47 protein-coding genes and 1 pseudogene (1 of these 48 cut by a window edge) are annotated in these 52,896 nt (G+C 57.0%); 25 read left to right on the forward strand and 23 right to left on the reverse strand.

The genetic code is table 11. The features are described from left to right. Positions 1-104, forward strand: partial view of a hypothetical protein gene (locus AC19YS_RS03200; RefSeq protein ID WP_500600900.1) — the end only. It extends 118 nt beyond the left edge of the window; 104 of the gene's 222 nt are visible here — the last part of the coding sequence; the start codon falls outside the window, past its left edge; its stop codon occupies positions 102-104. Between the two features lie 117 nt (positions 105-221). Here AC19YS_RS03200 and AC19YS_RS03205 read toward each other — a convergent pair whose 3' ends face one another. Continuing rightward, complete coding sequence (locus AC19YS_RS03205; RefSeq protein WP_200622745.1) at positions 222-1,124, reverse strand: DUF2167 domain-containing protein; 903 nt, start codon at positions 1,122-1,124, stop codon at positions 222-224. 59 nt (positions 1,125-1,183) lie between these two features. Then, positions 1,184-2,047: a LysR family transcriptional regulator gene (locus AC19YS_RS03210; protein WP_106576331.1), complete on the reverse strand. Its 864-nt coding sequence runs from the start codon at positions 2,045-2,047 to the stop codon at positions 1,184-1,186. A 101-nt stretch (positions 2,048-2,148) separates the two neighbouring features. Between AC19YS_RS03210 and AC19YS_RS03215 the strand changes: the two genes are divergently transcribed. Beyond that, positions 2,149-3,108: a DMT family transporter gene (locus AC19YS_RS03215; protein ID WP_500600903.1), complete on the forward strand. Its 960-nt coding sequence runs from the start codon at positions 2,149-2,151 to the stop codon at positions 3,106-3,108. Here the strand turns inward: AC19YS_RS03215 and AC19YS_RS03220 are convergent. Further along, entirely contained in the window at positions 3,022-3,393 is a 372-nt protein-coding gene (locus tag AC19YS_RS03220; RefSeq protein ID WP_119742137.1) for a VOC family protein, read from the reverse strand. The two genes, AC19YS_RS03215 and AC19YS_RS03220, sit on opposite strands and share 87 nt — an antisense overlap. Positions 3,394-3,447: 54 nt before the next feature. Further along, positions 3,448-4,215 (reverse strand): substrate-binding periplasmic protein, encoded by a 768-nt coding sequence (locus AC19YS_RS03225; RefSeq protein ID WP_500600904.1) that lies wholly within the window; start codon positions 4,213-4,215, stop codon positions 3,448-3,450. Between the two features lie 133 nt (positions 4,216-4,348). Between AC19YS_RS03225 and dnaX the strand changes: the two genes are divergently transcribed. From dnaX to AC19YS_RS03250, 5 genes are all read left to right on the forward strand, one after another. After that, on the forward strand, positions 4,349-6,406 hold the full coding sequence (dnaX, locus tag AC19YS_RS03230; protein ID WP_200622739.1) for a DNA polymerase III subunit gamma/tau: 2,058 nt from the start codon (positions 4,349-4,351) through the stop codon (positions 6,404-6,406). Between the two features lie 43 nt (positions 6,407-6,449). Beyond that, positions 6,450-6,788, forward strand: coding sequence for a YbaB/EbfC family nucleoid-associated protein (locus AC19YS_RS03235; RefSeq protein ID WP_083357362.1), 339 nt, complete (start codon positions 6,450-6,452; stop codon positions 6,786-6,788). 133 nt (positions 6,789-6,921) lie between these two features. Next, on the forward strand, positions 6,922-7,956 hold the full coding sequence (gene curA / locus AC19YS_RS03240) for an NADPH-dependent curcumin/dihydrocurcumin reductase (RefSeq protein ID WP_500600905.1): 1,035 nt from the start codon (positions 6,922-6,924) through the stop codon (positions 7,954-7,956). A gap of 66 nt (positions 7,957-8,022) precedes the next feature. After that, positions 8,023-8,625 (forward strand): recombination mediator RecR, encoded by a 603-nt coding sequence (gene recR, locus AC19YS_RS03245; protein WP_106576337.1) that lies wholly within the window; start codon positions 8,023-8,025, stop codon positions 8,623-8,625. Between the two features lie 189 nt (positions 8,626-8,814). Continuing rightward, a complete protein-coding gene (locus tag AC19YS_RS03250) occupies positions 8,815-9,963 on the forward strand; it encodes an acyl-CoA dehydrogenase family protein (RefSeq protein ID WP_200622734.1) in 1,149 nt (382 codons plus the stop codon). Between the two features lie 108 nt (positions 9,964-10,071). Here AC19YS_RS03250 and AC19YS_RS03255 read toward each other — a convergent pair whose 3' ends face one another. Together AC19YS_RS03255 and fnr are read right to left on the reverse strand one after the other, a co-directional pair. Further along, a complete protein-coding gene (locus AC19YS_RS03255; RefSeq protein WP_106576339.1) occupies positions 10,072-10,620 on the reverse strand; it encodes an adenine phosphoribosyltransferase in 549 nt (182 codons plus the stop codon). An 81-nt stretch (positions 10,621-10,701) separates the two neighbouring features. After that, positions 10,702-11,436 (reverse strand): fumarate/nitrate reduction transcriptional regulator Fnr, encoded by a 735-nt coding sequence (gene fnr / locus AC19YS_RS03260; protein ID WP_106576340.1) that lies wholly within the window; start codon positions 11,434-11,436, stop codon positions 10,702-10,704. 153 nt (positions 11,437-11,589) lie between these two features. Between fnr and AC19YS_RS03265 the strand changes: the two genes are divergently transcribed. Beyond that, positions 11,590-12,060 (forward strand): hypothetical protein, encoded by a 471-nt coding sequence (locus tag AC19YS_RS03265; protein ID WP_119742147.1) that lies wholly within the window; start codon positions 11,590-11,592, stop codon positions 12,058-12,060. A 7-nt stretch (positions 12,061-12,067) separates the two neighbouring features. Here AC19YS_RS03265 and hemN read toward each other — a convergent pair whose 3' ends face one another. The 14 genes from hemN to ccoN (AC19YS_RS03335) form a co-directional block, all read right to left on the reverse strand. Continuing rightward, a complete protein-coding gene (gene hemN / locus AC19YS_RS03270; RefSeq protein ID WP_106576342.1) occupies positions 12,068-13,450 on the reverse strand; it encodes an oxygen-independent coproporphyrinogen III oxidase in 1,383 nt (460 codons plus the stop codon). A 103-nt stretch (positions 13,451-13,553) separates the two neighbouring features. Beyond that, positions 13,554-14,237, reverse strand: coding sequence for a sulfite exporter TauE/SafE family protein (locus AC19YS_RS03275; protein WP_169367386.1), 684 nt, complete (start codon positions 14,235-14,237; stop codon positions 13,554-13,556). After that, positions 14,230-14,442: a cbb3-type cytochrome oxidase assembly protein CcoS gene (gene ccoS / locus AC19YS_RS03280; protein WP_017735332.1), complete on the reverse strand. Its 213-nt coding sequence runs from the start codon at positions 14,440-14,442 to the stop codon at positions 14,230-14,232. The genes AC19YS_RS03275 and ccoS overlap by 8 nt, the downstream gene beginning before the upstream one ends. A 22-nt stretch (positions 14,443-14,464) precedes the next feature. Next, a complete protein-coding gene (locus AC19YS_RS03285) occupies positions 14,465-16,915 on the reverse strand; it encodes a heavy metal translocating P-type ATPase (RefSeq protein ID WP_500600910.1) in 2,451 nt (816 codons plus the stop codon). A gap of 114 nt (positions 16,916-17,029) precedes the next feature. After that, positions 17,030-17,569, reverse strand: a complete 540-nt coding sequence (locus tag AC19YS_RS03290; protein WP_106576345.1) for a FixH family protein — start codon at positions 17,567-17,569, stop codon at positions 17,030-17,032. Between the two features lie 15 nt (positions 17,570-17,584). After that, complete coding sequence (gene ccoG, locus AC19YS_RS03295) at positions 17,585-19,000, reverse strand: cytochrome c oxidase accessory protein CcoG (RefSeq protein WP_106576346.1); 1,416 nt, start codon at positions 18,998-19,000, stop codon at positions 17,585-17,587. A 337-nt stretch (positions 19,001-19,337) separates the two neighbouring features. After that, entirely contained in the window at positions 19,338-20,315 is a 978-nt protein-coding gene (gene ccoP / locus AC19YS_RS03300; RefSeq protein WP_106576347.1) for a cytochrome-c oxidase, cbb3-type subunit III, read from the reverse strand. Continuing rightward, on the reverse strand, positions 20,312-20,497 hold the full coding sequence (locus AC19YS_RS03305) for a CcoQ/FixQ family Cbb3-type cytochrome c oxidase assembly chaperone (RefSeq protein ID WP_003193169.1): 186 nt from the start codon (positions 20,495-20,497) through the stop codon (positions 20,312-20,314). The genes ccoP (AC19YS_RS03300) and AC19YS_RS03305 overlap by 4 nt, the downstream gene beginning before the upstream one ends. 5 nt (positions 20,498-20,502) lie before the next feature. After that, a complete protein-coding gene (gene ccoO / locus AC19YS_RS03310) occupies positions 20,503-21,111 on the reverse strand; it encodes a cytochrome-c oxidase, cbb3-type subunit II (RefSeq protein WP_078738505.1) in 609 nt (202 codons plus the stop codon). After that, positions 21,111-22,553 carry a cytochrome-c oxidase, cbb3-type subunit I gene (gene ccoN, locus AC19YS_RS03315; RefSeq protein ID WP_106576348.1) on the reverse strand — a complete coding sequence of 481 codons (1,443 nt, stop codon included), beginning with the start codon at positions 22,551-22,553 and terminating at the stop codon, positions 21,111-21,113. The genes ccoO (AC19YS_RS03310) and ccoN (AC19YS_RS03315) overlap by 1 nt, the downstream gene beginning before the upstream one ends. Positions 22,554-22,901: 348 nt before the next feature. Then, positions 22,902-23,849, reverse strand: a complete 948-nt coding sequence (ccoP, locus tag AC19YS_RS03320) for a cytochrome-c oxidase, cbb3-type subunit III (protein WP_106576349.1) — start codon at positions 23,847-23,849, stop codon at positions 22,902-22,904. Further along, positions 23,846-24,046, reverse strand: coding sequence for a cbb3-type cytochrome oxidase subunit 3 (locus tag AC19YS_RS03325; protein ID WP_106576350.1), 201 nt, complete (start codon positions 24,044-24,046; stop codon positions 23,846-23,848). Before AC19YS_RS03325 ends, ccoP (AC19YS_RS03320) begins: the two co-directional genes overlap by 4 nt. 3 nt (positions 24,047-24,049) lie before the next feature. Continuing rightward, complete coding sequence (gene ccoO / locus AC19YS_RS03330) at positions 24,050-24,658, reverse strand: cytochrome-c oxidase, cbb3-type subunit II (protein ID WP_065909614.1); 609 nt, start codon at positions 24,656-24,658, stop codon at positions 24,050-24,052. Positions 24,659-24,668: 10 nt separating this feature from the next. After that, positions 24,669-26,102 carry a cytochrome-c oxidase, cbb3-type subunit I gene (ccoN, locus tag AC19YS_RS03335; RefSeq protein ID WP_106576352.1) on the reverse strand — a complete coding sequence of 478 codons (1,434 nt, stop codon included), beginning with the start codon at positions 26,100-26,102 and terminating at the stop codon, positions 24,669-24,671. A gap of 79 nt (positions 26,103-26,181) precedes the next feature. Between ccoN (AC19YS_RS03335) and AC19YS_RS03340 the strand changes: the two genes are divergently transcribed. Continuing rightward, positions 26,182-26,874, forward strand: a complete 693-nt coding sequence (locus AC19YS_RS03340; RefSeq protein ID WP_500600914.1) for an alpha/beta family hydrolase — start codon at positions 26,182-26,184, stop codon at positions 26,872-26,874. Positions 26,875-26,976: 102 nt separating this feature from the next. Here the strand turns inward: AC19YS_RS03340 and AC19YS_RS03345 are convergent, their stop codons facing one another. Further along, complete coding sequence (locus tag AC19YS_RS03345) at positions 26,977-28,542, reverse strand: methyl-accepting chemotaxis protein (RefSeq protein WP_106576354.1); 1,566 nt, start codon at positions 28,540-28,542, stop codon at positions 26,977-26,979. Positions 28,543-29,004: 462 nt separating this feature from the next. Between AC19YS_RS03345 and AC19YS_RS03350 the strand changes: the two genes are divergently transcribed. From AC19YS_RS03350 to AC19YS_RS03410, 13 genes are all read left to right on the forward strand, one after another. Next, a complete protein-coding gene (locus tag AC19YS_RS03350) occupies positions 29,005-30,447 on the forward strand; it encodes a mannose-1-phosphate guanylyltransferase/mannose-6-phosphate isomerase (RefSeq protein ID WP_119742160.1) in 1,443 nt (480 codons plus the stop codon). Positions 30,448-30,580: 133 nt separating this feature from the next. Then, on the forward strand, positions 30,581-31,375 hold the full coding sequence (locus AC19YS_RS03355; RefSeq protein WP_119742162.1) for an ABC transporter permease: 795 nt from the start codon (positions 30,581-30,583) through the stop codon (positions 31,373-31,375). Next, positions 31,372-32,694, forward strand: coding sequence for an ABC transporter ATP-binding protein (locus AC19YS_RS03360; RefSeq protein WP_200622717.1), 1,323 nt, complete (start codon positions 31,372-31,374; stop codon positions 32,692-32,694). The genes AC19YS_RS03355 and AC19YS_RS03360 overlap by 4 nt, the downstream gene beginning before the upstream one ends. Beyond that, on the forward strand, positions 32,687-35,230 hold the full coding sequence (locus AC19YS_RS03365) for a class I SAM-dependent methyltransferase (RefSeq protein WP_500600916.1): 2,544 nt from the start codon (positions 32,687-32,689) through the stop codon (positions 35,228-35,230). The genes AC19YS_RS03360 and AC19YS_RS03365 overlap by 8 nt, the downstream gene beginning before the upstream one ends. Further along, positions 35,230-37,722, forward strand: coding sequence for a glycosyltransferase family 4 protein (locus tag AC19YS_RS03370; RefSeq protein ID WP_200622713.1), 2,493 nt, complete (start codon positions 35,230-35,232; stop codon positions 37,720-37,722). The genes AC19YS_RS03365 and AC19YS_RS03370 overlap by 1 nt, the downstream gene beginning before the upstream one ends. Positions 37,723-37,813: 91 nt before the next feature. Beyond that, positions 37,814-38,848 carry a GDP-mannose 4,6-dehydratase gene (gene gmd, locus AC19YS_RS03375; protein ID WP_500600918.1) on the forward strand — a complete coding sequence of 345 codons (1,035 nt, stop codon included), beginning with the start codon at positions 37,814-37,816 and terminating at the stop codon, positions 38,846-38,848. Between the two features lie 95 nt (positions 38,849-38,943). Beyond that, the gene (locus AC19YS_RS03380) at positions 38,944-39,897 is read left to right on the forward strand and encodes a GDP-mannose 4,6-dehydratase (RefSeq protein WP_200622708.1); all 954 of its coding nucleotides are present in this window, start codon (positions 38,944-38,946) and stop codon (positions 39,895-39,897) included. An 8-nt stretch (positions 39,898-39,905) separates the two neighbouring features. Continuing rightward, positions 39,906-41,099, forward strand: a complete 1,194-nt coding sequence (locus tag AC19YS_RS03385; RefSeq protein ID WP_234452459.1) for a glycosyltransferase family 4 protein — start codon at positions 39,906-39,908, stop codon at positions 41,097-41,099. Positions 41,100-41,244: 145 nt separating this feature from the next. Then, a complete protein-coding gene (locus AC19YS_RS03390) occupies positions 41,245-42,363 on the forward strand; it encodes a glycosyltransferase (protein ID WP_200622705.1) in 1,119 nt (372 codons plus the stop codon). A 312-nt stretch (positions 42,364-42,675) separates the two neighbouring features. Next, positions 42,676-43,719: a glycosyltransferase family 2 protein gene (locus AC19YS_RS03395; protein ID WP_200622704.1), complete on the forward strand. Its 1,044-nt coding sequence runs from the start codon at positions 42,676-42,678 to the stop codon at positions 43,717-43,719. Further along, on the forward strand, positions 43,719-44,057 hold the full coding sequence (locus AC19YS_RS03400) for a DMT family transporter (RefSeq protein WP_200622703.1): 339 nt from the start codon (positions 43,719-43,721) through the stop codon (positions 44,055-44,057). Before AC19YS_RS03395 ends, AC19YS_RS03400 begins: the two co-directional genes overlap by 1 nt. Before the next feature lie 25 nt (positions 44,058-44,082). After that, positions 44,083-46,161, forward strand: coding sequence for an ArnT family glycosyltransferase (locus AC19YS_RS03405; RefSeq protein WP_234452452.1), 2,079 nt, complete (start codon positions 44,083-44,085; stop codon positions 46,159-46,161). A 246-nt stretch (positions 46,162-46,407) separates the two neighbouring features. Beyond that, complete coding sequence (locus tag AC19YS_RS03410) at positions 46,408-47,376, forward strand: acyltransferase family protein (protein ID WP_500600921.1); 969 nt, start codon at positions 46,408-46,410, stop codon at positions 47,374-47,376. A gap of 258 nt (positions 47,377-47,634) precedes the next feature. Here AC19YS_RS03410 and AC19YS_RS03415 read toward each other — a convergent pair. Both AC19YS_RS03415 and AC19YS_RS03420 read right to left on the reverse strand, forming a co-directional pair. Next, positions 47,635-48,743 (reverse strand): annotated as a pseudogene (locus tag AC19YS_RS03415) (IS256 family transposase). Then, a complete protein-coding gene (locus tag AC19YS_RS03420; RefSeq protein ID WP_200622701.1) occupies positions 48,719-49,507 on the reverse strand; it encodes a CPBP family intramembrane glutamic endopeptidase in 789 nt (262 codons plus the stop codon). Before AC19YS_RS03420 ends, AC19YS_RS03415 begins: the two are co-directional and overlap by 25 nt. A 421-nt stretch (positions 49,508-49,928) precedes the next feature. Here AC19YS_RS03420 and AC19YS_RS03425 point away from each other — a divergent pair, with 421 nt between their 5' ends. From AC19YS_RS03425 to rfbA, 3 genes are all read left to right on the forward strand, one after another. Next, a complete protein-coding gene (locus AC19YS_RS03425; RefSeq protein ID WP_200622699.1) occupies positions 49,929-50,789 on the forward strand; it encodes a DMT family transporter in 861 nt (286 codons plus the stop codon). A 570-nt stretch (positions 50,790-51,359) separates the two neighbouring features. Continuing rightward, positions 51,360-52,256, forward strand: a complete 897-nt coding sequence (gene rfbD, locus AC19YS_RS03430) for a dTDP-4-dehydrorhamnose reductase (RefSeq protein ID WP_500600924.1) — start codon at positions 51,360-51,362, stop codon at positions 52,254-52,256. A 2-nt stretch (positions 52,257-52,258) separates the two neighbouring features. Then, a partial coding sequence (gene rfbA, locus AC19YS_RS03435) for a glucose-1-phosphate thymidylyltransferase RfbA (protein WP_500600926.1) occupies positions 52,259-52,896 on the forward strand: 638 nt, incomplete at its 3' end.

Below are 52,896 nucleotides of genomic sequence, written 5' to 3' on the forward strand. Positions count from 1 at the left end.
TCGATTCCCTGTTGAGCCATCAGCAGAAGGTGTTCACCGGTATCCAGGGCGCTGCGTTATGTAACGGTGCCGGGCTACAAACCAGGGATGGCGGCTGTGGATGAGTTTGCGATCGTCAACCCTTGCTCGGGCGCGCAGCAGCCAGAGCCTGCTGCGCAGCACTGAGCCAACCCCTGCGCCGCAACGTGTCATGCACGTTGCGGCATTTTTACGCCCGGGGTTCAGGCCTTGTTGCGGTTGAACAGCTTGCGGATCACGGCGAACAGCGCCACAACGCCGACCACCAGGAACTTCTTCGCCGCCAGCAGAAAGATGCCGATCTTGGCAAACAACCCGGCCTTGGCCGCTATCCCGCCGGCCACCAGGGCCGCCAGGCCGTAAGTGGCCAGCTTGTCGGTCTTGGGGTTGAAGTCGGTGTACAGGTTGCCGTCGGTAAAGTTGGTAAAGGCCAACACCTTGGGCATTTCCTGCTTGATGGTGGGCAGGTCGGCCATGGCGGCGACGGCGTTGAGTTCCAGTACGCCTTCACGGCCCAGCACGCGGATGCTGTAGTTGAGGGTGGTCTGCTGGGCGTCGTCGGCTTTCAGCTCGCGGGCCCAGTACATTTTGTGAGTGGTATCGTCGTAGCGCGGCGGTTCGGCCCAGCCCAGCAGGTGCAGGCCGGCGTAGCCTTGTTTCTGGCGTTGCTGGTTGTCTTCCTCATCTTCTTCCTGCATCTGCTTGAGGAGTTCGGCGTAGTCGATTTTCGCCGCATCCTCGTCGGAAACGTGCCCATCAGCCTTGTAGCTGACGATCACGCCCCAGCCGCGTTCCGACAAGGGGCTGACTGCTTTTGGCACGATCATGCCCAGGGTCTTGAAGCCGGGTGGGTTGCCCCAGCCATCGGTCAACAGGCGCTCGGTATCGGCGGGGTCGAGATAGTAGAACTCGTCGTTGAGCTTGAGCGTGGCAATGCCACTGGGCAGCGTGACCGTGCCGGTCTTCTGCTTGAGTGAGGCGAGGAAGTGTTCAGCCGTTTCAGCCGGCGCGCTGGCTTCGGCGGGCGTGGGCGCAGGGGCAGCAAAGGCAGGTAGGGCAGACAGGCTCAGCGCAGCCGCCGCCATCAGCACGCGGAAGTAATTCATGGTAGTCCCTTACATTTTGAATTAATTTCGCGGAAGAATACTGAAATTCGCTGCTCGGGTCAGCCAAAAGTCTCCCGCAGCAGCCCGGCAAACGCGTCCCGCGCCAAGTGCCGCTGGGTGTCCTTGTGCCAGAACAGCAGGTTGTCCACGGCCTGCAGCTCTTCAAACCGGTAGGAGGCCAACTGATTGGCCTGCTCATAACGGGCCAGGATGCCTTCCGGCGCCAATGCCACGCCAATTCCCGCACTGACACAGCCGATGATCGTGCCCCAGCTGGCATAGCTGGCGATGCTCGGTTTGAAAGCATGCGGTTTGACCCAGTTCTCCAGCGCCGCCCGATACGGGCAACCCGCTGGCCATACCAGCAGCGTACGACCGGCCAGGTCTTCGGCGCTGGTGATCGGGGCGCTGGACGCGCTGGCGATCAGCACCAGGCGTTCGCTGTAGACCACGCTGTGTTCAAGCTTGGCGCGTTTGCCACCGCAGGCCACCAGCGCCACGTCGAGGCGATGGTGTTGCAGGTCGTCCAGCAACTGCGCCCAGGCGCCGGTGACCAGTTCGAGCGAGACGTCCGGGTAGCGCCGATGGTATTCCGCCAGCAAGGGCGGCAGGCGGCCGCTGGCGCTGGATTCCACTGCGCCGATGCGCAAGGTGCCGCGGGGGATGGCGTCGGCATCCACCGCACGTTTGGATTCGTCTACCAGCGCCAGAATGCGTTCGCAGTAGTCCAGGAAGATTTCCCCGGCGGCACTGATCGCCAGCCCGCGCCCGGCACGGATAAACAAGGGCGTGCCCAACTCGCTTTCCAACTGCTTGATCCGCGTAGTGATGTTGGACGGCACGCAATGCAATTGCAGGGCGGCCTGGGCCACGCTGCCGGTTTGCGCCACGGCTCGCACCATTTTCAGTTGGGCCAGTTCCATTGCTCAGTTCCAGTGATTTCAGAAGTCAGAAACGCTTAATTGTCCTGCGCCTTGCCTGGGCCAAGACTGACGGCATCCCACTCAGTTGCCGGACGTCGCCGATGAATACCCCGTCACCCGCAAAGCTTACGCTAGTCATCGCCGGCGTCATCCTCTGTTGGGCCTATTCGCCGATTGGCGTGCACATGGGGTTGCGCAGTTACAGCCCCGGCCAGTTGGCGTTGCTGCGCTTTCTGATTGCGTCGGTGTTCATGGGCGGTGTGGCATGGGCGGTGGGCATTGGCCGGCCGCGTTTGCGCGACCTGCCGTGGTTGCTGGTGCTGGGGTTCTTCGGCGTGTTTTTGCACCACACCAGCCTCAATTATGGGCAGCAATGGGTGACGGCGGCGGCGTCGAGCGTGCTGGCGCAGTCGGCGCCACTGTTCAGCGTGCTGATCGCGAGTTTGTGTTTGAAAGAACGCGTCAGTGCCTGGCGCTGGGGTTGTGTGTTGCTGGGCCTGCTTGGCGTGCTGGTGGTGATCTGGGGCGATCATGGCGTGGGCGATATTGACCCGCGCGGTTTGCTGATTGTGCTGGCGGCGGTGTCATGGAGTGTGTATTTCGCCATCCAGAAGCACTATGCCCATCGCTACAGCCCGCTGACCATGGCGTGTTACATGGTGTGGGCGGGCACCCTGATGCTGTGCGTGAACCTGCCAGGCCTGGCTGATGCCGTGCAGCAGGCTCCGGCGCCGGAAAACCTCGCGGTGCTGATACTTGGCATTTTCCCCAGCGCCCTGGCGTACCTTGCCTGGGCCTATGTGTTGAAACACGTCGAGGTCAGCCGAGCGTCGGTGGCGATGTACCTGATCCCGCCGGTCGCCATGACGATGGCCGCGACGCTGCTGGGCGAGCACATTGCCGTGCAGGTGATGCTGGGTGGTGTGATGGTACTGGCCAGCGTGGCGGCCATCAGCCTGGAGGGCCGCTGGCGGTCAGTCGCTCAGGCAGAACGCGCGCAGCCGGTGGCCGTCGAGGTCCTGGGCGACAAAGGTGTAGCCGAAATCCAAAGGGGTCGGTGACTGAATGATGGTTGCGCCACGCGCCACCCACTGAGCGTGCAGGGCCTCTACGGCAGCCTGGTCTGGCAGGCAAAAGCCCACTTCGCCGCCGCCGCCGGTCATCCGGGCCGCTGGCTCCACCGTGTGGCGCGACCACAGCCCCAGCTTTACGCCGTTGTCGAGCATGAACAGGGCAAAGGTGGGGTTCAGTTCAAGCGGCGGGCTATCCAGCAGGCGGCTATAAAAGTTGGCACTGGTGGCCGGGCTGTCGACGTAGAGCAGGAAGTAATGGGCGACGGTGGGCATGCAGGCTCCTTGGAAATGGGCGGTCAAGTGCGCCCAGTCTAAGGGGATGCCCTGTCAGTTCTTGTCAGGAGTGAGCGGTGCTCGCGCACCTTCGCCGGTGTACAGGCTGATGATGTCGTCGATTTCCCCCGACATCTTCATCCGCAGCAGCGTACGCAAGATCCGCTGTACCGGCACGTTCGGGTCGTTGCGCACGATGCAACCCAGGCTTTGCTCGTCGATGATTGCGACCTTTTGCAGCCGCTCGTTCGGCGCCAGGTTCAAATTGAAGCGCTCGAGTATCCATTCGTTAATGACGGCGTATTCAAAACGCCCGGCGACCAGCTTTTGCAGCACCAAGGCTTCGCTGCGCGAGTCGTCACGGGTGAGCTGGCCTGTGGCAAACAGTGGGTCGAGGACAGCGTAGCGGTAGTTGAGCACCGTGCCGATCGGCTGAGGCGTCAGCGTGCCCACGTCTGCAGGCTGCGGCGCCGTGTGGCGGCCTACCAGCACATTGCGTTGCACCATCAGCGGCACGCTCCAGGTGTAGTCGCCGGACAGGCTGTCGACCCAGGTCTGGGCGACATAACAGCGCACATCGATGTCGCCATGGGCCATGGCGTTGGCGATGCGTGCCCGCGCCAGCACGTGAAACTCGGCCGGGCGCCCGACCTGGGTGGCCAGGCTTACCATCAAGTCATACAAAATACCCTGGGTGGGCTGGCTGTCCTCCACTTGGGCCATGGGCATCGCCCAGCTGTCGGAAACCGAGAAACGCAACGGCGCAGGTGCCGCGAGGCTGGCCAGGGAAATCATCCATAAGGCGCCCAGGACTACGCGCATACACTCTCCGGGTTCAGGCCTTTGCGGGGCCATTGAGCAGAGCTTAGTCAGATTAGACGAGCGTGCCGGATGCAATTTCCCCCTTGCTCCGCTAGCATTACCGGCTTCCGCTTCCCAGTTGCGACGGTTTTCGATGAGTTATCAGGTTCTTGCACGTAAATGGCGTCCGCGCTCGTTCCGCGAAATGGTCGGCCAGACCCATGTGCTCAAGGCTCTGATCAATGCCTTGGACAGCCAACGGCTGCACCACGCCTACCTGTTCACCGGCACGCGCGGGGTGGGCAAGACCACCATTGCGCGCATTATCGCCAAATGCCTGAACTGTGAAACCGGTATCACTTCGACGCCTTGCGGCACGTGTTCGGTGTGCCGCGAGATCGATGAAGGGCGTTTTGTCGACCTGATCGAGATCGACGCCGCCAGCCGCACCAAGGTCGAAGACACCCGCGAGTTGCTCGATAACGTGCAGTACGCGCCGAGCCGTGGCCGCTTCAAGGTCTACCTGATCGACGAAGTGCACATGCTTTCCAGCCATTCCTTCAACGCGCTGTTGAAAACCCTGGAAGAGCCGCCGCCTTACGTCAAATTCATCCTGGCCACCACCGACCCGCAGAAACTTCCTGCAACGATCCTGTCGCGGTGCCTGCAGTTTTCCCTGAAAAACATGACCCCCGAGCGTGTGGTCGAGCATTTGACCCACGTGCTGGGTGTCGAGAAAGTACCGTTCGAAGACGACGCGCTGTGGCTGCTTGGCCGCGCGGCCGATGGTTCGATGCGCGATGCCATGAGCCTCACCGACCAGGCCATCGCCTTTGGAGAAGGCAAGGTGATGGCCGCCGACGTGCGCGCCATGCTCGGTACCCTCGACCATGGCCAGGTGTTCGACGTGCTGCACGCGCTGATCGAGGGCGACGCCAAGGCGTTGCTTGAAGCGGTGCGCCACTTGTCGGAACAAGGTCCGGACTGGAACGGCGTGCTGTCGGAAATCCTTAATGTCTTGCACCGCGTTGCGATCGCCCAGGCGCTGCCTGAAGGTGTCGACAACGGCCATGGCGACCGCGACCGCGTATTGGCGCTGGCCCAGGCATTGCCGGCCGAAGATGTGCAGTTCTACTACCAGATGGGCCTGATCGGGCGCCGCGACCTGCCGCTGGCGCCGGACCCGCGCGGTGGCTTTGAAATGGTCCTGCTGCGGATGCTGGCGTTCCGACCGGCGGATTCGGCCGACGCGCCGAGACAGCCGCTAAAGCCAGTGGGGATCAGCCAGGCCACAGTTGATTCCGCCAAACCAGTGGCTGGCGCGGCAGTGGTCGCGCCAGTAGTTGCTGCGCCTGCGCCCGTGGCTCCCGCGCCTGAGCCCGTAGTGGCTGCGCCCGAGCCGGTGATGGCTGAGCCGGCCATCGCGCCGGTGACCGAGCCCGTGGTCGACCTGCCGTGGAATGACCCGGTAGACGCCGAACCCGACGTCGAATTGCAACCTGCCGTGGAGCCCGTGCTGGAAACCAGCGGTGAGCAGCCCGAACTGACGCCGATGCCGACGCCGACCCCCGACAGCGCGGTGCCGGACGCACCCGAGTGGGTGTCTGCCCCGGTTCCAGAGCCGACCGTCGCCCAGGTTGAGGCCGCGACACCCGGCATCGACCTCGATGACGAACCGCCGCTGGACGAAGATTACATCGAGCCGGACATGGATTCGGCCTACAGCTACCTCGATGACCTGGCCAGCGAACACACCGCTGAGCCTGCACCCGAGCCCGAGGCGGAACCCGCTGCGGCCCCGGCCACCGGCCTGGCGCTGCAATGGCTGGAGTTGTTTCCGAAGTTGCCGATCTCCGGCATGACCGGCAGCATCGCCGCCAACTGCACCTTGATTGCCATCGATGGCGATCACTGGCTGTTGCACCTGGACCCGGCGCACAGCGCGCTGTTCAACGCGACCCAGCAACGCCGGCTCAACGATGCATTGAACCAGTACCATGAGCGCACGCTGACCATCACCATCGAGTTGATCAAGCCCGAGCAGGAAACCCCGGCCCAGGCCGCGACACGCCGACGCATCAACCGTCAGCGTGATGCCGAGCACTCGATCCAGGCTGATCCGCTCATCCAGCAAATGATGCAACAGTTCGGTGCGGTCGTGCGTCACGATACTATTGAACCTGTCGAAGCCCCGGTGCCCCAAGCGTCATGACACCGGGCTATTAATTGATCCACGTACTTTTGAGGTGATTCCCATGATGAAAGGTGGCATGGCCGGCCTGATGAAGCAGGCACAGCAGATGCAAGAAAAGATGGCCAAGATGCAGGAAGAACTGGCCAACGCCGAAGTCACCGGTAAAGCCGGTGGCGATATGGTTAGCGTGGTGATGACCGGTCGTCACGACATCAAGCGCGTGAGCATCGACCCAAGCGTATTGCCAGGCACCAGCGAAGATGATCTGGAAATGCTTGAAGCGCTGTTTGCAGCGGCCGTCAACGACGCCGTGCGCAAGATCGAAGCCAACAGCCAGGACAAAATGTCCGGCGTGACCGCTGGCATGCAGCTGCCACCGGGCATGAAGATGCCGTTCTGATGGTCTAGCCTTGGCTAGCATCAAATGCCAGGCCCAGTGCCTGGCATTTTTGTTTGTGCCGATCCAATCGAACCCTGGCGTGGCAAGCATGGTCTGCACCCTATACCGACGCATTCGATAAAGGACCCCCCTCATGCCTCAAGAACCCATTCTTAACCAGCGCATCGTTCTGGTCTCGCGCCCGCAAGGTGCGCCAACCCCGGAAAACTTTCGCCTGGAGCGCGAGAACCTGCCGGAGCTGGCAGACGGCCAGGTGCTCTTGAAAACGCTGTACCTGTCGCTCGACCCGTACATGCGCGGCCGCATGAGCGACGCACCGTCCTACGCCGCGCCGGTGGAAATCGACGAGGTAATGACCGGTGGCGCTGTCAGCCGTATCGAGCAGTCGCGTAATCCGAAATTTGAAGTGGGCGACCTGGTCGTCGGTTCCACGGGCTGGCAGAGCCACAGCATCTGCGACGGGAGCAACCTGATGCCGGTGCCCAATGGCCTGGCCAGCCCGTCGATGGCACTGGGTGTGCTGGGGATGCCGGGCATGACGGCGTACATGGGGTTGATGGATATCGGTCAGCCCCAGGCCGGCGAAACCCTGGTCGTCGCGGCGGCATCCGGCGCAGTCGGCTCAGTGGTGGGCCAGGTGGCCAAGCTCAAGGGCTTGCGCGTGGTGGGCATCGCCGGTGGCGCGGACAAGTGTCGCTACGTAGTGGACGAGTTGGGTTTTGACGCCTGCATCGATCACAAGAGCGCCAACTTTGCCCATGAGCTGGCGCTGGCGTGCTTCAACGGCGTGGACATCTATTATGAAAACGTCGGTGGCAAGGTCTTCGACGCGGTGTTGCCGCTGCTCAATCCCAAGGCGCGCATTCCCTTGTGCGGCCTGATTGCCGGCTACAACGCCCATGAAGCCCCAAGCGGCCCCGACCGCCTGCCCGCGTTGCAACGCACTTTGCTGACCAAACGCGTGCGCATCCAGGGTTTTATCGTGTTCGACGACTATGGCGATCGCCAGCCCGAATTCCTCAGCGCCATGGCACCGTGGGTGCGGGACGGCAAGATCAAGTTCCGCGAAGATGTGGTGGAGGGCCTGGAGCAGGCGCCCGAAGCCTTTATCGGTTTGCTTGAGGGACGCAACTTCGGCAAGTTGGTGGTACGCGTCGCGCAGGATTGACCATTTGACGCTAATCCGGGGCGCGGGTATAAACCGCGTCTCGTTGTTTTGTCGGACCATTCGCTCATGAGCTTCAGCCCCCTGATTCGCCAACTGATCGACGCCCTGCGCACCTTGCCGGGTGTCGGTCAGAAAACCGCCCAGCGTATGGCGCTGCAACTGCTGGAGCGTGATCGCAGCGGTGGCACCCGGTTGGCCCAGGCCTTGAGCCAGGCCATGACCGGTGTGGGCCATTGTCGCCAGTGCCGCACCCTCACCGAAGAAGACCTGTGCCCGCAATGCGCCGACCTGCGTCGCGACGACACGCTGCTGTGCGTGGTGGAAGGGCCGATGGATGTGTACGCGGTGGAACAGACCGGTTATCGCGGTCGCTACTTCGTGCTCAAGGGCCATTTGTCGCCGCTCGATGGCCTGGGGCCGGAAGCCATCGGCATTCCGCAGTTGGTGGCGCGCATTGAAGAGCAGGGTACGTTCACCGAGGTGATCCTGGCGACCAACCCGACGGTGGAAGGCGAAGCCACCGCGCATTACATCGCCCAGCTGCTGACCAATAAAGGCTTGATCACCTCGCGCATCGCCCATGGCGTGCCGTTGGGCGGTGAGCTGGAATTGGTGGACGGCGGGACGCTGGCGCATTCGTTTGCAGGCCGCAAGCCGATCGCCCTCTAAGCCAAACCGGCGTTCAAAATGTGGGAGCTGGCTTGCCTGCGATGGCGGTGGATCAGAGACATTGATGTCGCCTGATACTCCACCATCGCAGGCAAGCCAGCTCCCACAGTGGTTTTGTGGTGTAAGTGGGATCTTGAAAACCAAGCAAGCGCTTGGTAAGTTCGCTCCACCCCACCGTGGAGCTTGCCGATGCCTGCCTATCTGGACTACTTCGACCCCAGCCACCAATTGGTCCGCGACAGCGTGCGCCGTTTTGTCGAGCGCGAGATGTTGCCGGGCATTGAGCAATGGGAGGAAGCACAGAGCTTTCCTCGTGAGCTGTACCTCAAGGCCGGCGCGGCAGGAATCCTGGGCATCGGTTACCCCGAAAGCCTGGGCGGCAGTCACGAAGGTGACCTGTTCGCCAAGGTCGCCGCCAGCGAAGAGCTGATGCGCTGCGGCTCCGGCGGCGTGGTGGCCGGCCTGGGTTCGCTGGATATCGGCCTGCCACCGGTCGTCAAATGGGCGCGGCCCGAAGTCCGCGAGCGTGTTGCGCCTCAGGTGCTTGCCGGCGAGAAGATTAGCGCGCTGGCGGTCACCGAGCCGGGTGGCGGCTCCGATGTCGCCAGCCTGCAAACGCGCGCCATCCGCGATGGCGAGCATTACCGCGTGAGCGGCAGCAAAACCTTTATCACCAGTGGCGTGCGTGCCGACTTTTACACGGTCGCGGTGCGCACCGGTGGGCCCGGCTTTGGCGGCATCAGCTTATTGCTTATCGAGAAAGACACGCCCGGTTTCACGGTCGGCCAGCCTCTGAAGAAAATGGGTTGGTGGGCGTCAGACACGGCTGAGTTGTTCTTCGACGATTGCCGTGTGCCGGTGGGCAACCTGATTGGCGTCGAGAACATGGGGTTTGCCTGCATCATGGGCAACTTTCAAAGTGAGCGCCTGGCCCTGGCGCTGATGGCCAATATGACCGCGCAGCTTGCATTGGAGGAGAGCCTCAAATGGGCCACCCAGCGCGAAGCGTTCGGCAAACCCATCGGCAAATTCCAGGTGCTCAAGCACCGGCTGGCGGAAATGGCCACGGCGGTGGAGGTTTCGCGGGAATTCACCTACCGCCAGGCGGCGAAGATGGCGGCCGGCAAAAGTGTGATCAAGGAGATTTCCATGGCCAAGAACCTGGCCACCGACACCGCCGACCGCGTGACTTATGACGCGGTGCAGATCCTGGGCGGCCAGGGTTACATGCGTGGCAATTTGGTGGAGCGGCTGTACCGCGACAATCGCATTCTGTCGATTGGCGGGGGGACGCGCGAGGTGATGAATGAAATCATCAGCAAGCAAATGGGGCTTTGATTGGTGGTGGTCTTTCGCACGCCATCGCAGGCAAGCCAGCTCCCACATTGGAACGCGGTCACTTGTGGGAGCCGGGCTTGCCCGCGATGAGGCCCTAACAGACGCCTCTTAACGCTCCGTCAGCCCAAACTGCGTCAGGCAAAATGTCGGAATGCCCATGTCTTGCAGGCGTTGCGAGCCGCCCAGTTCCGGCAGGTCGATAATCGCCGCCGCTTCGAAAATCCTCGCGCCCATGCGCCGCACCAGGTTGGCCGCCGCGATCAGGGTGCCGCCGGTGGCGATCAGGTCATCGAACATCAGCACCGAGTCGCCTTCGCACAGGCTGTCTGCGTGCACTTCAAGAAAAGCTTCGCCGTACTCGGTTTGATAACCCTCGGCCAGCACGTCAGCCGGCAGCTTGCCCTGTTTGCGGAACAGAATCAGCGGTTTGTTCAGTTGGTAGGCGATGATCGAACCGATCAGAAAGCCCCGCGCATCCATCGCACCGATGTGGGTGAAATCGGCCTCGACATAACGCTGGGCAAAGCTGTCGGCAACCAGGCGCAGGGCACGGGGCGATTGGAACAGCGGGGTGATGTCACGAAAGATAACCCCAGGCTTGGGGAAGTCGATGACAGGGCGGATCAGGGATTTGATGTCGAACGAATCGAAGGTCATCGTCGAAGAGTCCTGGGAGCGGAAAACGGACTCGAAGTATACCTGCGGCCTCGCCGATTGGCGCGGCCGCAAGCGGCTGGATCAACCTTCCAGGGAGCCGCCGGCCAGCGCGCACAGCTGGATCGGGTCGAGGATATGCACTTCCTTGCCTTCAGCGGCAATCAGCTCGTTTTGCTGGAAGCGCGTGAACACGCGGGACACGGTTTCCACCGCCAGGCCCAGGTAGTTGCCGATTTCATTGCGAGACATGCTCAGGCGGAACTGATTGGCCGAGAACCCACGGGCACGGAAACGCGCCGACAGGTTGACCAGGAACGTGGCGATCCGCTCGTCGGCGGTTTTCTTCGACAGCAACAGCATCATCTGCTGGTCGTCGCGAATCTCGCGGCTCATCACACGCATCAATTGGCGACGCAGCTGCGGCAATTGCAGGGCCAGTTCATCCAGGCGTTCGAAGGGGATTTCGCACACCGATGTGGTCTCCAGCGCCTGGGCCGACACCGGGTGAATCTCGGTGTCCATGCCGGACAACCCGACCAGTTCGCTGGGCAGGTGGAAGCCGGTGATCTGCTCTTCGCCGCTGTCGCTGAGGCTGAACGTCTTCAGCGCGCCTGAACGTACTGCATAAACGGAATCGAATTTGTCGCCTTGGCGAAACAGAAACTCGCCCTTTTTCAGCGGGCGGCCGCGTTTAACGATTTCGTCCAGCGCTTCCATGTCTTCCAGATTCAACGAAAGTGGCAGGCAGAGGGGGGCCAGGCTGCAATCCTTGCAGTGAGCCTGGCTGTGAGCGCGCAGTTTGACTGGCTCGGACATTTCTTAAATCCTTGTGGGAAAACACACATAAGACGTAAGGGTAACGCACCGAGGGTGGATCAGGCCAGCGTGTACAAAAAAGCGGCACGTGGATAAAGGTTTTTGTATCGATGCCGATACACAGGTGAATCCCTATGAGCTGGAGCTCAGGTCATGTCGGTAATCCCTTTCAATAACCCTGTCATTACTACGAAAGCCCCTCAGGTGCTGACGGCCGCTGATGCGCTTGCGGGCAAAAAGGTCGATGACAAACCTGCGCCGCCACCCACGCCCGGTGAAGGTGTGGTGGTCACGATATCCGGGGCAGGGATGAAGGCTTCTCAAGCCGGTAGCAACCCCAATAAGGACATCGACGACAGCAACCTGAAAGACAACATCAAACAGCTGCTGAAAATGATCCGCGAACTCAGGAAGCAGCTTGCCGAGAAGATGGCTCAGCTTTCAGCAGCCATGAATGATACGGCCCTGAGCCCGGAGGCACGCCAGGCGAAAGTCGCCGGTTTGCAGGGGGATATTGCTTCAATTCAGTCCGGGTTGATGACCGCTCAAGGGCAGCTGGCCAAGTCGCTGAAAGATGAATCGCCTGAGGCTCAAATGGAAGCAATGACGCTGCTGTCGAAATAATTCAGGCCTAGATGACCCGCGAGAATCGTTGCCTGTTCTGGTGCTCCAGATAGGCATCGAACACCATGCACACCGAGCGCACCAGCAAGCGCCCGGCGGGCAATACGCGAATGCCCTGAGCATCAAGCTCGATCAGGCCATCGGCGGCCATCGTCTGCAGCTGCGGCCATAGCTCGTCGAAATAGCCGCGAAAATCGATGTTGAAAGCCTGTTCGATCTGCTCGAATTTCAGGCTGAAGGTGCAGATCAACTGCTGAATCACCTCGCGCCGCAACCGATCATCCGTGGTGCACACCAAGCCACGGCTGGTAGCCAGTTGCGCACCGGCCAGGGCGTTCTGGTAGTGATTGAGGTCACTGCTGTTCTGGCAGTACAGGTCGCCGATCTGGCTGATCGCCGATACGCCCAGCCCGATCAGGTCGCAATGCCCATGGGTGGTGTAGCCCTGAAAGTTACGCTGCAACGTCCCTTCTTCCTGGGCGACGGCCAGTTCGTCATCCGGCAGGGCGAAGTGGTCCATGCCGATGTAGCGATAGCCCGCGCGGGTCAACTGTTCGATGGTGGTTTGCAGCATCAGCAGTTTTTCCGCCGGGGAGGGCAGCTCGTCAGTGTTGATCCTCCGTTGCGGCATGAAACGCTCCGGCAAATGCGCGTAGTTGAACACCGACAGGCGATCCGGTTGCAGGCTGATCACTTCCTCCACGGTACGCGCGAAGTTGATCGGCGTTTGCTTGGGCAGCCCGTAGATCAGGTCGATATTGATCGAGCGAAATTGCAGGGTGCGCGCCGCATCGATCACAGCGCGGGTTTCTTCCAGGCTCTGCAGGCGGTTGACCGCACGCTGCACCTCGGGGTCGAGGTCTTGCAGGCCGATGCTCACACGGTTGAAACCCAGTTCACGCAGCAGGCCCATGGTTGCCCAGTCGGCTTCACGCGGGTCGATTTCAATGCCGTAGTCGCCAGAATCATCGTCGAGCACATTGAAGTGCTGGCGCAGGCGTGCCATGACCTGGCGCAGTTCGTCGTGGCTCAGAAACGTCGGTGTGCCGCCGCCGAAGTGCAACTGCTCGACCGGCTGCTTCGGGTCGAGGTGGCAGGCCACCAGCTGGATTTCCTGCTCCAGGCGTTGCAGGTAAGCCTGGGCGCGGCCACGGTCCTTGGTGATGACCTTGTTGCAGGCGCAGTAGTAGCAAATGTTCGCGCAGAACGGCACATGCACATACAGCGACAAGGGGCGCACGGCCTTGCGGCTGTCGCGCAGGGCGTGGAGCAGGTCGAAAGTGCCGACCTGGCTGTCGAATTGTACGGCGGTGGGGTAGGACGTGTAGCGCGGCCCCGCCAAGTCGTAACGGTGAATCAGATCTGTGTCCCAACGAATGGCGTCGAGCATGCGGGCGGTCCCCCGGATTGGCTAGTGGGCCGAGTCTAGGGGCGCGCCGGGCAGGGCATGTTGATTTGCATCAACGGGGAGCGGCGCTATGCCACATGGCGATTTAATGGCCCATTAGCCAGTGCTGATGCGGACCGGGCAAGGTCCACAGGCCGAATAGAATCACCAGCAGGCCTCCAGCGACACGCACACTGCGTTTGCGCAGCACGGCGGTGACGCGTTCAGCGGCCAGCCCGGTCGCCAGCAACACCGGCCAGGTGCCGAGCCCGAACGCCAGCATCAGCAACGCGCTGTCCGCCGCATTGCCCTGGCTCGCCGCCCACAGCAGCGTGCTGTAGACCAAGCCGCACGGCAGCCAGCCCCACAGCGCGCCCAACAGCAACGCGCGCGGCAGGCTGGACACCGGCAGCAAACGGTTGGCGACGGGCTGTAGGTAGCGCCACAGGCCGCGACCGAGGCTTTCGATGCGCGTAAGGCCGCTCCACCAACCGGCCAGGTACAGGCCCATGCTGATCAGCAACAAGCCTGCCAGCACACGCATGAACATCGCCGCCGGGCTGTTGGCCACCGCCCAGCCGGCCAGGCCTATCAATAAGCCGGCGGCGGCATAGCTGAGGATGCGCCCCAGGTTGTACGCCAGCAGCAGGCGAAAGCGCCGGCTGCGTTGCGCTTTGGGGATCGCCAGCGTCAGTGCGCCCATCAACCCGCCGCACATGCCCAGGCAATGGCCGCCGCCGAGCAGGCCAAGGATGAGCGCGGAGACCAGCAGCGGCGCCAGTTCAAGCATGGGGCGGGTCTTTGGGCGGTTGCTCGGGCCCGTTGGCTTCGTCGACAGCCGCCAGGTGGTTTGGGTCCTGGTCATCGAACAGCACGCTGTGGGCCGGGCCGTCGAGGTCGTCGTACTGGCCGCTGTCCACCGCCCAGAAGAAGATGTAGATAGCGACGCCGACTAACAGCAGCGCCGCTGGAATCATCACGTATAGAGCTGGCATCTGCACTCCATGCCCACGCGGCTCAAGCCGGCAGCGGGCGGGTTACTAAGGGGGCGCTGGCAGTCGGCGCGCTCGGCAGGCGAGTCAGGCGCAAGGCGTTGAGCACCACAGTCAACGAGCTGAGGGACATGCCGATCGCCGCCCAGATCGGCGTGATCCAGCCGAGCGCGGCAAACGGCAGCATAAGGCCATTGTACAGCCCGGCCCACAGCAGGTTTTCGAGGATTACCCGACGGGTGCGCCGCGCGAGGGTAAAGGCCTGCACCAACGCGTCGAGTCGATTGGACAACAGCACGGCATCGGCGCTGGTTTTTGCCAGGTCCGTGGCCGAGCCCATTGCCACACTGATATCGGCCGCAGCGAGCACCGGCACATCGTTGACACCATCGCCGAGCATCAGCACCTTGCGGCCTTCCTTGTGCAGCTGTTGCAGTATCTGCAGTTTGTCGTCGGGGCGCAGGCCGCCATGGGCTTCGTCGATGCCCAGGTCACAGGCAACGCTGGTCACCATCGGCGAGCTGTCACCTGACAGCAGCAACGTGCGCCAGCCGCGCGCTTTGCATGCCGCCAACAGGGCTGGCGCGTCGCTGCGCAGACGGTCATCCAGCACGAACCAGGCGAGCGCGCCGTCACGATCGCCCAGCAGCAGCCACTGGCCCGCGTCGCCCGGCGAGGCGGGAGTCGGGCAGCCGCTCAATTCGCAGACAAACCCCGGTTGGCCGATACGCAGTTGGCGCTCACCCACACGGCCTTCCAGGCCCAGGCCGGGGAAACTCAGGACTTCTTCGGCGGCCAGCGGCGCACGGCCAAAAGCCCGTGCAATCGGGTGTTCGGAGCGGTTTTCCAGGGCTGCGGCGAGGCTCAGGCAATCATCGCTGCTCAGCGCGCTCAAAGGGTGGGTCGCACGCAACGCCAGGCGGCCTTCGGTCAGGGTGCCGGTCTTGTCGAAAATCACCGTGTCGATCTGGTTCAAGCCTTCCAGCACATGCCCGCGGGTCAGTAACAGCCCGAGTTTATGCAGCGTACCCGTGGCGGCGGTAAGGGCGGTTGGCGTGGCCAAAGAGAGCGCGCACGGGCAGGTCGCTACCAGCATCGCCAACACAATCCAGAACGCCCGCGAGGGATCCAATTGCCACCACAGCAGGCCGATCAACGCCGCGGCGATCAGCGAGCACAGCAGAAACCATTGCGCGGCACGGTCGGCGATTTGTGCCAGGCGCGGTTTCTCGGCCTGGGCGCGCTCCAGCAGGCGCACGATGGCGGACAGGCGCGTGTCATGGCCCAGGGCGCGGACCTCAACGCTCAGCGCTCCTTCGACGTTGAGTGTGCCGGCAGTCACCACATCGCCCACGTGGCGTGGCTGCGGCAGGTATTCGCCGGTGAGCAGGGCTTCATCGATGCTTGACTGGCCGTCGAGGATGACGCCGTCTGCCGGCAGCACCGCGCCGGGGTGTACCAGCACGCGGTCACCCACGGCCAATTCGCTGAGCAGAATGCGTTCGCTCTGGCCGTCAGCTTTCAGGCGCAGGCACGAGGCGGGCAACAGGTTGACCAGTTGAGCGGTGGCGGCGGCCGTACGTTCCCGCGCTCGGCGCTCCAGGTAGCGGCCGGCCAGCAGGAACAGCGCGAACATGCCCACCGCGTCGAAATACAGCTCGCCGGCGCCGGTGATGGCGGTCCAAATGCCAGCCAGATACGCGCCGCCTATCGCCAGGGACACCGACACGTCCATCGTCAGGTGGCGCGTGCGCAGGTCGCGCAGCGCACCTTTGAAGAAGGGCGCGCAGCTGTAGAACACGATGGGCGTGGTCAGAAACATCGCCACCCAGCGCAGGATCACGTGCAGCTCCGGGCTCAGGTCGATATTGAATTCGGGCCAAGTGGCCATGGTCGCCATCATCGCCTGGAACCACAGCAACCCCGCGACCCCCAATTGGCGCAAGGCCAGACGGTTTTCGCCGGCCAACTGCTCGGCGGCGCGGTCAGCCTGATAAGGGTGGGCGGCGTAGCCGATATGGCGCAGCTCGCTGAGCAACTGGCTCAGCGGCAATTGCGCGTCGGCCCAGCGCACGTGCAGGCGGTGGTTGGACAGGTTCAGCCGAGCCTCGGCCACCGCGGGCAGGCTGCGCAGGTGTTTTTCGATCAGCCAGCCACAGGCCGCGCAGCTGATGCCTTCCATCAACAAGGTGGTTTCGGCGAGGTCACCGTCATGGCGCACAAAGGGTTTTTGCACGTCGGCGCGGTCGTACAGGGCCAACTCGTCCACCAGTTGCACCGGCAGCGCTTCGGGGTTGGCCGAGGCTTCGCTGCGGTGCTGGTAATAGCTTTCCAGCCCGCCGGCCACAATGGCTTCGGCCACCGCCTGGCAGCCCGGGCAGCACAGTTCGCGGCGCTCGCCGAGGATCACGGCGGTGAACCGGCTGCCGGACGGGACGGGCAGGGCGCAGTGGTAGCAGGGGGTTGGGGTGCTCATGGGTTTAGATCTTAGTCCGCTGAGAGGGCCTCATCGTGGGCAAGCCCGGCTCCCACAAGGAATCGCGATCCAGTGGGGGAGCGGCTTGCCCGCGATGCGCGAAGCGCAGGCTTATTACTTCTTCAGGTCTTCAGCGCCCTGCAACGGCTCATCACCGAGCAGCAAGTCCTTGTCGTGGCTGACCTGTTCCTCTTCGAACAGGCGCCAGGTCCTGTCGCCCTCGACACCGAGCAATTCCACAAAGCGCCGGCCTTCGACCTTGTCGGTGACCTGGCCAATGTAGCGGCCCGGCTCACTGTCGCTGCGGGCCAGATTGATCTTGCGATCCTTCTCCGGCTGGGTCGGAGAAATCAGGTTCAGCTCCAGCGTGGTCGGGTTGCTGTTGCCGGTCAGGTGCAGGTCGACTTCACCGGTCAGTTCGTCCAGGTGCACCGCGGCGCGCAGTTGCAGGGTCTGGGCCAGCAGTTCGCGGTCCAGGGAGCGGTTGATGCCTTTGCCGGCCTCGTAGTAGTTGTCGTTGACCAGGTTGTCCGGGTTCTTCACCGCAATGGTCACCATGGACAAGGTCAAGGTCACCGAACAGGTCAGGATCCCAATGATGATCCACGGCCAGAGGTGCTTGTACCAAGGGCTTGCGGCAGTAGCTGCGGGCATTGTCGTGCTCTCTAGTTAACGAACTTGTGGGCCGATGAATCGGCTCTTGGCTTCAATGTGGACGCTGTCGTCATCGGCATCCTTGAGGATGAAGGTCACCTCGTTGGTGCTCGACGGCAGTTGCTCTGGTGCGCTGGACAGCTCGACCGGCAGGCTGAGGATTTCCCCGGCCGCCACTTTGATCTCGCGTCGACCCTGCAGCTTGAGGTCCGGCAGGCCCGAAGCGTCGAGCACGTAGGTGTGGTCGCGCTGGTCCTTGTTCATGATCTTCAGGCTGTAGACGTTTTCGATCCGGCCCTCGGCGTTTTCACGGAACAGCACACGGTCTTTGCTGACGTCGAAACCGACCAGCGAGCGCATGAAAAATGCACCGACCAACAGGCTGATCATTGCCAGCAATACCAGCGCGTAACCGATCAGGCGCGGGCGCAATTTATGGGTTTTCTGCCCCGACAGGTTGTGCTCGGTGGTGTAGCTGATCAGGCCGCGCGGGTACTCCATTTTGTCCATGATGTTGTCGCAGGCGTCGATACACGCAGCGCAGCCGATGCACTCGATTTGCAGGCCGTCGCGGATGTCGATGCCGGTAGGGCACACCTGCACGCACATCGTGCAATCGATGCAGTCGCCCAGGCCCTGGGCCTTGTAGTCGGTGCCTTTTTTGCGCGGGCCACGCACTTCGCCACGGCGTGGATCGTAGGAAACGATCAGGGTGTCCTTGTCGAACATCACGCTTTGAAAGCGCGCGTACGGGCACATGTAGATGCACACCTGTTCGCGCAGCCAGCCGGCATTGCCATAGGTGGCCAGGGTGAAAAAGCCGACCCAGAAATACGACCAGCCATCGGCCTGGCCGGTGAAGAAGTCGAACACCAGTTCGCGGATCGGCGAGAAATAGCCAACAAACGTCATGCCGGTGACAAAGCCGATCAACAGCCACAGCGTGTGCTTGCTGAATTTGCGCAGGAACTTGTTGGCGCCCATCGGCGCTTTGTCGAGCTTGATGCGCTGGTTGCGGTCGCCTTCGGTGACCTTTTCACACCACATGAAGATCCAGGTCCACACGCTTTGCGGGCAGGTATAGCCACACCACACACGACCGGCGTACACGGTGATAAAGAACAGGCCAAAGGCGGCCACGATCAGAATGCCCGACAGCAGAATGAAATCCTGGGGCCAGAAAGTCGCGCCAAAAATGAAGAATTTACGCTCCGGCAAGTTCCACCAAACCGCCTGATGCCCGCCCCAGTTCAGCCACACGGTGCCGAAGTACAGCAGGAACAAACCAGCGCCGCCGAGCATGCGCAAGTTGCGGAACAAGCCGGTGAAGGCGCGGGTGTAGATTTTCTCTCGCGACGCATACAGGTCGACGGACTGACTGGCGTTTTTGGCAGGCGGGGTAACGTCATGTACCGGTATTTGGTTGCTCATCATTGCATCCCACGGCGGTGGAGATTTGCCTCGGCCAGTACGTGCCAACCGGGGTCAAAAATAGGCTCTTGCAGTGGCGTAATGATACGCCTGCGGCAGTGCTGCACGGGTGCGACCTTTGGTCGCGTTGGGGGAAATCAATTGATGGTGTAAGTGATCTGGATCAATTGACTTGTGAAGTATGGTCGGTTTTGGCTGTGTTGCAGATTTGCAGGCAGTGCAGTGCGCTCAAAAGGTGGGAGGGGGCTTGCCCCCGATTGCGGCATGTCAGTTGATACAACTGTCACTCAACCACCGCTATCGGGGGCAAGCCCCTCGTACCATTTGCTTGTGTGTCTTACTGCTCTTCAGCCGGCTTGTCGCCATGGGACAGGCTGTAAACATAGGCTGCCAGCAAGTGCACCTTGTCGTTGCCTTGCAGCAACTCCTGCGCAGGCATCTGGCCTTGACGGCCATAACGAATGGTCTGCTGCAGCTGCGCGAAGCTCGAACCGTAGATGAATGCACCCGGGTGCGTCAGGTCCGGCGCGCCCATCGCCGGCGTGCCTTTACCGGCAGGGCCGTGGCAGGCCACGCAGTTGGCGGCGAAGAGTTTCGCGCCGTTGGCCACATCGGCCTTCGCGCCTTCCGGCAGTTTGCGACCGTCGAGGTTGGTCACCACAAAACCTGCCACGTCAGCCACGCCTTGCTCGCCAATAACTTCGGCCCACGCCGGCATCACCGCGTGGCGGCCTTTCATGATGGTTTCCTTGATGGTCGCCGGCTCGCCGCCCCAGCGCCAATCGGCGTCGGTCAGGTTGGGAAAACCGTAGGCGCCCTTGGCGTCGGAGCCGTGGCACACCGAGCAGTTGGAGGCGAACAGGCGGCCGCCCATCTTCAAGGCTTGCGGGTCCTTGGCAACGTCTTCAATCGGCATCGCGGCGAATTTGGCGAAGATCGGGCCGAACTTGGCGTCTGACCTGGCCATTTCCTTTTCCCATTCGTGCACGCCGGTCCAGCCGGTCTGGCCGTTGGCGAAGGGGGTTTGCTTGTCGTTGTCGAGGTAGTTGTAGCCCGGCAGCAGGCCTTTCCAATTGCCAAGGCCCGGGTACAACGCCAGGTAGCCGAGGGCGAAGATGATGGTGCCGACAAACAGCATGAACCACCACTTGGGCAGCGGGTTGTCGTATTCCTCGATGCCATCGAACGAGTGGCCGACAGTCTCGTCCGTCTGCTCGGTGCGCTGGCCCTTGCGGGTCGACAGCAGCAGCCAGGTCAGGGCGAAGATGGTACCCAGACTGAGGACTGTGACGTACAGACTCCAGAACGTAGTCATTCTTTGTTACTCCTAGACGCTTGCTCGACGTGCTTGATGGCTTCGGGGTCATCCGCAAAAGGCAACATGGTTGCGTCGTCAAACTCCGACTTGCGGCGGGGGCTGAACACCCACAACGCCAGGCCGATAAAGGCCACCATCACCACAACGGTGCCCAGGCCACGAATCATCCCGATATCCATGCAGATCACCGTTTGCTTTTGATGATGGTGCCAAGGCCTTGCAGGTAGGCCACCAGTGCGTCCATTTCGGTCTTGCCCTTCACGGCTGCGGCTGCACCGGCGATGTCTTCATCGGTGTAGGGCACACCCAGGGTGCGCAAGACTTCCATCTTCTTGGCGGTGTCCTTGCCGTCGAGCTTGTTTTCCACGAGGAACGGGTAGGCCGGCATTTTCGACTCCGGCACCACGTTGCGCGGGTTATACAAGTGCGCGCGGTGCCAGTCGTCCGAGTAACGTGCGCCGACGCGGGCCAGGTCCGGGCCGGTGCGCTTGGAACCCCACAGGAACGGGTGGTCCCACACGCTTTCACCGGCCACCGAGTAGTGGCCGTAGCGTTCGGTTTCGGCACGGAACGGGCGGATCATCTGCGAGTGGCAGCCCACGCAACCGTTGGCGATGTAGACGTCGCGACCTTCCAGTTCAAGCGCGGTGCGCGGCTTCATGCCTTCGACCGGCTTGTTGGTCACGTCCTGGAAAAACAGCGGAACGATCTGGGTCAGGCCGCCGATACTCACGGCGATGACCATGAAGAAGGCCAGCAGGCCGATATTCTTCTCGACTACTTCATGCTTCATCAGTGAGCTCCCACAACGGCGATCTTGGCGGCGGCTTCAGCCTCTACAGGGTCGGAGGCACGCACGGTGCGCCAGACGTTGTAGGCCATCAACAGCATGCCGCTGGCAAAGAACGCACCGCCCAGGGCGCGGACGATGTAGCCCGGATGGCTGGCTTGCAGCGCTTCGACGAAGGAGTAGGTGAGCGTGCCGTCATCGTTGATCGCACGCCACATCAGGCCCTGGGTGATGCCGTTGACCCACATCGAGGCGATGTAGAGCACGGTGCCGATGGTGGCCAGCCAGAAGTGCGCGTTGATCAGCCCGACGCTGTGCATCTGCGCACGGCCGAACAGTTTGGGGATCATGTGGTACAGCGCGCCGATGGAGATCATCGCCACCCAGCCCAACGCGCCGGCGTGGACGTGGCCGATGGTCCAGTCGGTGTAGTGGGACAGCGAGTTGACGGTCTTGATCGCCATCATCGGCCCTTCGAAGGTCGACATGCCGTAGAACGCCAGCGACACCACCAAAAAGCGCAGGATCGGGTCGGTGCGCAATTTATGCCAGGCGCCCGAGAGCGTCATCATGCCGTTGATCATGCCGCCCCAGCTGGGGGCCAGCAGGATGATCGACATCGCCATGCCCAGCGACTGCGCCCAGTCAGGCAGCGCGGTGTAGTGCAGGTGGTGCGGGCCGGCCCAGATGTACAGGGTGATCAGCGCCCAGAAGTGCACGATGGACAGGCGATACGAGTAGATCGGACGCTCGGCCTGTTTGGGCACGAAGTAATACATCATCCCCAGGAAGCCGGTGGTGAGGAAGAAGCCCACGGCATTGTGGCCGTACCACCACTGGATCATCGCGTCCGTCGCCCCGGCGTAGGCCGAATAGGACTTGAACCAGCTCACCGGCAAGGACGCGTGGTTGACGATGTGCAGCATCGCCGTGACCAGGATGAAGGCACCGTAGAACCAGTTACCCACATAAATGTGCTTGGTCTTGCGCTTGACGATGGTGCCGAAGAACACCACGGCGTAGGTCACCCAGACGATGGCCAGCAAAATGGCGATGGGCCATTCCAGCTCGGCGTATTCCTTGGTGGTGGTGTAGCCCAGCGGCAGGGTGATGATGGCGCCGAGGATCACGGCTTGCCAGCCCCAGAAGGTGAAGGCGGCGAGGCCGTCGGAGATCAGTCGCGTCTGGCAGGTTCGCTGCACGACATAGTAGGAGGTGGCAAACAATGCACATCCGCCGAAGGCGAAAATCACCAGGTTGGTGTGCAGCGGGCGCAGGCGGCCGAAGGTCGTCCATGGCAAACCGAAATTCAATTCCGGCCAAACCAGTTGCGAGGCGATGAACACCCCGAGCCCCATGCCAAGGATCCCCCAGACCACCGTCATGATGGCGAACTGGCGGACTACCTTATAGTTATAAGCAGTCGGACTGATTGCTGTGCTCATTCTAAGGTTCCACGGTTTAGGTTTTTTTATAGTTGAAATCGGCCGCAAGTATGGACAAACCGAGGGGCCATTGCAACGCAATGGCTGACCTGTATCAATGCGTTCCGGGCCAGATTCTGCGCCCTTTCCATGTTTGGCGTAAGGACAAAATCAGAAATCGAAAGCTGATCGAGTGGACAGGAATTTTTTCAGGTCGCAACGGCAGTCGCCTGATACGCCAAAACCGGTCACTGTTGGGCAAGCGTAGACCCGAATGGCAGCAGGGGAAAGTTGGGGCGGGGAGGGGTGCGACACTTGGTCGCTTAGAGACACAGGGCTGCCGCCCCGGGTTGGGGCGGCAGTCTGCGGTTACTCGGCTGGGCTTTCTGGCGTTGCGCCATCAGCGTTATGGGACAAGCTGTACACATAGGCCGCAAGCAGGTGCACTTTGTCATTGCCTTGCAGCACGTCCTGCGCGGGCATCTGGCCTTGGCGGCCGTGGCGGATGGTCTGCTGCAGCTGCGCCAGGCTGGTGCCGTAAATGAAACCGGCAGGCTCGGTCAGGTTCGGCGCGCCCATGGCTTCCACGCCGTGGCCTTGCGGACCGTGGCAGGCGACACAGGTGGTGCTGAACGCCGCTTGCCCGGCGGCGAGGTCGGCGGTGCTGTTGGCCGGCAAGGGCAGCCCGGCCAGGTCGTGGCGCACATAGGCGGCGACGTTCTTCACACCGTCTTCGCCCAGCACTTCACCCCAGGCCGGCATCGCCGCGTGGCGACCATTCATGATCGTCGCTTTGATCGCCTCCGCCGAGCCGCCCCAGCGCCAGAGGTTGTCCGCCAGGTTGGGGAAGCCATACGCGCCCTTGGCGTCCGAGCCGTGGCACACCGCGCAGTTGGAAGCGAACAGGCGGCCGCCCATTTTCAGTGCCTGTGGGTCCTTGGCGACTTCTTCCACCGGCATGGCCGCGAATTTGGCGAAGATCGGCCCGAACCTGGCGTCGGCCTTGGCCATTTCCTTGTCCCATTCCTTGGTCTGGGTCCAGCCGCCTTCATAGCCCGGCAGCACGCCTTTCCAGTTACCCAGGCCTGGGTAGAGGATCAGGTAACCGACCGCAAACACCAGGGTGCCGGCGAACAGCATGAACCACCACTGCGGCAGCGGGTTGTCGTATTCCTCGATGCCGTCGAAGGCGTGGCCCATGGTCTGGTCGACGCTGCCCTTGGTTTCGCCCTTGCGGGTGCCGATCAATAGCCAGGTCAGGCCGATCAGGCTGCCGAGGGTCAATACGCAGATCCATGTACTCCAGAAGGTCGTCATGGGCGAGTGCTCCTTGTTGCAGGCTCTTCTTGAGCGTCGGATGGAGTAGGTTCATCGGCAAATGGCAGCAGGCGGGCCTGCTCGAATTCCGCGTTGCGCCGGTTGTTGAACACCCACAGCGACAGGCCGATAAAAGCGATGGCGACCACCAGCGTGCCAAGGCCGCGGATGGTGCCCGCGTCAAATTCAAATCCCATGGCTCACCTCTTGCTCTTGATGGCAGTGCCGAGCACTTGCAGGTACGCAACCAGCGCGTCCATCTCGGTCTTGCCCTTGAGGCTGGCAACGGCGCCACTGATGTCGTCGTCGGTGTAGGGCACGCCGAGGGTGCGCATCACTTTCAACTTGGTTTCGGTGTGGCTGCTGTCGACCGGTGCCGTGACCAGCCATGGGTAGGCCGGCATTTTTGACTCCGGCACCACGTTGCGCGGGTTGTACAGGTGCGCGCGGTGCCAGTCGTCCGAGTAGCGCGCGCCGACGCGGGCCAGGTCTGGCCCGGTGCGCTTGGAGCCCCACAGGAACGGGTGGTCCCACACGCTTTCGCCTGCCACCGAGTAGTGGCCGTAGCGTTCGGTTTCGGCACGGAACGGGCGGATCATCTGCGAGTGGCACTGCACGCAGCCTTCGCGGATGTAGATGTCGCGGCCTTCCAGTTGCAGCGCGGTGTAGGGCTTCATGCCTTCGACCGGCTTGTTGGTCACGTCCTGGAAGAACAGCGGGACGATCTGGGTCAGGCCGCCGATGCTCACGGCCAGCACCATCAGCAGCATCAGCAGGCCGACGTTCTTTTCAATCGTTTCGTGTTTCATCACGGACTCCTCAGGCCATTTGCGCGGCGGTGGCGGGTTCGGCGGCTTGCAGCGATGGCGCCGAGCGCACGGTGCGCCACGTGTTGTAAGCCATCAGGAACATGCCGCTGAGGAACACTGCACCGCCCACCAGTCGCACGATGTAGCCAGGGTGGCTGGCCACCAGGGTTTCGACGAAGGAGTAGGTCAAGGTGCCGTCTTCGTTGACCGCACGCCACATCAGGCCCTGGGCGATGCCGTTGACCCACATCGAGGCGATGTAGAGCACGGTGCCGATGGTGGCCAGCCAGAAGTGCGCGTTGATCAGGCCGAGGCTGTACATCTGCTCGCGGCCAAACACTTTGGGGATCATGTGGTACAGCGCGCCGATGGAAATCATCGCCACCCAGCCCAGCGCGCCGGCGTGTACGTGGCCGATGGTCCAGTCGGTGTAGTGGGAGAGGGCGTTGACCGTCTTGATGGCCATCATCGGCCCTTCGAAGGTCGACATGCCGTAGAACGCCAGCGACACCACCAAAAAGCGCAGGATCGGGTCGCTGCGCAACTTATGCCAGGCGCCCGACAGCGTCATCATGCCGTTGATCATGCCGCCCCAGCTCGGGGCCAGCAGTACCAGCGACATCACCATGCCCAGTGACTGCGCCCAATCCGGCAACGCGGTGTAGTGCAAGTGGTGCGGGCCGGCCCAGATGTACAGGGTGATCAGCGCCCAGAAGTGCACGATGGACAGGCGATAGGAATACACCGGACGTTCGGCTTGCTTAGGCACGAAGTAATACATCATCCCGAGGAAACCGGCGGTGAGGAAAAAGCCTACCGCGTTGTGCCCATACCACCACTGCACCATGGCATCCGTCGCACCGCCGTAGAGGGAGTAGGACTTGGTCAGGCTGACCGGGATTTCCAGGTTGTTGACGATGTGCAGAATGGCCACGGTGATGATGAACGCACCGAAGAACCAGTTGCCGACATAGATGTGCTTTGTGTTGCGCTTCATGATCGTGCCGAAGAACACGATGGCGTAGGCCACCCAGACGATGGTGATCAGAATGTCGATCGGCCATTCCAGCTCGGCGTATTCCTTGGAGCTGGTGTAGCCCAGCGGCAAGCTGATCGCGGCCAATAGAATGACGAGCTGCCAGCCCCAGAAGCAGAACGCGGCGATTTTCGGCGCGAACAGCTGTGTCTGGCAGGTGCGCTGCACCGAGTAAAACGAGCTGGCGAACAGCGCGCAGCCGCCGAAGGCAAAGATCACCGCGTTGGTGTGCAGCGGGCGCAAGCGGCCGAAGCTGGTCCAGGGCAAATCGAAGTTGAGTGCAGGCCAAACCAATTGGGCAGCGAGAAAAACCCCGAGCCCCATGCCGACGATGCCCCACACCACCGTCATAATGGTGAATTGGCGGACCACCTTGTAGTTATAGGCGGTACTTAAAGTAGTGTTCATGGTTCCCCATCCACGGTTCAACCCAAGCCAATGCGGCACTTGGGCTGGAGTTATAGGCAGACTAAAAAGCGAGGCAAGCATGGGCAAAGAGCACAAGGCCAGTATTGACGGGGATCAATGGGCGCAGTGTGTGCGCGAGCGCGGCTGGTTGTGGGATGCGGCGACGGGTTCCAGCGCGCGTGCGCCTGTGACGCTGATCCTGGCCCACGGTGCCGGTGCGCCCATGGACTCGGGGTTTATGAACGACATGGCTGCACGCCTTGCCGGGCATGGCGTGAACGTATTGCGCTTTGGATTCCCCTACATGGCCCAGCGCCGCCTGGACGGCGGCAAACGTCCGCCGAATCCGGCGCCGAAACTATTGCAAGCCTGGCGCGAGGTGTATGCCGAGGTGCGACGCCATGTTGCTGGCCCACTGGCCGTTGGCGGCAAGTCCATGGGCGGGCGAATGGCCAGTTTGCTGGCGGATGAATTGGGTGCAGACGGGTTGGTGTGCCTGGGTTATCCGTTTTACGCGGTGGGCAAACCCGAGAAACCACGCACTGAGCATCTGGCCGGTCTGAAGACGCCGACGTTGATTGTGCAGGGTGAGCGCGATGCGCTGGGCAATCGGGCGGCGGTGGAGGGGTATGCGTTGTCGCCGAGCATCGAAGTGATGTGGCTGGTGGCGGGGGATCATGATTTGAAGCCGTTGAAGGCTTCGGGGTTTAGTCATGAGCAGCATTTGGAGGCTGCGGCGCTGAAGGTCTCCGAGTTTCTCGCCGGCCTTTAGGGCCTCATCGCCGGCAAGCCAGCTCCCACATTTGAATGTATTCACAAATAGAAATATGTGAACCCCATCCAATGTGGGAGCGGGCTTGCCCGCGATAGCGGTTTACCGGTTAAAACGCTCCACCAGCGAATACTGGGTATTTGCGGTATGCGTCAGCTCTTCACTCAACTGCGCCGAGTTCATCGCTTGCTCCGAGGTCTGATCCGCCAACAGCGCAATCGTGCTGATATTGCGGCTGATCTCTTCGGCCACGGCGCTTTGCTCTTCAGTGGCGGCGGCAATCTGCGTGGTCATGTCGGTGATGTTGGCCACCGCTTCACTGATGCCCACCAGCGCCTGATCCGCCTCCATCACGCGCGCCACACCTTCTTCGGCCTGGCGATGCCCGGCGTCCATGGTTTGCACGGCGGCAGCGGCGGTCTGCTGCAGTTTGGCGATCAGGGCATGGATCTGCCCGGTGGACTCGGCGGTACGCTGCGCCAGTTGACGGACTTCGTCAGCCACCACTGCAAAGCCACGGCCCATTTCGCCGGCACGGGCGGCTTCGATGGCGGCGTTCAATGCCAGCAGGTTGGTCTGGTCGGCGATGCCTTTGATCACGTCCACCACGCCGCCGATTTCATCACTGTCCTTGGCCAGCTGGGTGACGGTTACACCGGTTTCACCCACGGCGACCGACAGGCGCTGGATCGCTTCACGGGTTTCCCCGGCGATGTCGCGACCGCGACCGGTCAGGCGATTGGCTTCCTGGGTAGCGTCCGCCGTGCGCTGCACGTGGCTGGCCACTTCCTGGGTTGTCGCTGCCATCTGGTTGACGGCGGTGGCGACCTGCTCGGTTTCCACGCGCTGGCGTTCCAGGCCGCTGGAGCTGTTGTGCGCCAGGGTGTTGGACTGCGCTGCCTGATCGTTGAGGTGCTCGGCCGTATCCTGCAAGCGAGTAAGGCACGTCTTCAGACGCGCCTCCTGGCTGAGAATCGACATCTCCAGCCGCGCTTGTGCGCCACGGCTGTCGGTGTACATCTGCGCGATCAGCGGGTCGGACGTAGTCTGCTCCGCCAGGCGCAGCAGACGCTTGAGGCCGCGTTGCTGCCAGCTCAGGCCCAGCAGGCCCAGTGGCACCGACAGCCCCGCCGCCAGGGCAAAGCCCCAGTGGGAGTTGAGCGACGCACCGATCATGAAGCTGAGCTGGCTGACCAGAATAAAAGGCAGCCAGTCTTGCAGCACCGGCAGCCATTTGTCGCGCTGAGGCACGGCCGACTTGCCCTGGTTGATGCGTTGGTAGAGCGCTTCGGCCCGGCGAATCTGCTCGGCGGTGGGCTTGATGCGCACCGATTCGTAGCCGATCACCTGGTTGCCATCGAAAACCGGCGTTACATAGGCGTTAACCCAGTAATGATCGCCGGTCTTGCAGCGGTTCTTGACGATGCCCATCCATGGCAAGCCTTGTTTGAGCGTGGACCACATGTGCGCGAACACGGCCGACGGCACATCCGGGTGACGCACCAGGTTGTGCGGGGCACGGATCAACTCGTCACGGGTGAACCCACTGATTTCGACAAAGGCGTCGTTGCAGTAGGTGATCACACCTTTGGCGTCTGTGGTGGAGATCAACCGTTGCTGAGCGGGGAAGGTACGTTCGCGCTGGGTAACGGGTTGGTTATTACGCATGATTGTTCAATCCGCAAGGCTTTGATGGGGTATCGGCACGTTTCGGTAATTATTGAGGGAATTTTCTGAGCTGCGGTGGAGTCAGAGTCGCACACTGAAAAACGACAGCATCTGCGAAAGGTCTGTACCAGGGTGGGCTAAAGGTTTCGACGCCGGTTGAGCGGGTGAATAAGCGTGTCGGGAAGAAAAGTGACACGTTTCAGGCAGAAAGCGTTTTTATGGAGAAGAAAAATAGCTTTAGCTGTCGGATTAATCCGTGTTGTCCTAGACATAAATGACAATATAATTAAGAATATTAAGGCTAATTTGTACGAAAAATACTCTATTTCCCCCAAAGCGCCTCTGCGATCTGACCTTATATAGCTGAAAGTCTCTACGCTACTTTGTTTTCGAATTTGTCGCGCCGAGGGGGCGAGAGCGGCAGTCGACATGAAGTTGCAGTACGTAAAGGAGCTACAAAAAGTGACATTTGTTCCAGTTATTATTTGCGGCGGTGCGGGCAGCCGCCTGTGGCCTGTCTCTCGTTCAGCGCATCCTAAGCCATTCATCGAATTGCCGGATGGCGGAAATCTGATTCGCAAAACCTACGGGCGTGCCTTGGCGCTGGACGCAGTCAGCGAAGTGCTGACGATCACCAATCGTGATCTCTATTTCAAAACGCTCGATGAATACGGCGCACAAGCACCTCAATTCACGAACCTCAGTTTTGTTCTTGAGCCCTTTGGGCGTAATACTGCAGCGGCCGTTGCGCTGGCTGCTCAAGAAGTTGCGCGCACTCACGGGGCAGATGCCATCATGCTGGTGCTGCCAGCTGACCACCTGATCGGAAATCAAGCGGCGTTTGCCGATGCGGTTTCTACCGCCTCCGCGTTGGCCAAAGATGGCTGGCTGGTGACGTTTGGCGTAAAGCCGGAGTTTCCGGAAACCGGTTACGGATATATCCAGAAAGACAACGACAGCCCCCTCGGCAAAGGCTTCAAGGTCAAGCGCTTCGTCGAGAAGCCAGACCTGGAAACTGCCCAAGGCTATCTGGCGTCAGGTGAGTACTTCTGGAACTCCGGCATGTTCTGTTTCCGCGCCGGTACCCTGATTGAAGAAATGGCCCTCTGCGCACCGGATGTATCCAGTGCCGTAGACCTGTGCCTGGCAGGTTCCGGCACGATGACTGGCACCAGCCATCGCAGCCTGCACCTGGAGCCCGAGAGCTTTGCCAAGGTTCCGGATATTTCCATCGACTTCGCACTGATGGAACGCTCAAGCAAGGTAGCAACGGTGCCTTGTGATATCGGCTGGAGTGATATCGGCTCTTGGAACGCCATGAGCGAGCTGTCGCCAGCTAATGAGCAAGGTAACCGTGTTGAGGGTGAAGTCATTTTTCACGGCTCCTCCAATAACTACGTGCGTAGCCCGCGTCGTCTGGCAGCGTTGGTAGGGGTTGAGGATCTGATCATCGTCGATACGCCGGATGCACTGCTGGTCGCACACAAAGACCACGCACAAGACATCAAAGCGATCACGGCGCAGTTGAAGCAGAACGGGCATTGCTCGCACCTCGATCACACCACGGTCCGCCGTCCTTGGGGCGCTTACACGACACTGGAAGAAGACCAGCGCTTCAAGATCAAGCGCATTGTGGTCAAGCCCCAAGCATCGCTGTCACTCCAGATGCACCATCACCGGAGCGAACATTGGATTGTGGTGAGCGGCATGGCGCGCGTTGTTAACAACGATCGCGAATTTTTGCTCAACACAAATGAATCAACGTTCATCCCGGCAGGTCATACCCATCGCCTGGAGAACCCAGGTGTTATCGATCTGGTGTTGATCGAGGTGCAGAGCGGCGATTATCTAGGTGAAGACGATATCGTCCGGTTTGAGGATATCTACGGCCGGGTTGCTGGCTGATCAGGCGCCCGAAGAGATATGGCTAGTGGCTCGTGTTTTGCACTCTTAATGCTTGAAGCATGAGGGTTTGGAGCCGGTGGTAGGTGTTGCAGTAGGTCAGGCGTACGCCTGACCTTTTTTTCAGGAGTCAGCGATGTTGGGGTTGTTTAGAAGCCTTTGGGAGTACCGCGGCTTCGTCTGGTCGTCCATTCGTAATGAGTTCGTTGCCCGTTTTGCCCGAAGTCGTTTGGGCGGGCTGTGGATGATTATTAACCCGCTGGCGCAGGTTGCGATTTATGCGCTGGTGCTGTCCAACGTGCTGGCGGCGAAGTTGCCGGGTATTGATAATAAATATGCCTATGCGCTTTATCTGATGGCCGGCGTTCTGGCCTGGAGCCTGTTCTCTGAAATCATCGGTCGTTGCTTGACGCTATTCATCGATCAGGGAAACCTGATGAAGAAAATGCGATTTCCGCGCATCACTTTGCCGGTGATTACGGTGGGTTCCTGCTTGCTCAACTACGGGCTGCTCTTCGTGGCATTGTTGTTGGTTTTTGCGCTCCTCGGTCAGTCACTGAGCGTGCAAATTCTGTGGGTCATACCGCTGACGGTCGTCGTCACTGCCTTAGCGGTGGGTATTGGCCTGGTGCTTGGTATATTGAATGTATTTGTACGCGACACCGGCCAAGTTGTGCCTATTGTCCTGCAGGCCTGGTTCTGGTTTACCCCGATCGTTTACCCGGACAACATTATTCCCGACGATTTCAAAGGCTTGATGGACTACAACCCCATGTACCCCGTTGTCACTGCTTACCATGACGCGCTGGTACACGCGCGGATGCCGAACCTCGATGGGCTGATAGTTCCTACGGTTATTGCGATCTTGTTGATGTTGTTAGGCTTAATGATGTTCAGGCGTGCTGCGCCAGAAATGGTGGATGTGCTATGAGCCTTTTAAGTGTCAGCAACCTGGGCAAGGCTTACCGCGTTTATGCCTCAGAGTTTCAACGCATCGGTCGTTGGTTTGGCTTGCCAATAAAACCCAGTGAAGAGCACTGGGTAATGCGGGGGGTGAATTTTACAATACGCCCTGGCGAGTCTATTGGCATTGTGGGCCAGAATGGTGCGGGTAAATCCACGTTGCTCAAAATGATCACCGGTACACTGCAACCCACAGAGGGCAGTGTGCAGATCAATGGGCGTATCGCTGCCATTTTAGAATTAGGCATGGGGTTCACTCCGGAACTGAGTGGGCGCCAGAACGTATATCACTCAGCAGGCTTGATGGGGTTCAGCGCATTCGAGATCGAGGAGGCGATGCCAGATATCGAGGCCTTCGCCGAAATCGGTGAGTACTTTGATGAGCCGGTGAGAACCTATTCCAGCGGCATGCAAATGCGTGTTGCTTTCGCAGTAGCGACAGCGTTCAAACCCGATCTCCTCATCGTCGACGAAGCCCTTTCTGTCGGCGACAGTTACTTTCAAGCCAAGTGTTTTAAGCGCATCAAGCAATATCGCGATGAGGGCATGACCCTGATTCTGGTCTCGCACAGTGCTGATGACATTGTTCGGCATTGTGAACGAGCTATCTTGTTGAAGAATGGCCACGTCGAGCTTGACGGCCCTTCTCGGGAGGTCACTAACCGTTACCTGGATGAGCTGTTTGGCAAGAAAAAAGGCGCAGGGCACCAAGCCGATGTCGCCAGCCCAGGCCTCGTTCATGAAGACTTCTTGAACACCAGCGATGTGTTTGCCAGCCGTGGTGGGTACAACCCATCTGAATACCGATGGGGACATGGCGGTGCTTCGATTCTGGATTATTTGCTGATCGTTGACGGTGAGCGTTTTCCGTCACGTATCGAAAGCAACTCCAATGGTGATTTTTATTTCAAGGTCAAGTTTGATGCGGATTTTGAAAGTGTCGTGCCCGGGTTTTTGATCAAGACGCTGGACGGCATCTTTTTGTACGGGACTAACTCCTTTGTGTCGAGCCGGGGTCAGGCGGTCATTTCAGTGAAAGCCGGTGATATCAGGATGTTTAAGTTTTCTCTCCCGCTCAATTTGAATGCCGGAGACTTTCTCGTGTCGTTTGGTGTGTCGTCCGGTGACCCGCTGGCAGGCGACCTAATACCGTTGGATCGGCGTTATGATTCGGTTATGTTGAAAATCAGCAGGGCTGTTCAGTTTTGGGGGATTTCTGATATGGGCGCAACGTTTAATGTTGAGTATCAGGATGCGTTAGGCGTTGAGGTTGTTGTAAATGATTGAACAATTGGTAGCCGATTTACCTGAAGTTTATCAGCCGATCTTTGGCCATTCAGACCTTTCTGATCATGTGTCACGGCCGTGTGCAGACAGGCTGGACGTTATCGTTGGCATTTATGAGGCGCTGCAAGCCCATCTCGGCCGCCCCCTTAAAGTGCTGGACTTGGGCTGTGCCCAAGGCTACTTCAGTCTTAGCCTTGCCAGCCGAGGCGCGTCGGTTCGAGGTGTGGACTTTCTCGATAAGAATGTCGACGTATGTTCGGCGCTTTCAGACGAGCATTCCGAATTGGACGCCGTTTTTGAAGTAGGACGTGTTGAGGACGTTATTGACCGTCTTGAGTCTGGGCAATACGACCTCGTGTTGGGGCTGAGTGTTTTTCATCACGTCATTCATGAGCGTGGTATTGACGAGGTCAAGCGGCTTTTTCAGCGTGCTGCTGAGATGTGTGGTGCGCTGATTCTTGAGATTGCATTGCGAGAGGGCGACTTGTATTGGGCAACTTCCCAGCCTGAAGACCCTATGGTGTTGTTGGAGTCTGTCCATTGTGTTCGTGAAATGGCTCGCTGTCAGACCCACTTGACCAGTGTGCAGCGCCCTTTGTATTTCGCCAGTAACCATTACTGGACCGTGGAGGGTAAAGCGGGGAAGTTTGATACGTGGAGCACCGAGTCCCACGCGTTAGCAAAAAATACGCATGAGGGAACACGTCGTTATTTTTTCAGCGAACGAGAAGTCGTTAAACTTTATCGTTTCATCGGGACGCGTGCCGAACACAACCGTGTCGAGTTTCATCGAGAAAAAGCATTTTTGACCAGCGCACCGCTGGAATACCCGGTTGCCGAGGTCTTTGCAAGTTCTGAAAGTGAAAGCGAAGGCTGGGTGGTCATGCAGAGGTTCCAGGGCGACCTTTTGCTCGATGTATTGAATGATCCGTCCTTAGACCGAAAGAAGGTACTCAGAGAAGTATTGGATCAACTGACAAAGCTTGAGCTTGCTGGGCTGTATCACAGTGATTTTCGTGCTTGGAATATCGTCGTCACACCGGATTCAGGTGCGCGGGTTATAGACTATGGTGCGATATCTGAAGATTTCAAAGACTGTGTCTGGCCTCATAATATTTATTTGTCCTTTATGGTCTTTGTACATGAGTTGGCAACGGGGCACGTTGTTGATCCGGCGCCTATCCGGCAAATCACGATCGCGCCATTTAACTTGCCGCAGCCTTTTCGTAGCTGGGCAACGGGATTGTGGGTGGTGCCGGTACAGCAATGGAGCTTCCGACTCATGCTTGAGCATCTGGATGCTTTAAGTGAAGCATCCGCTGATGGTAGTGCAGAAAAGACAGAAGATCTTTGGATGCAAGCGATTGAAGAAGCGCTTGGTCAGCACAGTGGCTATATAAAAAACTTAGATGGCAAATTGCTAGGGAATAGTTACGAAATGGAAGCGCAACTTGAAAAAGTGCGAAGTCGCTTGGAGCAGGTCGCCGAAATCGCTTTTGATGCCCAAGGGGGGGTGAGGGATTTCGAGCGCCGTGCGATCTACAGCGAAACCGTTGCTGAGCAACAACGCCTTCAACTCCAGGAGGCGGGGTTTCGGATTCAATCAGCCGAGCGCCGCAGCCAGGAGACTGAAATAGCATTGCGGGAGAGTATAAATCGCGCAACGCAGGCGGAACTCAAGCGCCTGTCGGCTGAAGCGTTAAACGACGTATTGCGTGATCAAGCCAGGCAGGCAACTAACGAATTGCTGGAGCTTTATAAAGGGCATCAGCAGGTTGCGCTGCAATACGAAATGGAGCAACAGCGCCGAATAGCCCTTGAGGATCAGATCAAGGGGCTGGAGCATCGCGCTGGTGAACTGGAGATGGAGCGTGATTCACTGCGTGTGGACGCTGAAGGGGCTCACGCGCAGGTTGAATATCTGGAAGGTCATCCCAGGCATCTCGGTTTGCAGGTGGAGACCCTGACTGAACAGCTTCTGCGTTCGGAAGAGCACAAGCGTCACTTGGAAGCGGATCACCACTCCCATCGCGCGCGCGTAGGCGAGCTTGAAGCCCAGATACATGCGCTCAGCCACCGCCTCGATGCTGCCATGACCGATACTCATCACTGGTGGTTGAAAGCAGTCGCACACGAAGAGCACGTGAATGCATTGCTCAAAAGCACGTCCTGGAAAGTTACTTCGCCGCTGCGCCTCTGTATGAGAGCAGGAACCTGGTTGGTCAAGCTGCCCTTTCGCGCCGTAAAATTCGTGGTGCGCTCAGTTTTGATGAGGGCGCTACGTTTCGTACTTCGTCGGCCGGCTGTTCATCAACGGCTTAACCACGTTGTGAAGAAATATCCACGTTTCTGGGGACATTTAAGGCAGTTCGCAGTACATCGCGGACTTGTTGCAGGGCCAGCGCCGCAGCCGTCAACGAATGTGCAAGCGACGTCTGCAACGCCAGTCGAGGTCACTGTGGCAGCGCTGAGCCCTCGAGTATCCAGGGTTTATTCTGAGCTGAAAGCAGTTATAGAGCGTAAGGGTACTTACTGATGAGGATAGTTATTGATCTTCAGGGCGCTCAGTCTGAAAGCCGGTTTCGTGGTATTGGCCGTTATTCGCTTTCTTTGGCATTAGCTATCGCTAAAAACGCGGGTGATCATGAAATATGGATCGTTCTTAACGCGAGGATGCCGGAAAGCATTTTGGACATCCGGAACGCTTTTTCGGCGCTAATTCCCAAAGAGCGAATTCGCATATTTGACGTGCCTGATGACTTAGACTCTCCCTGGGTGCTATGTGCAGCAGAGATAGTCAGGGAAGAGTTTATTCGCTCGCTTGAGCCCGACGTGGTGTTGATCAGCAGCCTCTTTGAAGACCCGGGTGCCGGCGCAGTGACGTCCGTAGGGGCGATCGCTAACAGCCACAAAACGGCGGTTGTTCTTTATGACCTAATACCCTTGCTAAACAAAGATGTGTATTTGCCGACACAGGCGCTCCGAGACTATTACAGCAAAAAAATTGGCTGGCTAGAGCGTGCAGATGCTCTGCTTGCCATTTCTCAATCGTCTAGCGATGAGGCGGTAGAGTATTTAAATGTGTCGCGAGAAAATGTCCCGAATATTTCCGCTGCGATCGGAGCGCAATTTTATCCACGGGTTTTTTCGAAGCAAGAGGCTGATAAGTTTCTCCAGCGAATGGGCGTGCAAGAAAAGTTTGTTTTATACGCGCCTGGCGGCTTTGATCCGCGGAAAAACTTCGCTCGCTTGCTCGAGGCTTATAGTAGGCTTAAACCTGAGCTCAGATCGCATTATCAGTTGGTAATCGCCAGCAGGTTGCATGAACAGCAGCGGATCGAGTTGTTGGATCTCAAAGAGAAGTTCGGGTTCGAAATTCACGAGCTGGTCTTAACAGGTTATGTTGAGGACGAGGATCTGATCGCGCTCTACTCCTTGACATCGCTATTTGTTTTTCCTTCCACCCATGAAGGCTTTGGCCTGCCGGTATTGGAAGCGATGGCTTGCGGAGCACCGGTTATTGGCTCCAATTGCAGCAGTGTGCCTGAGGTTATTGGTCTGGACGAGGCGCTTTTTGATCCGCTGTCGGTAGCATCGATATCCGATAAGATCAGTGAAGTACTGAAAAGTGACTCATTGCGGCAAAGGTTGGTAAAGCATGCCGAGATTCAAGCAGCAAAATTTTCCTGGGATGAGTCCGCGCTCAAGGCTATCGCTGCTTTAGAACAAGTGGTAAGTGAGGTAAACCCAATAATACAGTATGAGTTTTCACAGCAGGCGTTGCTTGAGAACTTGGGGCGTTTACCTGACGCTAGGCCCACCGATAGTCAACTTGTTCAAGTAGCGAAAAGTATAGCGTTCAACATGCTGGGAGGGGCTGAAAAGCAACTGCTCTTAGACGTGTCCAGCATCGTTCAGTCGGACGCAAAGTCGGGTATACAGCGAGTGGTTCGCAGTCTTTTACAGGAACTGTTTAATTCTCCGCCTGCAGGGCTTGTTGTTCGGCCAATTTTCTATCGTGCGGGTGGGTATTTCTATGCCAATGAGTTCGTCGCTCGCGTCTTTTCGGCAAGTGCCGACGGCGCAGGCGGGGCCGACGCGCCGATTGATTATGTGCAAGGCGATATCTACTTGTCGCTCGATCTGACGATGCATTTGGCCGACGAGCTTTATCCTCTGCATGCGCAAATGCGATCTGCCGGAGTCGATGTCAACTTCATCGTCTATGACCTTCTGCTTGTGCAGAGGCCGGATTGGTGGCCGGCACCGACTGCGGATTATTTTACAAATTGGCTAAAACGAATAACGGATGTCGGAGCGGGGCTAATTTGCATTTCCGAGGCAGTTGCCCAAGAGTTAAGAGAATGGATTGCAAATAATCCACCCGCTCGTTGTGATGGTGGGCCTCACGTCAAAAGCTTCCATTTGGGTGCCGACATTGCTAGCAGTATGCCGTCGATTGGGTTTCCAAAAAATGCTCAGAATGTGCTCGCTCAGTTGCAGGCACGCCCCAGCTTTTTGATGGTCAGTACTATTGAGCCCCGTAAGGGGCATGCACAGACCATCGCTGCTTTTGAGACGCTGTGGGCTGAGGATGTTGACGCGAACTTGGTAATTGTTGGGAAGCGCGGCTGGCTGGTCGACTCTTTGATCAGCGCAATCGAAAATCACCCAGCTCTGAACGTGCGACTTTTTTGGCTTGAAGGGATCAGTGATGAGTACCTGGAAAAAGTTTATGGCGTATCCACTTGCTTGATTGCCGCATCTGAAGGTGAGGGTTTTGGTCTACCGCTGATCGAGGCAGCACAGCATCACGTGCCGATGATTGCACGTGATATCCCTGTGTTTCGAGAGGTCGCAGGTGATCATGCTTTCTATTTCGAAGGGCTCGCACCAAACGCATTGGCGCAGTGCGTAAGAGAGTGGTTAGTGCTTTTTAATGCGGGTGAACATCCACTCTCAGTAAATATGCCTTGGCTTACGTGGGAGCAGAGTGCCCATCAACTGAAGCATTCCATCTTCCAGTGATGATGCTTCGCATTTTTATGAAAATGCCCCCTCTGTTAGGGGGACAAATCCAGAATTTCAGGTTACATACAGGCTTAATAGGGAGCTACACGTGAAAAAAGCAATTATCACCGGCATCACCGGCCAAGACGGTGCCTACCTTGCTCAGCTCTTGCTGGAAAAAGGCTATACCGTCTACGGCACCTACCGCCGTACCAGCTCTGTCAACTTTTGGCGCATGGATGAGCTGGGTGTCACCCAGCACCCTAACCTGCACTTGGTTGAATACGATCTGACCGACCTGTCCTCCAGCATTCGCCTGCTGCAGACCACCGAAGCCACCGAGGTTTACAACCTTGCGGCCCAAAGCTTCGTGGGCGTGTCCTTCGACCAGCCGGTGACCACTGCCGAAATCACTGGTCTTGGCGCGGTCAACTTGCTGGAAGCCATCCGTATCGTTAACCCGAAAGTGCGCTTCTATCAAGCCTCTACCTCGGAGATGTTCGGCAAGGTTCAAGCGATTCCGCAGATCGAAACCACGCCGTTTTACCCACGCAGCCCCTATGGCGTTGCCAAGTTGTACGCGCACTGGATGACCATCAACTACCGTGAGTCCTACGGTATCTTTGGTGCCAGCGGTATCTTGTTCAACCACGAGTCGCCACTGCGCGGTCGTGAGTTCGTAACCCGCAAGATCACCGACTCCGTGGCCAAGATTACCCAGGGCAAGCTGAACGTCCTGGAGCTGGGCAACATGGACGCCAAGCGCGATTGGGGTTTCGCTAAAGAGTACGTGGAAGGTATGTGGCGCATGCTGCAAGCCGATGAACCGGATACCTTTGTTCTGGCGACCAACCGTACTGAAACGGTACGTGATTTTGTATCGCTGGCTTTCAAAGCTGTCGATATCAACCTCGATTGGAAAGGCGAGGGTGACCAAGAGCACGCGATTGACGCAGAAAGCGGCAAGACGGTGGTGCAGGTGAATCCGAAGTTCTACCGCCCGGCTGAAGTGGAACTGCTGATCGGCGACCCGGCAAAAGCTAAGGCAAAACTGGGTTGGGAGCCAAAAACCAATCTGGAGGAACTGTGCCGGATGATGGTGCAGGAAGACCTGCGCCGTAACGAACAAGGCTTTTCGTTCTAAGGCCAAAAGCGCAATCACTTGCGTTGTAAGCGGGCGGGTTCGTGTTCGAACCCGCTCCGTCCTACTCATGTTATTCAGGCCAAAGGTGAATTGCGGTGAAACATGTTCTGTTGACCGGAGCTAATGGCTTTGTCGGTAAAGTACTGCTCGACCAACTATTGGCTGCAGGCTACCGAGTAAGCTGTGCTTGTACTACGCCTAGCGTGTCACCCCGTGCAGGTGTCGAACAGGTTGTATTGGATATCCGAGATCCAAGCGCTTGTGCAGCGACGCTGGAGCGGTTAAGCCCAACCCATATTATCCACCTGGCCGCCATTTCCCATGTGCCGACCAGTTTTCGCGACCCTCTGCTGACCTGGAATACCAATGTGATTGGTAGCCTGAATCTGCTCGAAGCCATTAAGCAGAAGGCACCGGATGCATTCGTCGTGTTTGCCAGTTCTTCGGAAGTGTACGGAGAGGTCTTTAAGGCCGGCGTAGCGCTGGACGAAAGTAGCCCGTGCTTGCCGATGAACCCTTACGCCGCCAGCAAACTGGCTGCGGAGTTGGCATTTGAGCAATACTTCAAGCAGGGCGTTCGAGGTGTCATTGCGAGGCCCTTCAATCACATCGGCAGCGGCCAGTCGCCCGACTTTGTGACCGCTTCGTTTGCTCGCCAGATTGCGCTGATCGAAAGTGGCAAACAGGCCCCTATCATGCAAGTCGGCAACCTTGAAGCTTGCCGTGATTTTCTCGATGTGCGTGATGTGTGTGCCGCTTACTTGCAGTTGCTGGAATTGAGCGATGGTCGTGATCATCCACGGCTGTTCAATATCGCATCGGGGCAGGCGCGCAAAATTCGCGATATTCTTGATGAGATGATCAGTCAGAGCGCCGCCAGTATTTCCGTGGAGCTCGACCCACAGCGCTTGCGGCCGTCTGATATTCCGTTTGCGGTGGGTAACTGTGACCGCATCCGCAACGTGCTCGGCTGGCAACCAGCTACCCCGCTGAAAGACACCCTGGCTTCGTTGCTGGCTGACTGGCGTTTGCGTGTGGTGGCTGAATAGTGAAAGTGATGATGGGCACGGAGTCGTTGCGGCCTCCCTTGACCGGTATTGGCAATTACACGCTCAACTTGCTGAGAGAATTTAACACGCTCGAGGTTATCGAGGCCGTGGATTGTTTTAACGGTGATAGATTCTCTCCCGCTTCAGAGGTCTTGAAGGGGCACGACTGCTTCACGCAGCCTGCCCCCGTCGTCAGCCCCAATGGCGGATGGAAGAGCAAACTACGCAGTTCTCTACGCTCGTTACCTTTGGCTTATCGCCTCAAGGCGGCGTGGTCTGAATCGCGGTTCAAGCAGGGTAGCCGTACGCGTCGAGACTTTGTCTATCACGAGCCCAATTTCATTCTCAAACCTCATGACGGCCCTAGCGTAACCACCATTCATGACCTCTCATTCGTCAGTCATCCTGAATTCCACCCAGCGGAGCGAGTGGCCTGGTTGAATCGCCAGCTCCCGCGCACGCTCGACCGTGCGGATTTCGTTATTACTGACTCAGAAGTTGTGCGCGCGCAGTTGATTGAGCAATTCAGCGTAGCGCCTGATCGGGTGACAGCTATCTATCTTGGCGCCGATTCCCGCTTTATAGCACGTAATGAAGAGGCGACCAGATCGGTGTTGGCCAAGTATGACTTGGTACATGGTCGCTATTTGGCGTTTGTGGGAACAATTGAACCGCGTAAGGGGCTTTCCGTATTGCTGGATGCATGGGATCGCCTGCCCGAGGTACTTCGTCGCCATTGGCCTTTGGTCATTGCCGGCGCACCAGGCTGGCGGAATGCGGATTTGATCAATCGCATCTTGGCGATGCAAGCGAAAGGCGAAGTTCGCTTTCTTCAATATGTTAGTTCACACGACTTGCCATTTATCTATGCGGGTGCTGCTACCTTCATCTATCCATCCATTTATGAAGGATTCGGCTTGCCCGTACTAGAAGCCATGTCCAGCGGTGTACCCGTTATTTGTGGGGCAGGAACTTCAATGGCCGAATTTTCCAATGGCGCCTGCAGGTTATTCGACGTCGAAGATGCTGCGGTACTGGCGACGGCCATCTCTGAACTTATAGAGGATCCGGCGTTGCGTACCCGCATGGCCTACGACGGCAAGATCCGCGCGAGTGAATTTTCCTGGTCGCGTTGCGCGCAGGAAACCCTAAAGGCCTACGTGAAGGCGAAGGGCTCTGCTTACCCATTGAATTCATTATAGTAAAAGAGCTCCGCTGCGGATGCAGATACCAGCGCAATGCTATTTGAAAACCACGTCCGTTTGAATATTTTACGACGTCTACGAAACGAAAGGCGAATGAGCTGACATCTATGCAAGATGTTCCTCAAGCCGATATAGGTGCTGTTTGAAGATACTACATTTTTACAAAACCTTTGCCGCCCACCAACATGGGGGCGTGGAAATGTTTATTCGCCATCTAACCCATGCAACAAGTCAGCAAGGGTGTGAAAACGTTGTGCTTTCTTTAGCACCGGAAGGGGCGTCGTCGGAGGAAGGACCGGCTTATCGACTGGTTCATGCCAAGGAAGACTTTAATCTGGCATCTACGGGTGTCTCGCTGTCTTCTTTCAAGGTTTTTGCTGAGCTCGGCAAGTCAGCGGATATTATCCATTACCACTTTCCGTGGCCGTTTATGGACGTCGTGCATTTTGCCACGCGCCTGAAGAAACCAACGATCGTAACTTATCACTCTGATATTGTTCGCCAGAAAGTACTAAAATGCTTTTATACGCCCTTGCAAAATGCATTTCTAAATAGTGTTGATGCTATTGTAGCCACGAGCCCAAACTACCTGAAAAGTTCGCCGATTTTAGCGAAATATCCGAATAAGACCAGCGCAATCCCGATCGGCCTGGAAGAGTCTATGTATCTACCGGTTCAGCCAGAAAAAGTGGCTGAATTAAAGTTGCAACGTGGCCGTTTCTTCTTATTTGTCGGAGTGTTGCGTTATTACAAAGGATTAGAGTTTTTGCTTCAGGCAGTTGAGGGCAGAGACTGGCCTCTCTTGATAGTAGGCGCCGGGCCGTTGGAGCAGGAATTGATGAGGGTGGCAGCCGAGAGGAAGCTGCATCATGTGCACTTCATTGGGCAGGTGAGTGAGCAGGAAAAAGTCAATTTATTGGCCGCCTGCTACGCGGTGGTTTTTCCATCACACCTTCGCTCGGAGGCGTTTGGTATAAGCCTCTTAGAGGCATCCATGTTTGGTAAACCCATGGTATGCAGCGAAATAGGCACGGGGACCAGCTACATCAATCAGCACCAGATTTCCGGCCTTGTGGTGCCACCCAAGGACGCACTTGCAATGCGGGCAGCGATGACGCAGCTATGGGAGTCGCCAGTGCTCGCTGAGCGTTTTGGACTAGCTGCAAGGGAGCGCTATTTGGAAGTTTTTACTTCTCGTAAGATGGGGGAAGAATACATGAAAAAATATGCTGAGCTTTTAAGCTCCCCAGCAAATAACTAAAGAGACGCGTGTTAAGCGTATTTAGCGGGCCTCGGTTGTTGCCAAGGGAGTGAAATCCAGTGAAAGACCGGGTAAATCAGCGGGTTATTCAGGGCCATGGGGGGGATTATTCAGCATGCCGTCACCCTCTCATGATTCAATCCGTTATAATTTTGTGACAGGTTTACACCGCTCGGTCCTACGGATATGGGCTGCCCAGCCAATGCATTTCAGAGTCGACCGCCCTTGAGCGCGTTTACCTCTGTCACTTGGCATTTTATTTTTTGTAAATTTGATCCATTAGTAGACTGAGACCAGCAGGGAAACTGAAATATGACCACCGCCCACCAAGACCAGTTTGAGCAAAGCTTCATCGGCGCAGTTGAAGCGGATCAGCGTAATAAGATCGCTGTGGTGATCCCTTGCTATAAGGTAATCGCCCACATTTTGAATGTGATCGCAGCAATTGGTCCTGAAGTCGAACGCATTTATGTTGTTGATGACTGCTGTCCGGAAGGTTCAGGGGCCTACGTGGAACAACACTGTACTGATGGGCGAGTTGTGGTTCTGCGCAATCCTGAGAATCAGGGTGTTGGCGGCGCGGTGATGAATGGTTATAAGGCTGCTGTGGACGACGGAATGGACATCATTGTCAAAATTGATGGCGATGACCAAATGGACCCAGGGTTGCTGTTGAACTTTGTGAATCCAATTCTCGATGGTGAGGCAGATTACACAAAGGGCAACCGCTTCTACGACCTCGAAGAAATCCGAGCGATGCCGAAGATTCGCCTATTTGGTAATGCTGTACTTTCGTTCATGACAAAATTTTCTTCCGGTTATTGGGATCTGTTTGATCCAACAAATGGTTACACTGCGATACATCGTGATGTCGCCAAGCACTTGCCCTTTAACAAGATTAGTCGACGCTACTTTTTCGAGACGGATATTTTGTTCAGGTTGAACACGCTTCGCGCGGTAGTCGTAGATATACCAATGGATGCCAAGTACGGTGATGAAGTAAGTAATTTGAAGATATCTAAAGTTGTGGGGGAGTTCTTTGTCAAGCATGTGCGAAATTTTGGCAAGCGCATTTTTTATAACTACTACCTCCGTGACATGTCGTTAGCGTCAATCGAACTGCCCGTAGGTCTGCTGATGCTGGTAAGCGGTGTCATATTCGGTACCTCTCACTGGATAAACTCGATGTACACTGGCCTTCCTACACCGGCCGGCACTGTTATGCTATCAGCCCTGCCAATCATTTTGGGCATCCAGTTTATTTTGGCATTTTTAGGTCAAGATATCGCCTCTGTGCCCAGGAGGGCTTTTCACTTGTCAAAACTGAAATCCAAACCCAAAGCAGGTAATCGCTGATGGTTTATGCAATCGCTGTCTTGTGCGTGTTTGGCATCGCCGCTGGACAAATAATGTTTAAATTAAGCGCTAGTGCTATGCAGCGAGCGGGCACGTTGTTTGACCTGAAAACTATACTTATATTAGGCTCTGCATTTGCTCTTTATGGTTTTACCACGCTGGCTTGGGTGTGGGTTCTTCAGAAAATTGAGTTAGGTAAAGCCTATCCCCTCATGGCGATGGCATTTATTTTAGTGCCTATTGGCAGCTATTTTATTTTAGGGGAACGTTTTCAGACGCAATATTTTATAGGTGTGCTATTTATTATCGTGGGGATAGTGTTGGCGATAAGGTCATAGTTTCATAAAAAAATGGTTTAATTGTATGGGGAAAATTATGCGATCTTTAAGTAGAGAGCAGTCAGCAGCTACGCTTTTAGTTGGCGGAGTTATGGTTGCTGCTCTAATCTTGCTAGTCATGCGATCTGCCGGGCTTTATCCTAGTATTATGGCGGACGAATACATATATAATACTATGTCGCGCTTAAAGCCGATCGCCTCCGCTGAAATTCCAGATTATCTATATCTCTCAGTGTTTAGATTAACCAGTCTATGTGGTGATGGATACCTTGAATGTGCTCGGATTTTAAATACGCTATTTTTCGTATGTTCTGCTCCTTTTATTTATCTTGTTGCTAGACGTTTTTGTGGGTTTAGAATTTCTTTGCTGATTGTTGTCATAAGTATGCTGGGGCCAGTCAATGGTTACACGGCGTACTATATGCCAGAGGCATTATTCTTTTTGTCTTTTTGGGTTGCCATTGCTTATTTTCTAAATTTTGAGAGTCCTGCTCTTCTAAGAAGATTTGTTATCTTAGGGGCTATGGTCGGGGCTGCTTCTTTAATAAAACCACACGCGCTCTTCATGGTTCCGGCGTTTTGTGTCTCCATTATATTTTTTTCCTATTATGATTCAGTAAAGAATTGGTTTGTTAAAGGCATTATAGATTCTTCGATTTTTGGGGTCTTTGTCTTTCTGACTAAATTCGTTATCGGTTATCTAATAGCGGGAAAAGCTGGGCTAACTTTATTCGGTAATTTTTATACGTCCAATTTAGAATCAAATGCATCTTCGCTTCAGAGATATCTCGATATTATTTCTGCAAGCCCGCCCTTGGTGGTTGGCCATATGCTTGCCACGATACTAATGTTTGGTGCTGCGGTTGCGGTTGTAATGTTTGGCGTTGTTAGATCATTCGCACGCAAGATCAGCAAGCCGGAAGATAAGCTGGCTTTTTGTATTGCGATGTTGTTGTTGAATTTGATTGCAGTAGTAGCATTGTTTACCGCTTCAGTTGCAGGCACTACTCTTTATGAAACAGCGTTTAGACTGCACATGCGTTACTACGATTTTCTCTTCCCTTTGTTATTCGTTGCAATTGGATCTCAAATTCGTCGTACTCATGAAGAGTACTTAAAGTATTGGCGTTATGCATCCGCCGTCCTCGTCATAGCTGCAATATGCTATGCAGCGACGACAAAAATGCTTCCTTTCATGCCTAGTTATGTCGATGGACCAGAAATTCGTGGTTACACGTTAAATGCTAAGCTCTTCATGGTGTTAGCAGGCTTGTCCGTGTTCTCAGTGGTGTTGTGGGTTAGGTCTGCACGCGACGGGGCTCTCTTTTTCATGTTTTTATACCTGCCTTTGTCTGTAGTTGTTACGACGATTTATAATAATGTCGAGCTAAGGTCAAGGATGACGATTGACACCTATGACAAGGCGGGGATTTTCACGAAAAACTATGTTCCGAGTAATGAGTTGGCAAAGTTAGTAGTTGTTGGTGACGATGTATCATCGATATTTCGTGTTTTATTTCATTTGGATAATGTGGACGCGGTACGTGATGCTTCTTATATCCCGGGTGTGTCATACACCGCAGCTCAAATGCCTCCTAATAAAAAATGGGTATTGGCTGTTGGTGATGTCGATTTTGCGAAAGACGACTTTGAAGTAAAGCAGCTGAACGGGTTTTCATTGGCAAGAAAGGGATCTGCATATCCAATAATTATTGATTTTAGTAGCGGCTTTTTGCCTTATTCAGTATCGCATGTTAGTGGTATGTCGCATTCGGAAAACTGGGGCGCCTGGTCTAGCGCGTCCGTTGTAACTATGAAATTTGTAAAGCCTTTACCAGAAAAGTTTGAGCTGATTTTAAATGCTAAAGCATTCGGCCCTAATGACGGTAAGGTGTTTAATCTGAGTATTGATGGGCGCAGTTACCCCGTTAAATTGAGTGCGACGAGTGGTGAGTATAAGGTAAATATCGAAAATCCAAATAGCGTTAATGTGTTGTCTGTGGTCGTCCCATTTCCAACTTCTCCCAAACAGCTGGGGATGAGTGAAGATGCAAGGATTTTAGGCATAGGTATCGAGAAAGTGGAAATTTCTAAAATACAGTAGTTGCGTATGTGAGTAGTCGGGAGCAATTAAATTGCTCCCGTTTTTTATGTTTGCTAAGTTGGATTGCGAGTTTTATATTTTTGAATGTCTTTTATCGGGTTTAAGTTTTTAGTCAGGTCGTCTTGTTTGCTGGGTGGGGTTTATTATGCTTGGTATTATTAGATTTTTACTTTCGTTCAGCGTTATTGCTTTTCACTTAACTGCGTCGATACCTAATATTGGTTTGCTGGCGGTTAACTTTTTTATGTGATTAGTGGTTTTTTGATTACTCTGGTTCTCCACGAAACCTATAGATTCAGATTTATTCCTTTCGCTGTTAATCGGTTTCTTAGGCTTTATCCATCTTATTTTGTCATAGCTTTTATTAGTATGCTTTTTGCTCTGGCTCTAGAAGGGTATGCAGACTTTCATGGCTCGTGGAGTGTCTCAACGTCAATTCAAGACTTTATGGGTAATATTTTGATATTTCCTTGGGCTTTTTTTGCGGACGATATAGTTCCTGTAAACTTTACATCCTTTGAGTTTTTACACAGTGTCACGCCGCATTTTCGACTAGTTCCCTCAACGTGGTCGGTTGGGGTGGAAATAGTTTGTTATTTTTTATTATGGTTTTTTTCTGCAAGATATTTATGGTCTACTATCTTTTCTATAGTGGCGGCTTGCGTTTGGCAGTTTTATATATTGCATTCACCTGTTAACCAGATGCTAGCCTACTTTCCGGTTCCCGCGGCGATGTTGCCCTTCTCACTGGGTGCTCTCGCTTACCATGCTATGAAATGTTTTCGTGTGTGGAAACTTTCGGTAGGCCATGCTAGCTTTTTCACGGGTTTGGTGATTTTGCTTTTTATGATTAATTGGTTTTTTTCTCTGTCGCAATCTAAGTTCATTGGGTCTATTTTTTATTACGTTAATGATGTACTTGCATTTTTTGCAGTATTAATTATTAATAGGTCACGGTTTGAAGGCAAAATAGGGAAGGTTGATAGATGGCTCGGCGATTTGGCCTATCCAATGTTCTTAGGGCAGTATGTATTTGGGTTTCTGGCGTGGAAGATTGCGGGTGAAAGTAGCGCTGTCCGTTCGGTTAATGTCTTTTTGGTTGGTGCAGTGCTAACTATATTGGTTAGCGTTCTCTTGGTTTTGGTTGTTGATCGTAGATTGTTAGCAATTCGTAAGTCTGTTCGAGAAATTAATAGTGGAGATGGCGTCCTTTAGAACGCGATTTTTTCTGGCTGCGTTTATAAGTTTTTTCTGAGCAATATAGATGATCTTTGGGCTGGGGTCTTAAGGGGTTTACTTTTTATTCCGAAATGTAATAGCAGCAAGGCCGGGGTAGTAGCCCCGTCTTCTTAATTAGCGTAATTGGGAGTTAATTAAAAAGTCTGCACGACTAGGTGATTTCTGCATGCCCAGAGAGTGTTAGATTTTTTGCGTGCGGGCCGGTAACGGCCTGCCGTCAGGCAGGCCTTAGCTTTACCAGGTCGGCCTGATAAATCGATCTCCGTGCAGGATCGCAAATTGATTCATCGCGATCTTCCAGTCATGGGCTGCACTGCCCCAGTTCGCGGTGATATTGCGTGATCCCAACCAAATCAGCTTCGTCGCAGCATCATCCGTCGGGAAATGGCTTCTGGCCTTGATGATCTTGCGCAACTGAGCACTGATACTCTCGATGGCGTTCATCGTGTAGATCACTTTACGTACGGCCGGGGGGAACACGAAGAACGGGATAAACCGATCCCAGGCACGCTTCCAGGCCTTTGCAACCGTTGGATATTGCTTGCCCCAAGGGCCGGTTTCGAAAGCTAACAGCGCTTATTCAGCGGCGTCAGCGAGGTCGGCTTCAACGCTTTCGCCAGCTCGCGGCGCTTATCCCAAGGCGCATAGTCGAGACTGTTGCGGATCAAATGCACAATGCAGGTCTGCAACGTTGCCTCAGGAAATACCGCGCTCAGCGCTTCAGGCATACCTTTGAGGCCATCAGTTACTGCGATCAAAACGTCCTCGATACCTCGGATTTTGAGGTCGTTGAAAACCTTCATCCAAAACTTCGCACCTTCGGTTGTTTCAATCCAAATACTCAAGATGTCTCGGGTTCCATCTGGCAAGGCACCCAGCGCCAAATAGATTGCCTTGTTGCGAACCAAGCTTCGTCGCGAATTTTGACTCGCAACGCATCGAAGAAAATCACCGGGTACATCGGTTCAAGCGGTCGTTGTTGCCAGGCAGTGACTTCGTCTAAAACCGCATCGGTAACTGAACTGATGAAGTCGTGAGAGACGTCTGTTCCGTACTGTTCAGATAAAAATGCACGGATCTCACGAACCGTCATGCCTCGGGCATACATCGCAATGATCTTGTCGTCGAAGCCCGTAAAGCGGCGCTCGTGCTTCGGGATCAGGATAGCCAAGGTGGTGACCCAGCTCGGTACCAAGGGCTCGCTTAATCAGCGCCTTTTTGAACGCCATCGAGGCATCCTGAATGGCTTCAGCACTCATCGGGCCACTGACGAACTGGTCGACCAGCTCTTTGGGAATGAATGCCCAAAGCTTGCCCTTCAACCAACCATCGGATACACAAATAGCCCAAAATGCAGCAAATTCACCCCAAAATGCGTCACCACCGCCGCTCCCAACCCGCCAAATCTATACGCCAAACCATACCCAACCCCGGCAATCCCAGCCAACAACGTCCACTGCCACCCGGCGCCGACATGCACCAGCCCAAACAACAGTGAAGCCAATAGCAGGGCCAGGTTCTCCCCGTAAGGCAGTTGCTTGAAGCGTCGGCTCAAGCCACCCTGGATATAGCCCCGAAATAACGCCTCTTCTACCAACGTAACTAGCAGCAGGTTATTCAGCACCCAAATCCACGTCTGTTCCGGCCACTTTGGTGCCCAGTTGGTGATCCCCAACAATACCGCGCCGCCCAATGCGGCGACGGCTGTGAGGCTCAAGGCCAGTGCCGTAACGCAAATCGTCAGGCGCAATGAGCGCCGCGCCACAATCCATGGACAGGCCAGCAACAGCCAGAAGCCAATCAGCGGTTTGTCCTGGTTCAGGTACATCGAGAACGGTACGGCGTCAGGTGTAAAGCGCTGCGGGTCAATTGCTCGCCCATTGTAGAAGCCGGGCAGCCAGTGCATCGCCAAGCCCAGGGCCAGTACGATGAACAGCCCATGACCGACGTAACGCGCCCAAGGTGTGCGCTGCTGGCGCACGACGTAGCCAGCGATCAGCAGCAAGGCGACTGACACCGCCGCCAGCGCGCCGAGTTGTCCATAGGTCAAGGCGAGTACATAGCCAATGGAGAGAAGCGCCAGGTACAGCCAGGGCAGAGCGAGCATGTGAAATCCTTGGATAAAAACTGGTCGACATTATAACGACGTGTCTTTGTCTCAAAGTGAAAACTCCTCCACGCGAATAGGCTGCTGCGCGGGTGATTGCAAATTATGTCGACGGCTGGTTATAGTCGGCGCTCTCAAACCCTTCACACAAGATCAGCCCATGCCTGCTTCCCCTCGCATAGCGGTAGTCGATTCAGCGGTCAACGCTGTGGTCGTGCCGCGCGCGAGTAAGCAGCCTGCGCAGATCAGTCACTACCCCCCACCTGTCAGTAGCACGCCGGCGTACGCAGTCGTATCACCGCCGGGTGTCGGCATTTCGGGCTGATCAGCGAATCGCTGTTCCCCTGTGCCCGCCTGAAAAAACCTACTGAGTTTCAGCCTTAGCTGAATTGGCTTTTTTGCCTGATGACAGGTGGTATTCATGTCTGTTCTTTCGAAACAATCCGTGGCCGCGGCGGCCTCGACGAGCCTGTTTGTGCTGCTGTGGAGCAGCGGGGCGATTTTCTCCAAGTTGGGCCTGGCCCATGCTTCGCCCTTTGCCTTTCTGTTGATCCGTTTTGCCCTCGCCCTGGCAGGGTTGGTGATCCTGGTGCCGATCCTCAAGCTGAAATTGCCCCGCCCCGGCAAGCCGATGTTGTATGCGGCGGCAACCGGGTTGGTGCTGTTGGGGGCCTATCAGATTTTCTATCTGCTGGCCATGGACCTCAAAGTGACGCCCGGCGTGATGACAACCATCATGGGCGTGCAGCCGATCCTGACGGTGGTGCTGATGGAGCGTCAGCGTTCGTTAAGCCGCATGTTCGGCCTGACGCTGGGGTTGGCGGGGTTGATCATGGTGGTCTACCAGGGCATTGGGCTGTCGGGCATGTCTCTGGCAGGGATGCTGTTCGGACTGCTGGCGCTGGCGAGCATGACCTTTGGTTCCATCATGCAGAAGCGCATTACTGACAACCCCTTGGGCACGCTGCCGGTGCAGTACCTGGCCGGACTGTTGCTGTGCTCGGTATTTGTGCCATTCCAGCCCTTCCACTTTGAACACGACGCCGGCTTTTATCTGCCGGTGCTGTGGATGGGGTTGGTGGTGTCATTGCTGGCGACGCTGTTGCTGTACCGCCTGATTGCGCGAGGCAATCTGGTGAATGTCACCAGCCCGTTTTACCTGGTGCCGGCGGTAACGGCCGTGATGGACTATCTGATCTTTGGCAATCTGCTCGCGGTATTGAGTGTGCTGGGGATGGTTTTGATCATCATCGGCTTGGCGTTTGTCTTCCGTAAACACTAGAAGGTGAGCATCAAGGGGGCGGTAGATCGCACGCCGAAACGCCCCCTTGGGCATCAGAGGGTCATGTTGTACCTGTAGGGCAATGCTGTAATAATTCCGCCCTTTAGACTGTAAGTTGTTATTTTATATGGGGTAATCGGTGCGTCTGCAGGTGGCGGCGGGCTGAGCAACGCTGCCGGCTTCTGTCGAGGGTTTCTCTCTAGTGACAAAGTCGTGGTTGCAGGCCGTATTTGTTTAAAATCCGTCTCTATACTGTCGTCGTATTCAATGTGGCGGTTTCGTTGGTGCAACGCCTAATTTTCCCCGTTTCGTCGACCTCTTCGTGTTTCAAGCACGCTCAATCAACGTGTTGCTTGCCTGTTAATCGTCGAGGCGGTTTTATCAGACGAGTGCTAGGGTTTGGGTTGGCCGGTGTGAATCGGCAGACGTTGATGGACACTTCTGGGCCATCCTTGCGACATTACTTAAAAGATTTAACTCAATGACTATCTTAGTAACCGGCGGTGCAGGCTTTATCGGTGCAAACGTGGCATTGGGCCGGGTAGTGAAGCACTACTCCGAGCGTTCTGTATGAGAATCTTGCTGCTTGGCAAAAATGGCCAGGCAGGCTGGGAACTCCAACGTAGCTTGGCGCCTTTGGGGCAAGTCCTGGCGTTGCACTCCAAAAGCCCGGACTACTGCGGTGACTTGAAAGATCTGCAAGGGCTGGCGGCTACCGTGCAGCGGTTTGCGCCTGACGTAATCGTCAACGCAGCGGCTTACACCGCCGTCGACAAGGCCGAGAGTGAGCCGGGCCAAGCGCTGCGCGTGAACGCTGAAGCCCCGGCGGTGCTGGCAACAGAAGCCCGAAAGCTGAATGCCTTGCTGGTGCATTACTCCACGGACTATGTGTTTGACGGCCAGGGTGATACGCCGTGGCAGGAAAGCGACCCAGTCGGCCCGCTGAGTGTCTATGGCACCACCAAGCTTCAAGGCGAACAGGCTATCCAGGCGTCCGGCTGCGCGCACCTTATTTTGCGCACCAGTTGGGTGTATGCGGCGCGCGGTAATAACTTCGCCAAGACCATGCTGCGCCTGGCAGCGGAACGTGACAGCCTGAATGTGATCGACGACCAATTCGGCGCCCCCACCGGGGCGGACTTGCTGGCCGACGTCACCGCACATGCCATCCGTGCGGCGCGTTTGAACCCTCAATTGCAAGGCATCTACCATCTTGCGGCAGCCGGTGAGACCACTTGGCACCGGTATGCCCGTTTCGTGCTCGAACAGGCGCAGGCGGCAGGCGTGGAGCTCAAAGTCGCTTCGGCATCCGTCGGCGCGATAACCACGGCCGCTTTTCCCACGCCTGCCAAGCGTCCTGGCAACTCTCGACTCAATACTCAAAAACTGCAGAACGCCTTCTCCCTTTGCCTGCCTGAATGGCAGGACGGCGTGGCACGGATGCTTAAAGAAATTCTAGAGAAATGAACATGCTTAAACGTAAAGGAATCATTTTGGCCGGTGGTTCAGGCACACGCCTGCACCCTGCAACCTTGGCAATCTCCAAGCAATTGCTGCCGGTTTACGACAAGCCGATGATCTACTACCCGCTGACCACGCTGATGCTGGCGGGTATTCGCGACATCCTGATCATTTCCACGCCACAGGACACCCCGCGCTTCGAACAGCTGCTGGGTGATGGCAGCAACTGGGGCTTGAATCTTTCCTACGCCGTACAGGCATCCCCGGATGGTCTGGCCCAAGCTTTCATCATCGGCGAGGACTTTATCGGCAACGATCCGTCGGCGCTGGTGCTGGGCGACAACATCTATCACGGCCACGACTTCAACGAGCTGCTCAAAAGCGCCATGCAGCGTGAGGACGGCGCCAGTGTGTTCGCTTATCACGTCAACGATCCCGAGCGTTATGGCGTGGTTGAGTTCGATGCCCAGGGCAAAGCGATCAGCCTGGAAGAAAAGCCACTGAAGCCCAAGTCGAACTACGCCGTCACCGGTCTGTATTTCTACGACCAGGACGTGGTTGAAATCGCCAAGAGCATCAAGCCGTCGCCACGTGGCGAGCTGGAAATCACCGACCTCAACCGCATCTACATGGAGCGCGGCAAGCT

The organism is Pseudomonas sp. MF08831, assembly GCF_059862645.1.

Bases quoted from the DNA above. Each gene is read 5' to 3' on its own strand.
- AC19YS_RS03205 (WP_200622745.1), bottom strand. From the start codon at position 1,124: ATGAATTACTTCCGCGTGCTGATGGCGGCGGCTGCGCTGAGCCTGTCT.
- AC19YS_RS03210 (WP_106576331.1), bottom strand. From the start codon at position 2,047: ATGGAACTGGCCCAACTGAAAATGGTGCGAGCCGTGGCGCAAACCGGC.
- AC19YS_RS03215 (WP_500600903.1), top strand. From the start codon at position 2,149: ATGAATACCCCGTCACCCGCAAAGCTTACGCTAGTCATCGCCGGCGTC.
- AC19YS_RS03220 (WP_119742137.1), bottom strand. From the start codon at position 3,393: ATGCCCACCGTCGCCCATTACTTCCTGCTCTACGTCGACAGCCCGGCC.
- AC19YS_RS03225 (WP_500600904.1), bottom strand. From the start codon at position 4,215: ATGCGCGTAGTCCTGGGCGCCTTATGGATGATTTCCCTGGCCAGCCTC.
- dnaX (WP_200622739.1), top strand. From the start codon at position 4,349: ATGAGTTATCAGGTTCTTGCACGTAAATGGCGTCCGCGCTCGTTCCGC.
- AC19YS_RS03235 (WP_083357362.1), top strand. From the start codon at position 6,450: ATGATGAAAGGTGGCATGGCCGGCCTGATGAAGCAGGCACAGCAGATG.
- curA (WP_500600905.1), top strand. From the start codon at position 6,922: ATGCCTCAAGAACCCATTCTTAACCAGCGCATCGTTCTGGTCTCGCGC.
- recR (WP_106576337.1), top strand. From the start codon at position 8,023: ATGAGCTTCAGCCCCCTGATTCGCCAACTGATCGACGCCCTGCGCACC.
- AC19YS_RS03250 (WP_200622734.1), top strand. From the start codon at position 8,815: ATGCCTGCCTATCTGGACTACTTCGACCCCAGCCACCAATTGGTCCGC.
- AC19YS_RS03255 (WP_106576339.1), bottom strand. From the start codon at position 10,620: ATGACCTTCGATTCGTTCGACATCAAATCCCTGATCCGCCCTGTCATC.
- fnr (WP_106576340.1), bottom strand. From the start codon at position 11,436: ATGTCCGAGCCAGTCAAACTGCGCGCTCACAGCCAGGCTCACTGCAAG.
- AC19YS_RS03265 (WP_119742147.1), top strand. From the start codon at position 11,590: ATGTCGGTAATCCCTTTCAATAACCCTGTCATTACTACGAAAGCCCCT.
- hemN (WP_106576342.1), bottom strand. From the start codon at position 13,450: ATGCTCGACGCCATTCGTTGGGACACAGATCTGATTCACCGTTACGAC.
- AC19YS_RS03275 (WP_169367386.1), bottom strand. From the start codon at position 14,237: ATGCTTGAACTGGCGCCGCTGCTGGTCTCCGCGCTCATCCTTGGCCTG.
- ccoS (WP_017735332.1), bottom strand. From the start codon at position 14,442: ATGCCAGCTCTATACGTGATGATTCCAGCGGCGCTGCTGTTAGTCGGC.
- AC19YS_RS03285 (WP_500600910.1), bottom strand. From the start codon at position 16,915: ATGAGCACCCCAACCCCCTGCTACCACTGCGCCCTGCCCGTCCCGTCC.
- AC19YS_RS03290 (WP_106576345.1), bottom strand. From the start codon at position 17,569: ATGCCCGCAGCTACTGCCGCAAGCCCTTGGTACAAGCACCTCTGGCCG.
- ccoG (WP_106576346.1), bottom strand. From the start codon at position 19,000: ATGAGCAACCAAATACCGGTACATGACGTTACCCCGCCTGCCAAAAAC.
- ccoP (WP_106576347.1), bottom strand. From the start codon at position 20,315: ATGACTACGTTCTGGAGTCTGTACGTCACAGTCCTCAGTCTGGGTACC.
- AC19YS_RS03305 (WP_003193169.1), bottom strand. From the start codon at position 20,497: ATGGATATCGGGATGATTCGTGGCCTGGGCACCGTTGTGGTGATGGTG.
- ccoO (WP_078738505.1), bottom strand. From the start codon at position 21,111: ATGAAGCATGAAGTAGTCGAGAAGAATATCGGCCTGCTGGCCTTCTTC.
- ccoN (WP_106576348.1), bottom strand. From the start codon at position 22,553: ATGAGCACAGCAATCAGTCCGACTGCTTATAACTATAAGGTAGTCCGC.
- ccoP (WP_106576349.1), bottom strand. From the start codon at position 23,849: ATGACGACCTTCTGGAGTACATGGATCTGCGTATTGACCCTCGGCAGC.
- AC19YS_RS03325 (WP_106576350.1), bottom strand. From the start codon at position 24,046: ATGGGATTTGAATTTGACGCGGGCACCATCCGCGGCCTTGGCACGCTG.
- ccoO (WP_065909614.1), bottom strand. From the start codon at position 24,658: ATGAAACACGAAACGATTGAAAAGAACGTCGGCCTGCTGATGCTGCTG.
- ccoN (WP_106576352.1), bottom strand. From the start codon at position 26,102: ATGAACACTACTTTAAGTACCGCCTATAACTACAAGGTGGTCCGCCAA.
- AC19YS_RS03340 (WP_500600914.1), top strand. From the start codon at position 26,182: ATGGGCAAAGAGCACAAGGCCAGTATTGACGGGGATCAATGGGCGCAG.
- AC19YS_RS03345 (WP_106576354.1), bottom strand. From the start codon at position 28,542: ATGCGTAATAACCAACCCGTTACCCAGCGCGAACGTACCTTCCCCGCT.
- AC19YS_RS03355 (WP_119742162.1), top strand. From the start codon at position 30,581: ATGTTGGGGTTGTTTAGAAGCCTTTGGGAGTACCGCGGCTTCGTCTGG.
- AC19YS_RS03360 (WP_200622717.1), top strand. From the start codon at position 31,372: ATGAGCCTTTTAAGTGTCAGCAACCTGGGCAAGGCTTACCGCGTTTAT.
- AC19YS_RS03365 (WP_500600916.1), top strand. From the start codon at position 32,687: ATGATTGAACAATTGGTAGCCGATTTACCTGAAGTTTATCAGCCGATC.
- AC19YS_RS03370 (WP_200622713.1), top strand. From the start codon at position 35,230: ATGAGGATAGTTATTGATCTTCAGGGCGCTCAGTCTGAAAGCCGGTTT.
- AC19YS_RS03385 (WP_234452459.1), top strand. From the start codon at position 39,906: ATGATGGGCACGGAGTCGTTGCGGCCTCCCTTGACCGGTATTGGCAAT.
- AC19YS_RS03395 (WP_200622704.1), top strand. From the start codon at position 42,676: ATGACCACCGCCCACCAAGACCAGTTTGAGCAAAGCTTCATCGGCGCA.
- AC19YS_RS03400 (WP_200622703.1), top strand. From the start codon at position 43,719: ATGGTTTATGCAATCGCTGTCTTGTGCGTGTTTGGCATCGCCGCTGGA.
- AC19YS_RS03405 (WP_234452452.1), top strand. From the start codon at position 44,083: ATGGGGAAAATTATGCGATCTTTAAGTAGAGAGCAGTCAGCAGCTACG.
- AC19YS_RS03420 (WP_200622701.1), bottom strand. From the start codon at position 49,507: ATGCTCGCTCTGCCCTGGCTGTACCTGGCGCTTCTCTCCATTGGCTAT.
- AC19YS_RS03425 (WP_200622699.1), top strand. From the start codon at position 49,929: ATGTCTGTTCTTTCGAAACAATCCGTGGCCGCGGCGGCCTCGACGAGC.
- rfbD (WP_500600924.1), top strand. From the start codon at position 51,360: ATGAGAATCTTGCTGCTTGGCAAAAATGGCCAGGCAGGCTGGGAACTC.